Genomic DNA, 57,073 nt, shown 5'->3' on the forward strand with positions numbered 1-57,073 from the left:
GGCGATCATGAGCACGCCCACCAGGCGGCCGTCCGGATCGTGCACCGGCGCAGCGGCTCCCGTGATCTGGTGCATACGGTGCAGGAAATGCTCGGGCCCGTGGATCCAGGCCGCGCGGCCGGTGCGCACCACCAGGCCGATGGCATTGGTGCCGACCCGGCGCTCGCTCAGATCATTGCCCTCGCGCAGGCCCGCCTCCGCGGCCGCCTGCACGCGATCGGCATTGCCGTGCACCGAGAGCACGCGGCCGAACTGGTCGGCCACCACCACGATCAGTCCGGTACTGGTCGCATCGCGCAGTAATAGCTTGTCCACCAACGGCATGACCGCGGCAATGGCGTGCGCGTCGCGATAGCGCTCCAAATCCGCGCCGCGCAGTCCCCGACCGTCACCGTCGTCCATGGGATCCACGCCGCCGCGCACACTGCGCAGCCAGGATTCGAGCACCATCGGCCGCAGTAGACCCGGCAACTGCCCCAGCTGATCGCCGCCCACACTGAGGTATCCGTGCGCCTGGGCGGCATATGTTTCGAGCGCCCCGAGTTGACTGCCCGGTTCGACGCCGTGGTGGGGCTGCCCTCCACCTGCGAGATTGCTGACCATTTGCCTTTCTTTCCGCCCCAAAGAGTACCGGCGCACCTGAGACCTGAAGGCAGAAGCCGGACGTTTGTCCGGCAGGTCACATGCCGACAGTCACACTGCAAAATGTGAGCTGCGCAGCATTTTGTTAAACATATACAGTTCAGTCGCGCCGCGGCGTTCGGGCGGCGAGGCCGAATCCCTTGCGGTGACCAGGATTTCGCTTACACAGTTCACCAAATCCACCGGCGCGACACCCTCCACTGTGCCAGGGTGAGTCCGTGGAGGACATCGATCTGACCGACCTCGACCGCTTCGCGCACGGATTCCCGCACGCGGTCTTCGATGAGCTCCGCGAGCGCGCACCGGTGTGGTGGCACCCGCCCACCGCGCACACCCCGGACGGGGAGGGCTTCTGGGTGATCAGCCGATACGCGGACATCGTTGCCGTGGCCGGGGATTCGGCGACCTACTCCTCCGAACGCGGCGGGCAGCGCCCGGGCGGCGGGACCCTCATCGAGGATCTGCCCGTGGACTGGGCGGTCGGAGTGCTGCTCAATATGATGGACGACCCCCGCCACGCCGAGGTGCGCCGACTGCTCATGCCCAGCCTCGCGCCGCGCACCCTGCGGCTCATCGAGGACGACCTGCGAGCGCGCGCCGCGACCATCGTCGACTCGGCAGTGGACAAGGGAGACTGCGACTTTCTGCTCGACCTCGCCGCGGAACTGCCGCTACAGGCGGTCGCGCAGCTGCTCGGCGTGCCCCAGGAGGATCGGCATCGGCTCTTCGGCTGGGCGAATGTGGCGCTGGACTACGACGATCGGGACCTGGGCGAGGCCACCGCGCGTACCCAGCGGGCCGTCGCCGAGACCCGGGCCTACGGCGCGCGGCTGTTCGAGGCCAAGACCGCCGACCCCGCCGAGGATCTGATGTCGCTCGCGGCGCACGCCACCATCGCCGGGCAGCCACTGTCCGCCATGGAGAAGGCCATGCTGTTCAGCCTGCTCATCGCCGCGGGCAGCGAGACCACGCGCAATTCCATCGCGGTCGGGATGCTGGCGCTCATCGAACGGCCCGAGATCTGGCCCGCGCTGCGGCGGGACCGGTCCCAACTGGACGGAGCCGTCGAGGAAATGCTGCGCTGGGCCTCCTCCACCTCCTACAACCGCCGCACCGCCACCCGCGACACCGTGCTGCGCGACCGGCGAATTCGGGCCGGGGACAAGGTGACCCTGTGGTGGACCTCCGCCAATCGCGACGCGAGCGTCTTCGCCGACCCATTCCGATTCGACATCACCCGCCGTCCCAACCCGCATCTCGCGTTCGGACGCGGCGGGCACTTCTGCCTCGGCTCCACTCTGGCGCGCATGGAAATGCGGGTCATCTTCGACACCCTGCTCGATCGCGTCGACACCGTCGAACTCACCGGACCCGTCGAGTACACCCGCAGCAACAAGCACACCGGCGTCCGCCACATGCCGGTCCGGCTGACCCGCACAGCCGACTAGTTCGGCGGCAGAGTCGGTTTCAACGCCGCCGCGCTGCGCACCTTCGCCGCACCCCACCACAGGCCCGCGCCGTAGGCGACATCGTCGAGGCGACGGCACGCGACATAGCGGAGCGGATCCAGGCTGCCGGGCTCACGATGGGTGAACCAGTCGGCCAGGCCCTCGGCCATGGCCAGGGTGATGGCGAGATGGCGAACCCGTCGCGAACACAGCATGCCCAGGAGCGTGACCGGCCAATAGTGACGGCACATCGCCGAGGCGAGGCGCCAGACGCCGCCGGTGAATCCGCGCGTCATGTAGATGGCGGCCACCCGCGTCGGATTATCGAGTCCGGCGAAGACCCGGCGTAGTCGAATCAGCGTGGCGGCCAGGGTCAGCACGCCGCCGAACACGCCCCAGCGCGACAGCGTGCCCAGCAGCAGCGCCGACACCGCGGTCCAGATCGGCAGCGACAGCGGGGCGGCCAGACCCGGATGCCGCTGGGCCAGCGGCGCCACCCCGGTCCCGTGGGTGACCTTGTGGGCGAACCACTTTCGCAGCGACACCGGATTGCTGTGCGCCACCCGCGCGGCCGGTTCGTAGCGCAGCCGCCAGCCCGCCCGATCCAGCCGCCAGCACAGATCCACATCGCCGCCCGCGGCCATGGACTCGTCGAAACCGCCCTCGGCCAGCAGCGCCAGGCGACGCACCAGCACCGCCGAACTCGGCACGTAAGGCACCGGGCCGTGCGCGTGCACCGCCGACTCGCGGCGGCCCCGATGCACCGAGCCGCGGGTGTGCTCGTAGCGGGCCAGCACGGTGGAATCGGGATCCATGGCCAGAATGCGCGGGGCCACCAGCGCCACCTTCGGATCGCTGAAATGGCCCAGCATGACCTCCAGCCAGCCGGTGCGGGGCACCACGTCCGGATCCAGGAAGGCCACGAATTCGGTTGCCGCCGCCCGCAATCCGATATTCCGCGCCGCGGCCGCCCCCTGCGGGGTGTCCCGGCGCAGCACCGTCACGCGGCAGCGGTTGCTGCGGTCGGGCGGAATCCGCACCGGCCGATCCGAGCCGTCGTCCACCACGATCACCGTGTGCCCGCGCAGCGCCGACAGCAGCCGCGAGAGTTCGGGCGCGTTGTTGTGCACCGGAACGATCACGGTGACGTCCTCCAGCGACGGCAGCAGCCGCGGTCGCGGATTCGCGACCCCGGAGTCCAGAAGACGTCTGGCAACCCGAGCCGACGCGGGGTCGGTCACCTCGAGGTAGCCGTCACCGATCAAGGCCGCAGCTTCCGGCGCGAGCCGCAGCAACCTCGTCGGCGTGCCGCCGACCAGGAGCCGTCCACCGGAATAAGTGCGCACCTTGGGATCGATTCGCACCCCGAAACCATCGGGAAGGCGATCATGGCGCATTCCCGAATGCTAAGTCAGCACACCGTTAGCAATGATGATTGGCGCGCTGGCGGTGTGTAATTTGCCCGCCGTTTCCCGGTGAACGGGTTCGTGTAACGCCGTAGCTCGACCACCTACTCGGCTCGCCCTCTACACTGCGGGAGGAAAATTGGCGGGTGAACAGGTCGGGGACGGTATTGCGTCCCCATAGTGGTCGAGGCGGTATGGGAGTCGGGCGCATGCAGACAAGCGGGGGCGGCAACACCCTCTCGGAATCCGAGATCGTCGAAGCCGCCCTGCGGGTGGTTCGGCAGGACGGCGTGGAGAAGCTGTCCATGCGACGACTCTCCCGCGAACTCGGAGTTTCACCGATGGCCCCCTATTACTACGTCGCCGACAAGCGCGAGCTACTCGATCTGGTCGCCACCGCCGCGCTCACCGGAGTGCGCAAGCCGCCACCCGAATTCGGTACGTGGCAAATGCGGTTGCGCGATCTGATCGACCAGATCGACGAAAAATTGCGCAAACACCCGGGTCTCGGCGACGTACTGATCGAGCAGATGCTCGGCAAACAGCTGGACCTCATCGCCGCCGTCATGGAAATCCTCTTCGACGCCGGATTCGACGAGCGCAATGTGCTCTCCGCCTACGCCACCATCCACACCTATCTGTTCGGTCGTTCCAAGGTGAACCCGCGCGACCGCAATGCCCTCGTGGATCGCGTGCTGCCCGAGGCGGTGGAACGCGCCACCAAACACCTGGCCGATCTGCGCGGGAAGTACTCCTACGACTTCTCGATGGACGTCCTCGTCGCGGGCCTCGAGGCTCAGCTTGTCCGGCAGCGAGACAGCCACGTATAGTGAAACTAGAACACGTTCTAGTTTCGGTAGACTGCACCGGCTGACCATCACCGCCGGGTTCGAGAGGACACTATGACCACCGTCGACGTACCGCACAGCTCGCGATCGGCCGTGCTGCGGGTCTCCGCGGTCATCAACGAGACGGCCGACTCCTGCTCGCTGGTATTCGACGTGCCCGAGGACCTGCGCGAGCGCTTCACCTACGCGCCGGGCCAGTTCCTGACCCTGCGCATCCCCAGCGACCTGACCGGGTCCGTGGCCCGCTGCTACTCGCTGGCCAGCTCACCCCACACCGACGACAAGCCGAAGGTGACCGTCAAGCGCACCGTCGACGGCTACGCCTCGAACTGGGTGTGCGACAACGTGAAAGCGGGCGACACCCTCGAGGTGCTGCCGCCCTCGGGCGTCTTCACACCCAAGAACCTGGACGAGGATCTGCTGCTGTTCGCGGCGGGCAGCGGCATCACCCCGGTGATGTCCATCCTCAAGTCGGCGCTCGCGCGCGGCAACGGCCGCATCGTGGTGGTGTACGCCAACCGCGACCACGACTCGGTCATCTTCGCCCGTGAACTGCGCGAACTCGCCGACAAGCACCCGCAGCGACTGATCGTCGTGCACTGGCTCGAGCACCTGCAGGGCCTGCCCACCGCCGACGCGCTGGCCACCCTGGTCGCGCCCTACGCCTCCTACGAGGCCTTCATGTGCGGCCCCAAGCCGTTCATGGACCGCGTGCACGACGCCCTCGGCCAACTCGGCATGCCGCGCAACCGGACCCACGCCGAGGTCTTCAATTCGCTCTCGGGCGACCCCTTCGCCGAGGTCGCCCCGACCGAGATCACCGACGAGGAGGCCGCCGACGCCGCCAGCGTCGAGGTCGAATTGGACGGCGAGACCCACGAATTGACCTGGCCGCGCAGCCAGACGCTGGTCGACATCATGCTGTCCAAGGGCATCGACGTGCCCTACTCCTGCCTCGAGGGCGAATGCGGCTCCTGCGCCTGCACCGTGCTCGAGGGCGCGGTGGAAATGGAGAACGCGGAAATCCTCGATCCCGAGGACATCGCCAATGGGTACATCCTGGGCTGCCAGGCCCGGCCGGTGACCGATCACCTGAAGATCCAGTTCTGACGGTTCCCCGAAAACGAAAGTCGGCCGCCACATCTCGGATGTGGCGGCCGATTTCTTTGTGGCCCTTCGAGTTGATAGGCCCGAAGACTCAGTAGGCTCCGAAGGCTCAGTAGGCTCCGAAGACGTTGTCGATCGAGCCGTAGCGGTGGGCCGCGTAGTTGCAGGCCGCCGCGATATTCGCGACCGGATCGTAGATATCCCAGGACGTTCCGTCGACGTGGTACGCCTGGAAGGTCGGGTCGATCACCTGCAGCAGACCCTTGGACGGGATACCGGCCGCGGCATTCGAATCGTAGAGATTGATGGCCTGCGGATTGCCGCCGGACTCGCGCTGGATATTGCGGAAGATGCCGTCGTAACTACCCGGAATGCCGTGCTGGCCCATGACATACAGCGCGTTCTTGATCCAGCCGTCGAGATCATTGGTGAACACCGGGGGCAGCAGCTGATTGAAGGGCGCGGGCAGGCCCTGCACGAACTGGCGGAGCTGGTCCTGCTGCGGCGCGGGCAGGCCATTGTCGACCTGCACGGCCTGCTGCTGGAGCTGCTGGGCGGTGCCCTGGAATTCCGGCGGGACACCATTGATGACATCGGCGGACGCGGTGCCGGTGGCGGCGACCACGGCGGTGACGGCGAACGCGACGGCCGCGGCGGCCTTCGTGGAACGGGAGATCCGGGCGGGCTGGGCGATCAGATTTTTCAAAGGCATGGCGATACGGGGGCAGCGCTGACCACGACGGGTATCCCGAAGGAACCCGCCGACGCACTCCATGGGTAGTGATGTGCATGTGGGAGAACGGGACTCGGGAATCTCCCAGCTATCACCGTTCGTTCGTGCTCTCGCCAAAAGGCGGCGGTCTCCGCACGAGGGGTGCCAACTCGTTTCGAGCTGGTATCGGCCGTCGCCGACTGATCACAGAATGATTGCGCTAGGTTAACGTAAACTGAACACAGGGTGAACAGTCAGTGTTAGCGGCGAGAGCCGTGTGTCACAGCAATTGGGCAGCGTCGCGCTCATCGCTGCGCGCGGTAATGAATCCGCTGCTCAGGCGTCAGATGCTCGGTCGCGTAACTCAGCGCGGTCCGGCCCATGGCGGCCGCGTGCGCGTCCAGAAATCCGGTGAGAATCGCCGGATCGACGCGTTTTCCGATCTCCCGCAGCATCCAGCCGACCGCCTTCTGAATCAGATCGCGGCGATCGTCGAGCAGTTGTTCGCACAACTCGAGGGTGGTCGAGGTATCGCCCTGCTTGATGAAGGCGAAAGTGGTGAGCAGGGCCACCCGCCGCTCCCACAGCGAATCCGAGGCCGCGAATTCGTAGAGCAGATCCCGCGGGCGCTGCGACAACCACGGGCCGAGCACGAACTCCGCCGAGGCGTCGACCAGATCCCAGTTGTTCACCCGCCCCCGCCGCACCGCGGCCAGATACAGATCGACGATTTCCCGCTGCCGCGCCTCGTCTCCCCCGCGTTTGCGCGACGCCTTCGCCATCTCCCCATTCAGAATCACCAACCCGGCCAGCCGATGCTCGTGCACCGCGCTGTCGAGCAATACATCGATCTCCGAAAGCGGCATCCCGACAAACGCTTTCACGGCCTTCCGGGTCTGCGGAACCCGGACGCCGATAAAAACATCACCCTCCCCGTACTCCCCCGGCCCCGTCTTGAAAAACCGCCGCAGCTGCACGGCATCGGCCGGATCGGCGAGCGCCGCCAATTCCGCCTGCACCGCCGCCGCCGTGAGTGCCTCGGCACTGACGCCGGTTCCGCTCATCGCGCCTCCTGCGTGGGTGGGCCGGAGAAATCCTTTCTCGATCGAATCCTAGATCTGCCTCAAGCGGTTTCAGCCGCGGCCTGTAACAGCACCTCGCCGAATTTGCGCATGTGGTCGGCTCCGCCGTACCAGGCCGCCACCAATTCGACGGCGGCCGCGCGGGTGCGTTGGGCGACCTTCGCCAAATCCGCCACCGAGATCTCTCCGGCCTCAGCGGCCTTGGCGGCCTCGTCCAGATCGTGGCTGGCCGTCAGCAGGCGCATGATGTGGTGCAGGTCGATGGTGGCGTCGCTGGTTCGGAACTCGGCGGCGGCCTTGGCCGCGGGCTGGGCCGAAACCGGCTGCTCCACAACGGGTTCCGGTGCGGCGCGACGGCGCGACGGGGCCTTCGCCGGGGGCGCGGACTCGCGGGACGCGTCCTGGGCGGTCTCGCGCAGCGAGGCGGCGACGGCCTCCAGGCTCTCCAGGCGGGTGGGGGCCTCGAGCCGGGCGGGCGGCTCGGGGTCCGGCGCGTAACGACGCGCGACGGGGGGCTCGATATCGACGGCCGGGCTCGCGCCGAACACGTCCGAACGCGCGTCCGCGCGGTCGGCGAACGGCGAGCCATTGGTCGCGGGGCGAACATCCAGGCCCTCGACATCGGTGCCCGACGACGCGGCGAACGGTGAGCCATTGGTGGCGGGGCGCACGCCCAGCCCCTCGGTGCCCGTTGCCGGGGCGGCGGTGAACGATTCACCGTTCGTCTCGGGGCGGGTCAGCGATCCGGTGTCGTAACTGGTTCGGTTGTACAGCGAGCCATTGGTGGCCGGGCGCGCCGCGAAGGCGTCCGCGCCGAGCGGCTCACCCTCGGCCGCCAGCCGGGCGGCCACCGCCTCGGGCTCGGCGGTGCGCTGCGGCAGATCCGGGGCCAGCCGACGCGGCAGGCCGTCCGAATCCGGTGCGCTGCGCAGGGTTACGGGCGCACTGGACCACTGCACGGCCTGGGCGTCGTGACCATTGCGGCCCAGGCCACCGTGACCGCCGGTATCGATGCCGGTGAGCACCGGGTTCGGCGAGGTGCCCGGCGACGCGGTGTCCGGGTGGGTGAGGCGGTAACCCGGCTGACGCGCGGGGCGCGAATCTCCCGGACCGGCAGTGAAATCGGCATCCATGGCCGACATTCTTACCGGCGTACCCGAGCCGGTGCGACTCGGGCCGTAGCGAAGGTGTGTGAATACCCGTCACGAAAGCAGCTCACGACCAAGGGTATTGGGGGATTGACACCGGCTCGGCAATTACTCGGCGCCGCCGATGTCCCAGCGGCTCAACCCATATGGCTCATGCCCGCCGCGACCACCTGGGCCACATTCATGATCTCGTCACCCGTGGGCAACGGCACGCCGTCCAGGGCGTGCAGCCGATCCGTGCTCGCGATCGCCAGCATGGCCGACACCCACGCCGCCGCGCACGCCCGCAGGGTGCCCGGCTGCACCGGCGTCGGCGTGCTCGCGGCCAGCACCCGCGCGGTGGCCTCCAACAGCTGATCACGCATGCGACGCAATTGTTTCCGCACATCCGGATGGGTGTCCGCCTCACGCCACATGATCACCCGCAGCACCGAGGAATTGTTCTCGCGCAAATTCAGCGCGGCATCCATGTTCACCAGACTCTTGGCCGGATCGCCAGGGACGACCACCGATTCGATGTCGTCGAGCGGCTGGGACGGGACGCGCTCGGCCATCAGGGCCGACAGAATCGCGTCCTTGGTGGGGAAGTAATAGAAGACCAGGCCCTTGGGCACACCCGCCGCCTCCGCGATGGACGCGGTGGCGGTCGCATCGAATCCATTGGCCGCGAAAAGGCTTTCGGCGGCATCCAGGATGAGCTGGCGAGCATCCCCGTCGACCTTCTTGCTCCGGCGACGCCGTGATGTGGGCACTGCTCGACTTCCTCCTCACGCCGTACCAGCGGAGGCTTCCGCGACCGGTCGGGCGGACGTAGACGACAAGCATAACGCGCGGACACGCCGACCCCGGGTCGCTCTCCCGTAGTCACGGGGGCCCGAGATCGGCGTGCCCGGTGCCGGTCAGTGCGCCGCCGCGCCGAAGCGGCCCGAAACCTCGGGCATCTCGGCCAGGGCGACCACCACCGTCAACGCACCCACGATCCACGCAACCCAGGAGGCGTTGCTGTAGGAGTGGAAGTTCATCACCCACGGGGAGATGAACATCAGGACGCCCAGCACGCCGAGCGCGCGGCCGGTCCAGCCACTGGCCCGGTCGGCAAGCTGAGACAGGCCCGCGAGTGCGATCAGCACGCCGAGCACCACGAGGGTCCACAGAGCGCGGCTGCTGTGCGCCACCCAGATCGGGGACAGCGCGGCGACTGCGCCGAGCACGACCGTTACGGCCTGCTCCGCGCGACTCACGGTGAACATGGAATGCCTCCTTTGAAAGGCGAGGGAATATGTTCTGCTTTCGTTGTATTCCTGATTGACCGGCCGATCAATCAATGCTCGGATACGCTTCGGCCGCAGTTCGGGTGTGACGGGCGACACAGCAGTGCGCGACCTCGGGAACCGATATGGTTGGCCCATGCCAGACTCGGTAGAACACGTTCTAATTGTTGGCGCGGGGCTCGCGGGACTGCGCACCGCCGAGGAACTGCGACGTGGGGGTTACACCGGCGAGATCACGCTGCTGGGCGAGGAGAACCGGGCACCCTACGACCGGCCGCCGCTGTCCAAGCAATACGTGCGCGGCGAGACCGACGACACCGCGCTGCGGCCCGCCGAATTCTTTGCCGAACAGCGGATTCGGCTGCGGCTGGGCGTGGCCGCCACCGGCGTCGACACCACCGCGCGACGGGTGCGACTGGCCGACGGCGACGAGGTCGCCTACGACGCGCTGGTGATCGCCACCGGGCTGCGGCCGCGGCGTATTCCGAATCTGCCCGAGCTCACCGGAGTGCACGTACTGCGCTCGCACGCCGACGCCGCCGGACTGCGCGAGCACCTCGGGAGCGCGCGCAAGGCGGTCATCGTGGGCGCGGGCTTCATCGGTTGCGAACTCGCGGCAAGCTTCCGCTCCCGCGACCTCGACGTGACCATCGTGGAACCCCAGCCCACTCCCCTCCATGCCGCGCTGGGCGCGCAGGTCGGCGCGCTGGTGACCCGGCTGCACGAGGCCGAAGGGGTCACGGTGCGGTGCGGGGTGGGCGTGGAATCGCTTGTCGCCGAGGGTGATTCGGTCCGTGGCGTGCGGCTGGCGGACGGCGGCGTGCTCGATGCCGACCTGGTGGTCATCGGCATCGGGTCGTCGCCGGTCACCGAGTGGCTGGAAGGTTCCGGCATACCGCTGGCCACCCCGGCCGACGGCGGCGGCGTTCTCACCGACGAGCACGGCCGTACTTCCGTGCCCGGGGTCTGGGCCGTCGGCGATGTGGCCGCCTGGCCGCACGCCGTGGGTCGCAACCGGCGCGTCGAACACTGGACCAATGCCGGAGAGCAGGCCCAGACGCTGGCCGCCGCGCTGCTCGGCACCGAGCCGACCGTCGAGGTCCAGGTGCCGTATGTGTGGAGCGACCAGTACGACATGAAGATTCAGGTCCTCGGCATCCCGGCTCTCGCCGACGAGATCCGGATCGTCGAGGACAAGGGGCGCAAGTTCCTGGCCCACTATCTGCGCGCGGGTGAACTGGTGGCGGTGGTCGGCGCGAGCATGGTCGGCAAGGTCATGAAGGCCCGCGCCGAACTCGCCGCGAACCTGCGAATCCAGACTCCGGTCGGCTAGGCGGCCCCGGACTCGGCGTCATAACCGGCCTCTGCCCGCAACTTGGCGGCCCGCTCGCGCGGGTCGTAGTCGGGACCGACACCCTCGATCAGCAGCAGATCACCGTCGATGTGATCGGCCCGCAGCCGCAGAATCGCCTGATACTCCGGCGAGCGATACCAGGCGCGGGCCCGTTCGACATCGGGAAACTCGATGAGCACCATGCTGCCCGGCCACTCCCCCTCGACCACCTCGACGGGCGTGCCGTGGATGACGAAGCGGCCCGAGAACGGATCCAGGGTGTCCTGAATGCGCTCGAGATACTCCAGGATCTCCGGATGCGGGCGGCGGGCGCGAAGATGGGCGAAACCGTAAGCGGACATGAGCCGACGCTAGGTCGCGCGGCCGCCCGGGCCAATTACCTCCGAGGTAATCCCGCCGAGGTAATCCGGGCCCACACCGGACTTTTCGACCCGCGGTTCGCGATCGGTCGGGGGCTTTCACTACCGTGCAAGGTGTGATCGTCGCGCTCATCGACTCCGGACTGGGGCTGCTGCCCACGGCCGCCTGGTTGCGGACGCTGCGGCCCGATCTCGATCTGCTGCTGCTCAATGACCCCGACGGCGCGCCGTGGGGACCCAAGCCGGAGCAGTGGGTCGTCGACCGGGTGCTGGACACCGCCCGCCTCGCCCTCGCCGAAGGCGCGGAAGTCATTGTGCTGCCCTGCAATACGGCCAGCGTGACCGCCCTCGAGCAGGTCCGTGCCATGGTCGGCGACGGCGTGCCGGTGATCGGCACCGTGCCCGCCATCAAGCCCGCCGCGGCCGCTTGCTCCAAGGTTGCGGTGTGGGCCACCGCGGCCACCACCGCCAGCGCCTACCAGGCCGACCTCATCGCCCGCTTCGGCGGCGACGCGGACATCACCGGCGTCGCCTGCCACGGGCTGGCCGACGCCATCGACCGCGGCGATCTGCCCGTCATCGCCGAGGCCATCGCCGACGCCGCGGCCCGCACCCCCGCCGACACCGAGGGCATCGTGCTGGGCTGCACCCACTACCCCCTCGTCCTCGACGACATCCTGGCCGCCCTGCCCCCGGGCGTACGCGTCTTCGACAGCGCCGAGGCCGTCGCCGGACAGACCCTGCGCCGCATGGACGCCCTGGGCCGGCCCACCGCGGGCCGCGGCACCGTGCGCGTCCTCGCCTCCGGCCGCCCGGCCCAACTCCCCAGTGCGGCAGCCGCTTTCGACTCCGGTCGGCTCCTCGGCGCGCTCCCGGCGACCGGCCCGGTCGCCACCGCACCGCAGCGCTGACGTTTGCCCGGCGCCAGCCCGGGCACGTCTGCGTCATGAGCACGGAAGAAGAACGGACACACCGGGAATCGGCACGGCAGGACGAACGACACGTCACCCCGGAGCCGGAGGTCACCGCCGAGCACCGCGAACAGGCCCACCGAATGGCCGAGAGCTACCGCGACGATCGCCCGCCCACGGTGCTGCCCGGCACCGACGGCATGGTCACCGGCACCGCGGTCACCGACTGGGTGAACGACGCGGAAAAGCGAAAAGGCCGCTCCCCCGAAGGGGAACGGCCCTCTCAGTAATTCAGGGAATTACTTGACGATCTTGGTGACGCGACCGGCACCGACGGTGCGGCCACCCTCACGGATCGCGAAACGCAGGCCCTCGTCCATGGCGACCGGCTGGATGAGCTTGACGCTCATCTCGGTGTTGTCGCCCGGCATGACCATCTCGGTGCCCTCGGGGAGGGTCACGACGCCGGTCACGTCGGTGGTACGGAAGTAGAACTGCGGGCGGTAGTTGTTGAAGAACGGGGTGTGGCGGCCGCCCTCGTCCTTCGACAGGATGTACGCCTGGCCCTCGAACTCGGTGTGCGGGGTGGTGGTGCCCGGCTTGATGACGACCTGGCCGCGCTCCACGTCCTCGCGCTTGATACCACGGACCAGCAGACCGACGTTGTCGCCCGCCTGACCGAAGTCGAGCAGCTTGCGGAACATCTCGATGCCGGTGATGGTGGTCTTGGTGGTCTTCTCGCGGATGCCGACGATCTCGACTTCCTCGTTCACGTTGATCTGACCACGCTCGATACGACCGGTGACGACGGTGCCACGACCGGTGATCGTGAAGACGTCCTCGATCGGCATCAGGAACGGCTTGTCGGTCTCACGGACCGGGTCCGGGATCGACTCGTCGACGGCGTTCATCAGCTCGAGAACCGACTCGGTCCACTTCGGGTCGCCCTCGAGGGCCTTCAGGCCGGAGACGCGGACAACCGGGGCGTCCTCGTCGAACTCCTGCGAAGCCAGCAGCTCGCGGACCTCCATCTCGACGAGCTCGAGGATTTCCTCGTCGTCGACCATGTCGGACTTGTTCAGCGCGACAAGGATGTAGGGCACGCCGACCTGGCGGGCGAGCAGCACGTGCTCACGGGTCTGCGGCATCGGGCCGTCGGTGGCGGCCACGACCAGGATCGCGCCGTCCATCTGGGCGGCACCGGTGATCATGTTCTTGATGTAGTCCGCGTGACCCGGGGCGTCGACGTGCGCGTAGTGGCGCTTCTCGGTCTGGTACTCGACGTGGGAGATGTTGATCGTGATACCACGAGCCTTCTCCTCCGGCGCCTTGTCGATCTGGTCGAACGCGAAGGCCGCGTTCAGGTCCGGGTACTTGTCAGCCAGCACCTTGGTGATCGCCGCGGTCAGCGTGGTCTTGCCGTGGTCGACGTGACCAATGGTGCCGATGTTGACGTGGGGCTTCGTCCGCTCGAACTTCGCCTTCGCCACTGTTGTCCTCCTGGACTAGTTAGTGCGTGCTTTTTGCAGCAGTGCGGTTTGTATTACTGGGGGTCGATCGACGACCATTCGGGGCGAATTCTCGCAAATTCGCCCCGACAGCGAATTACTCGCCGGTCGCCTTGGCGATGATCTCCTTCGACACGTTGGCCGGAACCTCCGCGTACGAATTGAACACCATGGAGAAGTTGGCCCGGCCCTGGGTCTTCGACCGCAGGTCACCGATGTAGCCGAACATCTCCGAGAGCGGAACCAGCGCCTTGACGACACGGGCACCACTGCGTTCCTCCATGGCCTGGATCTGGCCACGGCGGGAGTTCAGGTCGCCGATCACTTCGCCCATGTAGTCCTCGGGCGTGATGACCTCGACCGCCATGAGCGGCTCGAGGATCACCGGACCGGCCTTGCGAGCCGCTTCCTTGAGGGCCATCGCACCCGCGATCTTGAACGCCATTTCCGAGGAGTCGACCTCGTGGTAGGCGCCGTCGAGCAGCGAAGCCTTCACGTTCACCAGCGGGAAGCCAGCGAGCACGCCGTACTGCATGGCGTCCTGGATACCGGCATCGACCGACGGGATGTACTCGCGCGGAACGCGGCCACCGGTGACCTTGTTCTCGAACTCGTACGTCGCGCCGTCCTCGGCGTCCACCAGCGGAGCGAGACCGATGATGACGCGGGCGAACTGGCCCGAACCACCGGTCTGCTTCTTGTGGGTGTACTCGTACTTGTCGACCGGCTTGGTGATGGTCTCACGGTAGGCCACCTGCGGCTTACCGATATTGGCCTCGACCTTGAACTCGCGCTTCATGCGGTCGACGTAGATGTCGAGCTGGAGCTCGCCCATGCCGCCGATGACGGTCTGGCCGGTCTCCTGATCCAGCTTCACGTTGAAGGTGGGGTCCTCCTCCGCGAACTTCTGGATGGCGGTGCCCAGCTTCTCCTGGTCGGCCTTGGTCTTCGGCTCGATGGCCACCTCGATGACCGGATCCGGGAAGGTCATGGACTCCAGCACGATCTGGTTCTGCGGATCGCACAGGGTGTCACCGGTGGTGGTGTCCTTCAGACCGATGACCGCGTAGATGTGGCCGGCCTGGGCCTCGGTGACCGGGTTCTCCTTGTTGGAGTGCATCTGGAACAGCTTGCCCAGACGCTCCTTCTTGCCCTTGGTCGAGTTGATGACCTGGGCGCCGGAGTCGACCTTGCCCGAGTACACGCGGACGTAGGTCAGCTTGCCGAAGAACGGGTGGGTCGCGACCTTGAACGCCAGCGCGGCGAACGGCTCGTTGATCGAGGCGTCGCGGTGGACGATCTCGTCCTCCTTGCCGGGCACGTGGCCGTCGGCGCCGCCGTCGTCCAGCGGGGTCGGCAGGTAGTCGATGACCGCGTCGAGCATGGGCTGCACGCCCTTGTTCTTGAACGCGGAGCCACACAGCACCGGGTACAGCTCGGAGTTGACGGTCATCTTGCGAATCGCGCCCTTGATCTCCTCGACCGTGAGCTCCTCGCCGCCGAAGAACTTCTCCAGCAGGGCCTCATCGGACTCGGCGACCGTCTCCAGCAGCTGCTGGCGGTACTCCTCGGCGCGCTCCTTGAGGTCGGCCGGGATCTCGGTGACCTCGTACTGCTCGCCGAGCTTGGTCTCGCCCTTCCAGACCTTGGCGTTCATCTCGACCAGGTCGACGATGCCCTCGAACTGGTCCTCGGCGCCGATCGGCAGCTGGATGACCAGCGGCTTCGCGCCCAGGCGGTCGATGATGGTCTGGACGGTGAAGTAGAAGTCGGCGCCCAGCTTGTCCATCTTGTTGACGAAGCAGATGCGCGGCACGTCGTACTTGTCGGCCTGACGCCACACCTGCTCGGACTGCGGCTCGACGCCCTCCTTGCCGTCGAAGACGGCGACGGCGCCATCGAGCACGCGCAGCGACCGCTCCACCTCGACGGTGAAGTCGACGTGGCCGGGGGTGTCGATGATGTTGATCTGGTTGTCTTTCCAGAAACAGGTCGTCGCGGCCGACGTGATGGTGATGCCGCGTTCCTGCTCCTGCGCCATCCAGTCCATGGTGGCGGCGCCGTCGTGCACCTCACCGATCTTGTACGTGATACCGGTGTAGAAGAGGATGCGTTCGGTAGTCGTCGTCTTACCGGCATCGATGTGGGCCATGATGCCGATGTTGCGGACCTTGTTCAGGTCGGTGAGCACGTCCTGTGCCACGGAAATCTTCCCCGCTCGTAGCTAGTTGGGATTCAACGGGATAGGCCTCGGGTTTGTGAGGCCCTCGGTGTCAACGTCGGGCGCGACGCGGAAGTGCCTCGCTTGCGACAGCTCGGCTGTCGCGCCCGACATGTGACTCGTCTCCCGGCTACTCCGAACGGAGGGCCGGGCCACAGGTCACCAGCGGTAGTGCGCGAAGGCCCGGTTCGACTCGGCCATCTTGTGGGTGTCCTCACGACGCTTCACCGAAGCGCCCAGGCCGTTGCTGGCGTCCAGCAGCTCGTTGGCCAGACGCTCGATCATGGTCTTCTCACGACGAGCGCGGGAGTAGTTGACCAGCCAGCGCAGCGCCAGGGTGTTGGCGCGACCGGGGCGAACCTCGACCGGCACCTGGTAGGTGGCGCCACCGACGCGGCGGGGCTTGACCTCGAGGGCGGGCTTGACGTTGTCCAGCGCGCGCTTGAGGGTCACGACCGGATCGGTGCCGGTCTTCTCGCGAGCCTGCTCGAGGGCACCGTAGACGATGCGCTCGGCGGTGGACTTCTTGCCGTCCAGCAGAATCTTGTTGACCAGCTGGGTCACCAGCGGGGAGCCGTAGACCGGGTCGTTGATCAGGGGACGCTTGGGAGCGGGGCCCTTACGCGGCATTAGCTCTTCTCCTTCTTGGCGCCGTAGCGGCTGCGGGCCTGCTTGCGGTTCTTGACACCCTGGGTGTCGAGCGAGCCGCGGATGATCTTGTAGCGCACACCCGGGAGGTCCTTCACACGACCGCCGCGGACGAGCACCATCGAGTGCTCCTGCAGGTTGTGGCCCTCACCGGGGATGTAAGCCGTGACCTCGACCGCGCTGGTCAGGCGAACACGCGCGACCTTACGCAGCGCGGAGTTCGGCTTCTTCGGGGTCGTGGTGTACACGCGGGTGCACACGCCACGACGCTGCGGGCTCCCCTTCAGGGCCGCAGTCTTGGTCTTGGCGACCTTGTCGCGGCGACCCTTGCGGACCAGCTGGTTGATGGTTGGCATAGACCGGCTTTCCTTTTAGTAACCAGGTGTCTGGAACTTCATGTCTTTGTCATTCGAGCTTTCCGCCCTGTTCCCGCGGCATTTCGTCGCCACGGGGTCGGGCGTGTCGTACGCAGCTCAGAGCCTTTTTCAAGGCACGCTGAAACGGTCAGCCGCTCTCGCTGGCCTACGTACTGCGCATCAACTTGCCCGAATGCTTCCGGGCACAGCGGTCCACGATACCCGCAGGCTTTGACGGGGGCAAAAAGGGGTCCCTCGAGCGGGGCTGGTAGAGGGCTTATCGAGCAAGGTTCAACGTCAACTCCACCAGCTTGCGCGCACCATCGCAGGGGTCGGGGTGGGTGGACCCGCTGCGGTAGTTGACCCACCAGCCCACCACGCCGGTGTCGGCCGCGGGCGCGCTCACCCCGCACGAGTCCGCATCATTGGGACGCCGGGTTTCCAGCGAGCGGCGGCCCTGGACATTTATGTCGTTGCTCACATATTTGAGCCGGTCGTTGTTCTGCTTCTCGTTGTTGAGCGAGCCGAGTTCGTACCAGCTCAGGGTGACCATGCCGCTGCCCGCGCTGCCGCCGGTCAGATTCCACATGCAGACCGCGCCATTGAAGGACGGTTCCACATACATGTTCTCGCCCACCGATTTGCCGATGTCGTCCTGAGCAACCACCGTGCATTCGCGCAGCAACTTGTCGAAATTGGTATTGATGCGGGAGGTGCCGCCGCCGGTGCCGGTGGTGCCGCCCGCGGGCAGCGCGGTGCCGGGCACGGTCTTGCCGCAGCCCGCGAGGGTGGCGGTCAGGGCGAGCGTCGCGAGGACGATCGCGGTGCGGGAGCGGCGGGCCATTGCTGTCCTTCTCATCCGATCCGCGGTGCCTTTCATCCGAGCCGCTGCACGGTCAGTTCGGCCATCTTGCGGGTGCGGTCGCAGGGGTTGCCGAGATTGCCGCCGCCGAAGACGCCGTAGGAGATGGACCATTCGAAGAAGTCGTCGTCGAGTTGCACCGCGAGGTCGCAGACGGCATTGCTGGGGTCCAGGGCCTGGAAGCCCTGCTTGCCGCCGACCTCGATGGTGTCGGGGGTGCGCCCGACGCTGGCCACCCACGCCTTCTCGCGGTCGATGGGGCTGCCGCGATAGGAGGCGAAGGTGACGCTCGAGGAGCTGATGCCACCGGCCTGCCAATTGCAGCCGGTGGAGTTCTTGAACACGGTGGTGAGGGTGCCGAGCCCACCCAGGTCGCGCACCTCGTCGTCGGTGAGGTGGCCGCATTCGCCGACGAACGGGCCGAGGGTCGCCACCTTCTGCGGTGGCCGGAACCCCGGCTGATCGTTCGAATCGCTCTTCCCCCCACAGGCCGACAGCAGCAGTGCGAGGCTCAACCCCGCGACGATCGCCGATGCCATTCGCATGGCCTGAACTCTACTGGTTTTGCCGAATCCGGCTGGACGTGAGGGTTTGCGGCCGTGTTGCTTTGTCCTTCAGGGGTTTCCGTGTTCAGAGGTTTCCGCGTGCTTCCTGTTCGCGTTCGATGGCCTGGAACAGCGCCTTGAAGTTGCCCTTGCCGAAACCGAGGGAGCCGTGGCGTTCGATGAGTTCGAAGAAGACGGTGGGTCGGTCGGTGATGGGTTTGCAGAAGATCTGCAGGAGGTAGCCGTCCTCGTCGCGGTCGACCAGGATGCCGCGGCGCTGCAGCTCGGCGATCGGCACGCGGACGTGGCCGATGCGGGCGCGCAGTTCGGGGTCCTCGTAATAGCTGTCGGGGGTGTCGAGGAATTCGATGCCCTCGCGGCGCAGGACGTCGACGGCGGTGAGGATGTCGCCGGTGGCCAGCGCGATGTGCTGGACGCCCGGGCCCTGATAGAACTCGAGGTACTCGTCGATCTGGGAGCGCTTGCGGCTGGGCGCGGGTTCGTTGAGCGGGAACTTCACCCGGTGGTTGCCATTGGCGACCACCTTGCTCATGAGCGCCGAGTATTCGGTGGCGATATCGTCGCCGACGAATTCGGCCATGTTCTGGAATCCCATGACGCGGCGGTAGAACTCGACCCATTCGTCCATCCGCCCGAGTTCCACATTGCCGACCACGTGGTCGATGGCCTGGAAGATGCGCTTGGGCTGTCCGGGGCGCGGGGCGTAGTCGGACTGGCGCGGAATGTATCCGGGGAGATAGGGCCCGTAGTAGCGGGAGCGGTCGACGAGGGTGTGGCGGGTCTCGCCGTAGGTGGCGATGGCGGCGGTGCGGACGGTTCCGTATTCGTCGCTCGCGTCGTGGGGTTCGACGAGCACGGTCGCGCCCTCGGCGCGGGCGCGGCGGATGCAGCGGTCCACGTCGGGGACCTCGAGCGCGATGTCCACCACCCCGTCCCCGTGCCGATCGTGGTGCGCCACAAGCGGACTGGCCGGATCCACCGCACCCTTGACAACGAATCGGGCGCCACCGCTGCGCAATACGAACGCCTTGTGGTCACGATTGCCGGTCTCGGGGCCCGAGTAGGCCTCCAACCGCATGCCGAAGGCGGACTGCAGGAAGTGCGCGGTCTGGGTGGCATTGCCGACCGCCCATACCACCGCGTCCCAGCCCAGCACGGGGAACGGGTCGGCGGCGGCATCGTGGTCCACCAGGCCGACGAGGCGGCGTAATTCGTCGTCGCCGGGCAGGTCGCCGGGTCGGGCGGGGGCATGTCCGGTGTAGTTGCGGGCACGGCCGTCGATTCCATGGTGTCCTGCGTCGATGCTCATGTGCCCAGGAAAACCCGGGGGTCCGGACTAGGCAATATCGCCGAATTCCACTGAACACTCTGGTGAATTGCACCACCATCTGCCCGCCGGTGCTGGACAATTTGAATAGCAGCGCACGCCCGAGCGGAGTTCCGCTCGACACACCGCGGAGGTTCCGCCATGTCCCGCACACCCGCCCGGCTGGACGAGCTGGATCTGGCCATTCTCACCGCCATGCACGAGTACCAGAAGGCGGGCATCCTCGAACTGTCCCGCCGCACCCGGGTCGCCCGCGCCACCGTGCAGTCGCGCATCGCGCGCATGGAGGAGGCGGGGGTGATCTCCTCCTACGATCCGCAGATCGATGTCACCGCAGCGGGTTTCGACGTGCAGGCGTTCGTGACACTGGAGATCGCGCAGGGCGCGCTGGAGGCGGTGAGCGCGGAACTCGACGCGATACCGGGGGTGCTGGAGGCCTACGCCACCACCGGATCGGGCGATGTGCTGTGTCGCATCGGCGCGGATTCGCACGCCGGATTGCAGGCGGTGCTGCTGAGCATCGACAAGACCAGCTCGGTGGTCCGATCCCACAGCGTGGTGGTGCTTTCCACGGTGGTCGCGCATCGCACGCTGCCGCTGCTGCGCACGCTCACGCCGTCGGGGTCCAGCAAGGCCCCGGCGTATCGGGCGGCACACTAGGGACGCAGATCTGCTCCCGGGGTGAGGATTTCGACCGCGGGGGCGCGCTCCGGCTCCAGGAAGGCCAGCAGGGCAAGGGCTTCCGATTCGACGGCGGTGCGCTGCGCGCGAGACCAGTTCGTGTGCGGGAGGATTCGTAGCGAGGCGGTGTCGCCTTTGGAGAACACCTTGTAGACACCGGTCATGAACCCGTCCACCAGGATCGGCGAGACCTGATTGGCGAAGGCCCGCAGGGTCGGCGCATTGCCGTCGGGAACGATGCGGGAGCGGTCCTGATGCGACAGGACGGCATTGTCGTACCAGCCGAGCAGGCGTACGGGCGCGGGCAGATCCGGGTCGGCGAGGGGCGCGTCGGCGGCGTCGTAGAGGGTGCGGCCGCGCTCGTCGGTGTAGGTGCGGACGCGGTCGCCGAGCTGCTCCACGGCCTTCTTCATGCCGGTGAGCTTGGACCAGGTCTGCATGTCCATGGTGGTCGCCGGGCCGAAGGCGCGCAGGTAGCGGAGCAGCAGTTCCGCGAGCGGGTAGTCCGGGTCTAGGGGTGCGCCGAGCCAGGGTTGCACGCGCGACCAGATCGGGCGGCTGCTGTCGCCCCACCGGCCGCGCGGCGGAGTCTGCAGGACGGGGAGCTGGTAGAGCCAGGCCTGGACGATCGCCCCCGGATCACGATCCGGGTAGAGCGCGGCGGCGTGTTCGCGCAGTCGGGCGGCGGACATGGGTTCGTCGCCCAGTACCGATTCTCCATGTGCGCGAACCGCTTCCGGATCCAGGCCGACCAGCGCCCCGTAGTTGAACCCCTTGCGGAAGGGGATCTTCTCGAGCTCCGGCTGGATGTGCGGTGCGATGCGTAGCGCGTCGGGCGGGGTGACCAGGTGAATGGTGCCGCGCATCAAGGTGATTCGCACCAGCGACCGGTCGTCGAGCGCCTTCGACACCGCCGCCGGATCGAAACCTCGTGTGCGGTTCCACAATGCGACGAACGGCGGCAGCATGTCCTGCGCCTGCAACCCGATCAGATGCTCACACAGGTCGTGAACCGGCAGCTCCGACCGCTCCAGCAGATGCTGACGCGCGAGCAGGGTCCGGTTCAGAATCCGGTTGGACAGCTTCACGATCCGTGACGCTACGTCACCCCATCCCGTCCCGTCAGCGGACCGTGACGACCACCTTGCCGGTGGCGGTGCGCTTGTCGAGGGCGGAGACGGCCTCGGCGGTGTGGTCGAGGGTGTAGAGCACCGGCTCGGGCGGGGCGATCTTGCCCTCGGCGAGCAGCGGTTCCACCTCGGCCCACTGTTCCTTGAGGTAGCCGGGGTGGGACATGGCCCATTCGCCCCAGGCCGCGCCGATCACCTCGACGTTCTTGAGCAGCAGGCGATTCACCTTGACGGTGGGGATCTCGCCCGCGGTGAAGCCGACCACCAGCAGCCGCCCGGCCGAGGCCAGCGAGCGAATGCTGTCGGTGAAGCGGTCGCCGCCGACCGGGTCGAGCACGATGTCCACGCCGCGGCCGTCGGTGAGCGCCTTGACCGCATCCAGCCAGCCCTCGGTGAGGACCACGTCGGTGGCCCCGTTGGCCCGCGCGACCTCGGCCTTCTCCTCGGTGCTGACCACCGCGATCACCCGGCCCGCGCCGAGCGCCTGCGCCATGCGCAGCGTGGAGGTGCCGATGCCGCCCGCGGCGCCGTGCACGAGCACCGTCTCGCCCGGGGCCAGGCGGCCGCGATTGCGCAGGCAGAAGTGCACGGTCAGGTCGTTGAACAGCACGCCCGCCCCGGCCTCGAGGGACACGTTGTCGGGCAGTTTGAACACCATGTCGGCCGGGGCCACGGCCACTTCGGCGGCGGCATTGCCGAGCAGGGTCAGCGCGACCACGCGGTCCCCGGGCCGCACGTCCGCGCCCTCGGGCGCCTCGCGCACGATGCCCGCGACCTCGCAGCCGACGATGTAGGGCAGCGCGGGCTTCATCTGGTAGAGCCCGCGGGTCATGAGCACATCCGGGAAGGCGATGCCCGCCGCGTGCACATCGATCACGACGCCACCGGGGTACGCGACCGGCTCCGGCATATCGAGCACCTCGATGCTCTCGGGGCCCTCCAGCTTGCTCACGACGGCTGCGCGCATTCCCGATCAACTCCGATCAATCCCACCAGCGGATACCTGCCGAACGTAGCCGATGCACCGACACCCTGCCAATGATCATTCATCGGGCGCGAGGGATTTCTCCGGAAGCACCTCAGCGATGCGCGTATTCGATCATGGATTCATTGGCGGCGACCTGGCCGCCGGTGGTGATGACCAGGCTGTAGGCGGTGATGCGGTACTGGGTGCCGTCGGTGGGGTTGGTGACGGTGAAGCCGCCGGAGCCGTCGGGGACCGGGTCGTCGAGCTGGATGCCCGCGTTGTCGCTGATGCGCAGGCCCTTGTAGTAGAAGCGCCCGGCGGCGGTGCGACATACGACCAGGCGTGATTTGTCGGTGCGGCCGATGGCCATGGCCGGGTCGTCGGCATTGCAGCGGGGGCTCTGCGACGTGAATCCTTGTCCGTCCGTGCCTTTCACGCTGCCGGTCAAGGGCACCAGGGTGGTGGTCGGTGCCGTCGCGCCCGAGGTGCGGTAGGCCGGGGTGGTGGTCTGGCCGGGGCCGCCCGTGATGGTCTGCGCGTTGTTGTCGCCCTTGTTGTTATCGCTCGAGCCCCCGAAACGGCCCGACAGCAGCACCCACCCGAGCACGCCGCCCAGCACCAGCAGCACTCCGAGGAGCGCGCCGATCATCAACGGCAGGGAACGCCGCCGCTCGGGCGGCAAGGGCAGTGGGGCCGAGGGGTGTTCGCGCGGCGCGGTGGGGTCCGGATGGCCGGGCGAGTATCCGGGCTGACCGTATCCCGACGGCCCGGTCGGGTGCGGATGGCGCACCACGGTCGGATCGTAGTTGCCGGGCGCGGAGTAGGCGGGCGGGCCGACCACTCGCTCGCCGCTCGAATGCTCCGTCGACCCGGGAATCCATTGCGGCCCCGAGGGATCCGGTGACCTCGAGGGATCCGGGGGCCTCGAGGACTGCGGCCCGCGTCCGTACTCCACGGGCATCGACGGGTTCGTGCCGCGGGGCGGCGGCGCGCCCCCGTAGGGCTGCGCGGGCCCCGAGGGGTGCTCGAGATACCGCGGCCCCGAATGGCTCGGCGGCACGGCCGGATTGCCGATGGTCGGCGGCGCGGGCGGCACGGTCGTGTGGATCGGCTCGCCCTGTCCGCCGCGGAGGAGAGCGGCGCGCGCGGCCCGGGCCAGTTGCCCGGCGGTGGCGTAGCGCCGGGACGCGTCCTTGGCCATGCCGATGGCCACCACCTGGTCGAAGCCGACGGGTACGCCCGCGCGGACGCTGGGCCGCGGCGGCGGGGTCAGCATGTGGGCGCGAATGGTGGCCAGATTGCCCTCGACCCGGAACGGCGGTCCGCCGGTGAGGGATTCGTAGAGCACGCAGGCCAGCGCGTAGATATCGGCGGCGGGCGAGACGGTGGCGCTGTGCTCGAAGCGTTCGGGGGCCATGTAGGCGAAGGAGCCGATGGCATTGCCGGTCTGTGTGAGCTGGGCGTCGGATTCGGTGTGCGCGATGCCGAAATCCACCAGGTAGGCGAACATCTCGCCGGTGAGCAGGATATTGGCGGGCTTGACGTCGCGGTGCACGAGTCCGCTCTCGTGGGCGGCGTCGAGCGCGGCGGCGATCTGCTCGACCACGGTGACGGCGGCCGCGGGCGGCAGCGGGCCCTCCTCGTGCAGGTAGGCCTTGAGGTCGCGGCCCTTGACCAGGCGCATGTCGATGAACAGCACCCCGTCCACCTCACCCCAGTCGTGCACCGGAATGACGTGTGGCTCTTGCAGTTTGGCGGCGGTGCGGGATTCGCGGCGGAACCGTTCCACATAGCTGGGCTGGCGGGCCAGCTCGACGTCCAGCAGTTTCACCGCGACCACGCGATCGCGCACGGTGTCGTAGGCCTCGTAGACCTCACCCATGCCGCCCACCCCGAGCAGCCGCCGCAACTCGTACTGCCCGAACCGCGTTCCGGCCCTCGCCCCTGCGGCCACCCGCGTAGTCCTCCCTGCTGCTGGATGTACAACACGAAAGGCTACGGCCCGTGGGCCACACTGTCATTCCCCCTAGGGCTGGACCGATCTTCACCCTGGAGAGAAACACTGTCGTTCCCAGAGGAGAAGTACAGGTGACTCGACGCGAGCGTGTCCGGCGCGCCCCGTAGAGTCATGTCACGGACTTCGGTCAAAGCACCTCACCGCGGGTGCTATGGAAAGACATGCGGCACGCTGGAACCAAAGCCAGACCCAGTGTGCAGCGCGAGGAGCACCAGTGTCACTCGATGAGCCACTCGCCCCGCTTCCCCAGGAGGGCATGGGCTTCGCCTCCGCATGGCCCGTCCGCGCGGGCGATGTGGATCCCTATCACCGGCTGCGATTCGATGCCGTGGCCCGCTATCTCCAGGACATCGCCTGGGAGGAAATGCAATCCGGGTTCTTCCACCGGACCGATCCGGCCTGGATCGTGCGGCGCACGGTGGTGGACGTGGTGCGACCGATCCACTGGCCGGACCGGGTGCACCTGACGCGGTGGTGTTCGGCCATGTCCACGCGCTGGACGAATATGCGGGTGCGGATCACCAGCGAGGACGGCGGGCTGATCGAGACCGAGGGGTTCTGGATCAATATCAACGAGTTCACCAATATGCCGACCCGCATCAGCGACGAGGGCCTGGCCGAACTCGCCCGCACCACCACGGAGCATCGGCTGCGCTGGCGGCCCTGGCTGACCGATCCGACGCCGCCGGAATCGGATGTGGATCTGCCCTTCCCGGTGCGCGCCACCGATATCGACCAGTACAACCATGTGAACAACGCCGCCTACTGGCAGGCGCTCGAGCAGTATCTGATCGACTATCCGAAGCTGGTGGCCGGACCGCATCGCGCGGTCATCGAGTACATCGCGCCGGTGTTGGCGCGTCAGCACATCAGTGTGCGCAGCCGGTATGAGCCGGGTGATCGCACCGGACATCCGGCGCTGCGGCTGTGGTTCGTGGTGGGCGGGGTGACCACCACCGCGGTGCGCATCGGGCCGCTGCCGGGCTGACCGGAGGCGACATTCCCTGCGAACCAACGCGTTCGCTGGCCGTTTGCCTGCGAGACTGGGCGGTGGGTCGATCACCCAGGGGTGGTGATCGAGGACAGGAGATCGTCGCCTTGCGATTCGCTCATCTCGCGCTGCTCGCCGCCACACCCGCGCTGGTCGCGGGGATCACCGCCTGCAGCCATTCCAAGGATTCGGCCAAGAACACCACGTCGACCACGGTCGCGGCGAGCAGCACCACGGGTGCCGCCACCACGACCGGTCCGGCGACCAGCCCTAAACCGCTGCCGCCCAACCCGACTCGACCGCCGGTGCCGACCACCGTGCAACCCTCCGACGTCGATTGCGGACCGATCACCGGCGCGAATGGCAAGAGCGCGAACGTGATCGCCTACGCCAATCAGGCCGGTATTCCCGGCTGCACCGAGGCCATCACCGTCGCCAGCCACTATGTGAACGCCACCCGCTCCGGCGACGCGGTCGAGGTGGACGGCTGGACCTGTGAGCCGCAGCCCGACACCGTCGTCCCGCACATCTGTTTCAAGGACGGCTTCCTGATCGGCCTGCGCGGCGACGCGGCTCCCAACCCGCCCGCGCCCACCACCACTCCCCCGCCGACCACCACCACCCCGGCGGGCAATGTCAACTGCGGCACCGTGACCGACGCGGGCGGCGGCACCCGCACCGTGATCGCCGTCGCCACCCCCGCGGGCACGGTCGGCTGCACCGAGGCCATCAATGTGGCAACCAAGTACGCGCAGACCATCAGCACCACCGACACGGCCACCATCGACGGCTGGTCCTGCAACGCCGTCCCCGGAAACCCGAGCGTCCCGTCCCAGTGCACCAAGGACGGCCTGATCATCAACCTCGCCGCGAGCTAGACCGATCCTCGCCTGAAAACACCGTGGCCCCACCCGGAATGGGTGGGGCCACGGGCTTTTCGGGGGGGGTTCGGGGGGCGAAGCCCCCTGAGAGTCCCGAGAGTTGGGTTACCCCTTTGCGGCCTTCAGCAGATCCTCGACCTTGGTGAACTTCACGCGGGGGCGGCCTCCGGCCTTGCCCGCGGTCTTCTCCGCGGTGTCGATGGCCTTCCAGCCCTCGCGGCCGACCTGATCGGGCTGGCGCTCGGCGAGCAGCGCCTCCAGCGACGCCCGATCCCCTTGCGGGGCGGCCAGTTTGCCCGCGATGAAGTCCTCGATCAGCTGATCGACGGTCTCCTGCGAATCGACCCGGTTGGAGCCGATGACACCGCGCGGGCCGCGCTTGATCCAGCCCGAGACGTACACCCCCGGAACCGGATTGCCGTCGGCCAGGACCCGGCCCTTGTCGTTGGGGATGACACCGCGCGACTCGTCGAACGGCACGTCGGCGACGGGCTCGCCCTTGTAGCCGATCGAACGCAGCACGAGCGTGGCGGCCAGGCGGTCGGTGCGGTCCGAGGCGCGCGCGACGGTGCGGCCGTCCTCCTCGAACAGCTCGTTGTGCACGTACTCGACGGTCTCGACCTTCCCGTCGCCGGTGAGGGCGGTCGGGGAGACCAGGTAGCGGAACACGATTCGCTTGTTGCCCGGGGTCGGGGTCTTGGCGGCGTATTCCTGCGCGAGGGTGTACTTGAGCTTCAGCGACGGTTCGATCTCGGGATCGTCCAGCAGCGCCTGCGACGCGTGGTCGAGCTCCAGGTCCGCCGGGTCGACGACGACGTCCACGCCCTTCAGGTGCGCCAGCGCCAGGAACTCCGAGGAGGTGTAGGCGGCCTGCAGCGGACCCCGGCGCCCCAGCACGACGACCTCCTGGATATTGCTGTGGCGCAGCGCATCCAGGGCGTGGTCGGCGATATCGGTCTTGGCCAGCTCGTCCGGGCTCACGGTGAGCACGCGCGCCACATCCAGGGCCACATTGCCATTGCCGACAATGACGGCCCGCTCCCCCGACAGATCGAATTCGCGATCGGCGAAGTCCGGGTGGCCGTTGTACCAGGCCACGAATTCGGTGGCGGAGTGGCTGCCCGGCAGGTCCTCGCCGGGGACGCCGAGGCGGCGGTCGGTGGCCGCGCCCACGGCGTAGATGACCGCGTGGTGGTGGGCCAGCAGTTCCTCGTGCGAGATGTGCTTGCCGACTTCCACATTCAGCCGGTAGGCCAGCGCCTCGCGCCGGAAGGCCGACTCGAACAGGCCCGCCACCGATTTGGTGCCCGGGTGGTCGGGCGCGACGCCCGCGCGCACCAGGCCGTACGGGGTGGGCAGCCGGTCGAACAGCTCCACCTCGACATCGGCGCGGCGCAGCAGTTCCTCGGCGGCGTAGCAGGCCGCGGGGCCCGCCCCGACGACGGCGACGCGCAGCGTGCCCAGTTCCTTGGGCGCGCGGGTCGGGGCGACCAGCGGCTCGAAGTTCGACTCCAGCGGATGCCGCTCGAAATAGGCGGCATTGATGTCGCGGAAGCGCGCCAGCGAGGCGGTCAGGTCGTCCTCGGAGAAGATCGCGTCGACCGGGCAGGCGTCGACGCAGGCACCGCAGTCGATGCAGGTGTCCGGGTCGATGTAGAGCTGCTCGGTGGTGGCGAACTCGCGTTGCTCCGGCGTGGGACGAATGCAATCGACCGGGCACTCGGGTACGCAGCTGGCGTCGTTGCAACAACGCTGCGTGATCACATAGGCCATATCTCGCAGATCCTCGAAACTGTCGCGTGGTGCTACTCCGCTCGGGTTCGAGCAGGGCGGTAGAACACGTTCTAATATAGGCGGCATTCCATCGGGTGTCGGCACGGCGATGTGACGCCACCTTCAGTGTGCCTCGAGTGTGAGGGATGTCTCGCGGCGGCACCGGCGTGCGTCGCTGTGAGACCGGTCTCGGCCCCCGACTCGAGGACACCTACCGTAATGCCTATGGTGCGGACTCTCATCCTGATGCGGCACGGCAAATCCGGATACCCCGAAGGCGTGCCCGACCACGACCGTCCGCTCGCCCCGCGCGGGCGGCGCGAGGCCGCGCTCGCGGGCGACTGGCTGCGCGCGACCCAGCCGCCCATCGAGGCCGTGCTCTGTTCCAGTTCGACCCGGACCCGGGAGACGCTGGCGGCCACCGGCATCACCGCGCCGGTGTCCTACGAGAAGTCCATCTACGAGGCGTCCCCGCACACCCTCATCGAATTGATCCAGCTCACCGACGATTCCATCGCCACCTTGCTGCTCATCGGGCACTCCCCCGGAATGCCCTGGACGGCATGGGAATTGGCGGCCAACCGCACGTCCGGACCGGCCGAGGAGATGAGCTCGAAATTCCCCACCTCGGCGCTGGCCGTGCTCGAATTCGACCGGCCGTGGGCAGACGCCGACCCGGGCACGGGCGAGCTGGTGCGCTTCCACGTGCCGCGCTGAGACTCTGCCCATTCGAGGAGACGAAGCCTCAGCCGAGTAGCTTGCCCTTCCACACCACGACGCCGCCGAAGATCAGCAGGAGCAGCAGCGCGGGCCAGAAGCCCAGCAGCCACCACACCACGCCCAGCACCACCACCACGGGCAGGGCCGCGATGGCCGTGATCACCGGCTGTTCCTTGGCCGTCTCCAGAGCCGAGCGCGCCCTGATCCGATCCATGTCTTTTCCAGGCATGACCCCAGGGTAGGCCGGTCACCGGCACGCCGCCGGGCCCATCGAAACTTCGCGCCGACGCACCGAATCTTCGCGCGCTTTAGGCTTGCTTGGAGTGCACTCCAGCCCACTAGCGTCGTGGGTGGTTCGGCAGAGAAGGGGAGAACGATGGCCGCAGCACCGGTGACACAGCAGCCCACCACGGAACACGAACGGCCGCGCTACTCCATCGGCGAGGTGTCCGAGCGTTGCGGCCTGACCCGGGACACGCTGCGCTGGTACGAGCGCATCGGGTTGATGGACTACGTGGGCCGCGATCACAGCGGTCAACGGCGTTTCAGCGACCGGGATCTGGACTGGCTGGCGTTCATCGGGAAACTGCGACTCACGGGCATGTCGGTGGCGGACATGGTCAGGTACGCGGAGCTGGTGCGGGCCGGTGAGCACACCTACCCGGAGCGGCTCGAGATGTTCCGGCGCACCCGCGCCGAGGTCCTGAAGCAGATCGCGGAATTGCAGTCCACCCTGGTCGTCCTCGACTACAAGATCGCCCTCTACGAGAGCGGTCCGTCCTGCCCTTCGCCGATCCGAACGAATGGTGTTGCTAACAAAGGGGATTGATCGATGACCGGCACACAGGTCCTGCCCACCTCCGCCCTCGGTACCATCCGGGTCGGCGCACAGGGGTACGGGGCCATGGGCATCAGCGAGTTCTACGGCCCGACCGACGCGGCCGAGGCGCGGGCCACGCTGGAGCGCGCGCTGGAACTGGGCGTGACGCTGTTCGACACCGCCGACGTGTACGGCGATGGGCACAATGAGGAGTTCGTCGGCGAGTTCGTGCGGGCGCACCGCGAGAACGTGGTGCTGGCAACGAAATTCGGGATCGTGCGCAAGGCCGACGACCCGGCCTTCCGCGGCATGGACAACTCGCCGGAGTACATCCGCAAGTCGGTGGACGCCAGCCTGTCGCGGCTCGGCATCGACGTCATCGACCTGTACTACATGCACCGCAAGCAGCCGGGCGTACCGATCGAGGACACCGTCGGCGCGATGGCGGAACTCGTTGCGGCGGGCAAGGTTCGGCAGCTCGGGCTGTCGGAGGTGACGGGTGCGGAACTGCGGGCCGCGCACGCGGTGCACCCGATCGCGGCGGTGCAGTCGGAGTGGTCGCTGTTCTCGCGGGACGTGGAACGCACCGCGGTGCCCGCGGCCGCCGAGCTGGGCGTCACCTTCGTCCCGTATTCGCCGCTGGGGCGCGGCTTCCTGACCGGTGCGGCCCCGGCGACCGGCGAGGGCGACATCCGACGGTCGATGCCGCGCTTCACCGGCGAGAACGCGCAGAGCAATGCCGAACTGCTGGCCCCGCTGCGGGCCATCGCGGCGGCACGCGGACTGACCCCGGCGCAGGTCGCGCTGGCCTGGGTGCACGCGCGGGCCCGGGTGCACGGCCTGTCGGTGGTCCCGATTCCCGGCACCCGCAGCCGGACCCGGGTCGCCGAGAACGTCGCCGCCGCCACGGTCGAATTGACCGCCGACGAATTGGCCGCCCTGGAGCCGATCGCCGGTCGGGTGGCCGGAGATCGCTACGCGGACATGAGCTTCACCGCCGCCGGACGCGAATAGCCCCGCGCCGCCGCATGATTCGGGCCCCTCGCAATCCGCTTGCGAGGGGCCCGAATTCCGCGTTCAGCCGACCGGGCGGATGGCGTTCAGCCGACCAGGCGGATGGTGTGCCCGGTGTGCTCGGCCTTGGCGCGCAGGTAGCGCAGGTTGGCGGGGTTGGCGTGCACACCGGTCGGGAGGGTGTGGCGCACGATCACGCCGAGGTCGGTCAGCTGGCGCACCTTGTCGGGATTGTTGGTGAGCAGGTCGATTTCGTCGACGCCGAGGGCGGACAGCATCTGGGCCGCGGCGGTGTAGTCGCGGGCGTCCTCGTCGAAGCCGAGGTCGGTATTGGCCTGGTAGGTGTCGCGGCCCGCGTCCTGCAGCGCGTAGGCGTCGAGCTTGTTGTAGAGCCCGATGTCGCGGCCCTCCTGGCGCAGGTAGAGCAGGATGCCGCCGGTGTCGGCAATGCGTTCCACCGCTTCCCGCAACTGGGGTCCGCAATCGCAGCGGGCCGAGCCGAAGACGTCGCCGGTGAGGCATTCCGAGTGCAGGCGCACCAGCGGCGGTGCGCCGGATTCCAGGTCGGGTTCGCCGAGCACCAGGGCCACATGCTCACGACCGTCGGCCAGGCCGTCGAAGGTCACCGCCTGCGCGGTGGTCGAGTAGCCGTCGGCGAAGGTCAGCGGAATCCGGACGCGGGTGCGGACACTCGCGCCGACGAAGGTGCTGCTCACAATTGCTCCTGAGGCCAGGGGACCCGTTCGTTGGAATTCGAACCGCGGAGTCTGCGGGGATATTCCAGAGCACCTAGGAGGCCTCGGACATCCCGGGATTCGGATCGAACGGCGCGGCCAGCACGATGTCCTGCTGGCGGGCCAGCAACGCCCGCCGCCGGGTCAGTTCGGCGATCTGGTCGTCGAGGCGATCGAGGCCGTCACCCACCACCTTTCGCGAGTGGTCGCAGTGCTGGAAGCCGGAATCGGTGGCGCAGGGCAGCAATTCGCGAATATCGCGGGTGGGCAGCCCGGCATCGAGGAGCTCGCGAATGCGCGCCACGCGTGCGGGCGCGGAGGCCGGGTAGCTGCGGTAGCCGTTCGAATCGCGCTGCGGGACAAGCAGTCCCTGCTCCTCGTAGTAGCGCAGCAGCCGCGGGGGTACGCCGGTGACCCGGGCCAGTTCGCCGATCAGCACTGTGACCTCCCACACATGACGTTGACCTTCACACCCATGTGAATCCCTAACGTCGCCGCCATGACGAACATTTCGCTGCAGACCAAGGTCACCGGTTCCGGCCCCGCGATCGTGCTCGCCCACGGCGGTGGCGGCGGCATCGACGCCAACTTCGGCGGGCTGATCCCGCTGCTGGCGGAGGACCACCTGGTGATCGGCTCCGACTACCCCGCCGACGACACCCCGCTCACGCTGGACGCCCTCGCCGACGCCCTCGTCATGGAGGCGGTCGACCGAGGGGCCGAGACCTTTTCGATCGTCGGCTTCTCGCTCGGCACCGCGGTGGCGATCCGCGCCGCGGTCCGGCATCCGGATCGGGTGCGCGGCCTGGTTCTCACCGGCGGCTTCGCCAAGCCCGACAACCGTTCGCGGCTGACCATCGAACTGTGGCAGCGCGCGTTGGCGGCTGGCGACCGCGAGCTCTTCGCGCGGATCGTGCTGCTTTCCGGGTTCAGTAGGGACTTCGTGAATGCCCTTCCTGAGGAACAGCTTTCGGAGGTGCTCGCGCAGACCGCCGCCAACATCCCGGGCGGCACCGCGGCGCAGGCCGCGCTGATCGAGGTGGTGGACGTGCGCGCGGACCTGGCGCGGGTCGCGGTGCCGACCCGGGTCATCGGACTCACCGACGACCTGCTCTGCGATCCCGCGAACGCCCGTGAGCAGGCGGCGGGTATTCCGGGCGCGGAGTACATTGAACTGCCCGGCGGACACGTCGCCATGGCCGAGCAGCCCGCGCTCTGGCACGCGGCCGTGCTCGAGTACTTCGCCGAGCAGCGCGCGGCCGCCACCCGCTGAGTTCACCCCGGGGACCTCGGGCGGAAACACCCAATTTTCAGACCGGAGGGCACGGTTCACATTCTCGGCTTACGATGCAGCCACTATGCAGTCGCCCGTAGCTCACGACCGGATCTGGATCGACAAGCAGACGCCCGAGGTCTTCCACGCGCTCAATAGCGTCGCCCTGGCGACTCGCGAGGCCGCCACGGCGGCCGGGTTGGACCGCGCCGTCATGGAATTGGTGAACGTGCGCGTCTCCCAGTTGACCGGCTGCCCCTTCTGCCTGGACCTGCACGCCCGGGCCGCCCGCGAGGCCGGAATCACCGCACAGCAATTGGATGTGCTGACCGCCTGGAAGCGCAGCCCCTACCTGTTCACCGAAATCGAACAGGCGGCCCTGCAGGTGGCCGAAACAGTGACCGCGTTGCCGGATGAGGAAAGCATGCAGCGTGAGTATGCTGCTGCGCGGCAACATTTGTCGGATGACCAGATGTCCGTTCTCATCTGGGCTGCCACCACTATCGGCGCGTTCAATCGCGTGTCGATTCTGAGCAAACATCCGGTGCGGGTGCGGAAGGAGAACTGAACAATGAGCGAACAGGCCGTGGCGGCCGCAGTCGTTCGCAACGACGCGCAACACCGGTACGAGGTGTGGTACGGGAATTCGCTCGCCGGGTTCAGCGAGTACCGCGAGCGGGACGACAACGACACCACCTTCATTCATACCGAGGTGGATCAGGAATTCAGCGGTAAGGGCCTGGCGAATCTGCTCGCCCAGGAGGCGATCAAGGATGTGATCGCCCGCGGCCGCGTGATCGTGCCGCGCTGCCCATTCATCAAGGGCTGGTTGGACAAACACCCCGAATACGACGAGCACGTCGTCGGCAAGGGCATCAAACGATGAGTGATCTGGAGCCGAGGCCGGAGGCGTCGCTGTGCGAATCCTCCGGGCGGCCCGGGCCGCGCGCGGAATTCTTTCCCGCGCGCGAGGTGCCATTGGGCGGGGTGCGCGGGGTGACCGTCTTCCGGTCACTGCCCCAGCGCGACCTGCCGACCGTGGGCGCGTGGTGCTTCCTGGACCACTTCGGCTCCGGATCGGCGGCCAATCCCGAAGGGCACGATATCGACCCGCATCCGCACATCGGATTGCAAACGGTCACTTGGCCTTTGAACGGGCGCATCCGGCACCGCGACAGCGTCGGCTCGGATGTGGAGATCGAGCCCGGACAGCTCAACATCATGACCTCGGGGCATGGCATCGCGCACTCGGAATACCGGGTGCCGGGGCATGTCTCGGGGCACGGATTGCAGCTGTGGGTGGCACTGCCGGACGAATCCCGGGATATCGCACCGCATTTCGAACAGCACCGGGAATTGCCGGAGTTTTCGATTCCGTCGGTCGACGGCATCGTGCTGATCGGAACCCTGGGCGGGGTCACCTCACCGGCCACCGCCTACACCCCGATTGTCGGCGCGGATCTGCGCGTGCGCGCCGGGGCGGATTCCGCACTTCCGCTGAATCCGGAATTCGAGCACGCGGTGCTCGTCATCGAGGGCGAACTGGCCATCGACGACACGCGCGTCGAGCCCGGCCGACTGTTTTATCTGGGGAGCGACCGGGATTCGATTCGCCTGCACGACACCGCGGGCGCGCATCTGCTGTTGCTCGGCGGTGAACCGTTCGGTGAAGACCTGGTCATGTGGTGGAACTTCGTGGCGCGCAGTCACGAGGAAATCGAGCGGGCCCGAAATGATTGGGAGAAGCACGATATCGGCCGTTTCGCCGATATCGCCGGGCACACCCCGGATCAGCGCATCCCCGCGCCGCCACTGCCCGGTTTGCATTTGAAACCGCGCAAGCGCCGCTGCGGAGTTCCGCACGAGTGAATCACCCGGCCACACCGTAATTCGGCCCCGAACCCACCGGTTCGGGGCCGAATTCGTTCCTGCCTCAGCGGCTGCTGAGCGACTGCGTCCCAATGACGCGCAACAGATCCAGCTTCTCCTGCGTATCGGTATTCGGCGCGGGGTAGTAGATCAGCACGTGGCGGTCGGAGCTGGGCGTGAGCAGCGGTTCGCAAATCAGGTCCAGCACACCGACTTCCGGGTGGATCATGCGCTTGTTGTGGCCGTGGCCGGAACGCACCTCGTGCTCGTTCCACAGGCGCTCGAACTCCGGGCTGGCGGCGCGCAGGCGGGCCACCAGTTCGGTCACGTCGGCATCCCCGGCGCGGCGCGCGGCCGTGGCCCGCACCGTGCCGACGTGCATGTGGCTCAGGCCCTCCCAGTCCTCCTCCGGGAAGATGCGGCGGGAGGCCGGTTCGGTGAACCAGCGCCACGGGATGCAGCGGTCCAGGCCCCGCTTCTGCGAGTAGTCCCCGGACAGCAGGGTGTGCATGCGGTTCTGCACCAGCACCTCGCCCAGGTCCGAAATGACCACGGCCGGAGTGTCGTCCAGCTTGGAGAGCACGTGCAGAATGCCGGGCCCGACATGGCTGTCCCCGCCGCGCGCCGGAGCCTGATGCCCCGACAGGTGGTAGAGGTGGTCGCGTTCCCCGTCGGTCAATCGCAGGGCGCGCGCCAGCGCGGCCAGCACCTGCACCGACGGTCGCGGCCCGCGCGCCTGCTCCAACCGCGTGTAGTAGTCGGTCGACATGCCCGCGAGCATGGCGACCTCGTCGCGGCGCAGGCCCGGGGTACGGCGGCGCGCGCCCGGCGGCAATCCCACGGTCGCGGGTTGCAGCTGCTCACGGCGGCGGCGCAGGAAGTCGGCCAGCTCGGTTCTATCCACCCCACCACTGTCCCCCGTCCCCGGCCCGCTATCCAGGTACCGGCGATCCCAGGCAACCGCGGCGCGGTTCATCCACAGCCATCCCCAGGTCGTAACCAGGGATCGCCGATCCCTGGATGAACGGTCCTCTCCCGCTGGTCCCCGTCCGGGCGCACTGTTGTGGACATGACGCAGAACCTCAGCACAGTCCAGCTCGGCAAGACCGGGCCCGCCGTTTCCCGCCTGGCCCTCGGGGCCATGGGCATGTCCGGCATGTACGGGCAGGCCGACGAGGCCACCTCGATCGCCACCGTGCACGCCGCCCTCGACTCCGGCGCGAACCTCATCGACACCGGCGACTTCTACGGCATGGGCCACAACGAAATGCTGCTGCGGCGGGCACTGGCCGACCGCAAGCGCGAGGACTACCTGCTCAGCGTGAAGTACGGCGCGCTGCGCGGCCCCGACCACAGCTTCCTCGGCAACGACACCCGTCCCGAAGCCACCAAGAACTTCCTCGCGTACTCGCTGCAGCGGCTCGGCACCGATTACATCGACATCTACCGGCCCGCGCGGCTGGATCCGAATGTACCGATCGAGGAGACCGTCGGCGGGCTCGCGGAGCTGGTGCAGGCCGGATACATTCGGCACATCGGCCTGTCCGAGGTCGGCGCGGAGACCTTGCGCCGGGCGGCGGCCGTGCACCCGATCGTGGACCTGCAGATCGAATACTCGCTGGTCACCCGGGGCATCGAGGCCGAAATCCTGCCTGTCGCACGCGAACTGGGCATCGGCATCACCGCGTACGGGGTGCTCTCGCGCGGCCTGCTCAGCGACTCCATGCGGGCGGGACAGCAGTTCGAGCCCGGCGACTTCCGCTCGTACAGCCCGCGCTTCCAGGGCGAGAACCTCACCGCCAACCTGCGTTTGGTCGACGCGCTCGCAAAGATCGCGGCCGATCACCAGGTGACCGTGGCCCAGCTGGCCATCGCGTGGGTGCTGGCCCAGGGCACCGACATCGTGCCGCTCATCGGGGCGCGCAAGCCCGAACGCTGGGCGGAATCGCTTGCGGCGCTGGATATCCGACTGACCGACGCGGAACTCGCCACCATCGAGGCGGCCGTGCCCGCCGATCAGGTCGCGGGCACCCGCTACGCGGCGGCGATGATGACCACCCTCGACAGCGAGCGCTGAATTCTCCTGTCGGCGCCGAATTCTCCTGTCGGCACGGGCGAATCCTACTGTCGGCGAGGCCGAATGACCGCGGTGAAGGCCGCGCTGGCCACGGGCTTGCCGGTGACGTCGGCGATCGTCACCGGCACCTCCAGCTCGATCTCGGTGCGGGACGCGATCTTCGCGCGGGTCTCGGCGATCGTCTCCTCCGACAGTTCCGAGGTCGCGCTGAATGGTCCCAGTTCGCCCTTGGCGCGGGCCAGGTACTCGATGCGGCCATCGCGCGCGACGATGAACGTCTCGCCCATGAGGTCCACGATGCCGGAGATGGACGCGCCCATGGCCGCGGTCTCGGCCAGGCCGAACAGCAGGGCGGCGTGAATATCGCCATTGTGATTGAAGTGTTCGGGCCGACCCGCCATGCGGACCACGCTGCGGCCGGGCGCGTAGTCGACGCTCTCGATCCCGGTGAATTGGATGAAGCCGAGCTTCTGGAAGCCCGCCATCACCATTTCGCCCATGGTGGCGCTGTTGGCGCTGTCCATTACGTCTCCTGCCCGCAAGAAATTGAAACCTGTTCCAATTTCATACCGGGCGCGGAGCGAGTTTGTCCATGTCAGCTTCCTGCCACGGCCTCATCCCACGACCACGACCTCACCCCACGAGGGCCTCACCCCACGACGCGACCGGCCAGCCCCAGGGCCTCCGAGGTGCTGGCCATGGTCTGACGCGCCAGCTTGGCGTCCTTGGCCAGGCTTTGCCCCAGCGTCGGCATGAGCTGACGCAACCGCGGCTCCCAGATCTGCGCATACCGCGGGAAGCAGCGTTCGAGGACCTCCATCATGATGACCGGCGCGGTCGACGCGCCCGGCGTGGCACCCAGCACCGCGGCGATCGAACCATCGTGCGCCGCCACGACTTCCGTACCGAACTCCAGCACCCCGCCGCGCACCGGATCCGGTTTCACGATCTGGGCCCGCTGCCCGGCCGTGATCATGGTCCAGTCCTCGGCACGCGCCTCGGGGACGAACTCGCGCAGCGCCGCGAACTTCTTCTTCCGCGTGGAGAACAGCTGGGTGGCGAGCAGCCACGTCAGCTCCTTGTTCTGCTTGAGCATCGCGGTGAGCGGACCGATATTGTTCGGGCGCAACGATCCCGGGGCGTCGAACAGCGAACCACCTTTCAGGAAACGGGGATTCGCACCGGGGAAGGGGCCGAAGAGCAAGGCGCGTTTGTCGGCGACAATACGAGTGGCCAAGTGCGGCATGGAGATCGACGGTGCGCCGACCGGCGCGCGACCGTACACCTTGGCGTCGTGCGCGGCCACCACCTCCGGATTGTCACAGCGCAGGAACCGCCCGCTCACCGGCAGCAAGCCGTAGCCGCGCACCTCCGGAATCCCGGCCTTCTGCAGGATTTTCAGGGCCCAGCCACCGGCACCGGCGAAGACGAAGCGCGCGTCCACCTTTCGGGTGAGCCGGTCGTTGTCGGTGCGCCAGTCCACCCGCAGCTGCCAGGTGCCGTCATTGTTGCGGCGCAGGCCGCGCACCTCGCAATTGCGGTGGATCTCGACATCGCGCCAGCGCAGCCAATGGAACAGCTGATTGGTGAGCTCGCCGAAATCGATATCGCTGCCGGTGATGTCGCGGGTCGCCGCGATCGGCTCGCCCGCGCGGTCCCCGGTGAGCCCTGCGTGATCCTCGGTGGTCCCGGTACGACCCGCCGTGAGCAGCGGGGCCCACTCACCGATCACCTTCGGATCGTCGCTGAAACGCATATTCGCGAAAAGATGGTGCGCGGAAAGGATTTCGTGACGGCGGCGCAGGAAATCCACCTCCGCGCGACCGCGGGCCAGCGTCATGTGCGGGACCGGATTGATGAATGTCGACGGATCGCGCAGAACTCCGGCACCCACCAGCGACGCCCACAACTGCCGGGTGAGCTGGAACTGCTCATTGAGCGCGACGGCGGGCTCGATATCGATCGAACCGTCCGGATGCTGTGGCGTGTAATCGAGTTCGCACAGGCCCGCGTGGCCGGTGCCCGCATTGTTCCAGGCCGCCGAGGCCTCGGCCCCGACCTCGGGCAGCCGCTCGTACACCGCGATGGTCCAACTGGGTTCCAGATGCTTGAGCAGCATCGCCAGCGTCGCGCTCATGATGCCGCCCCCGATCAGGACGACGTCGTAGGGACGCAGGGGCAGTTGTGTTCTGGATGTCATTACCTGGAAACCCCGATTGAGCTCGTACAGCGTACGGGCACGCTAGCACCAGTCGCTGACCCGCCGGAATGCGCAGCAACCCTATCGCCGAACCCCGCTCCGCGCACCCGGAGCTAACGGCCCGACTTGCCCGGCCGGTCGAAATCGTCCTATATTGACGGCAATCCAAGAGATGCTCTCCGGAAGTTGTGCCGCAGAATGAGAGCATCCGCCTCCGGGGAGGTGCGGAGTGGGCGGCAAAGCAGTTGTGCCCACTCATATCCTCATGGAGGTCATTCCCATGCACATCGGTCTCGGACTCCCCATTTCCGACCCCGCCGCTCTGCTGGACTGGGCTCGTCGCGCGGACGCCGGTCCCTTCTCCACACTCGGCCTGCTCGACCGCCTGGTCTACGACAATCCCGAACCGCTGGTCGCCCTCGGCGTGCTCGCCGGTGCCACCGCACGCATCCGGCTGCAGACCGAGGTGCTCATCGCACCCCTGCGCGATCCGGCGCTGCTCGCCAAGCAGGCCGCCACCCTGGACGTGCTGTCCGGCGGACGCTTCACCCTCGGCCTCGGCGTCGGCGGGCGCGCCGACGATCACGAGGCCTCCGGCACCGAATTGCGCTCGCGTGGTCGCCGTCTCGATCGGCAGCTCGAGCTCATGCGTGAGCTGTGGGCCGGTAAGCCGTTCAGCGACAGCTGCGGCCCCATCGGTCCCGCGCCGCGCACTCCCGGTGGCCCCGAACTGCTCTTCGGCGGTTTCCAGCCCGCCGCGCTGGATCGCGTCGGCCGGTGGGGCGGCGGTTTTCTCGCGGCCGCCGCGCCCTCGTGGGCGGGTGGCCTCTTCGAGACCGTGCGCCGCTCCTGGCGCGAGCACGGCCGCTCCGGCGCGCCGCGCATTGTCGCCCAGGTGAATGTCGCGCTCGGTGCGCAGGACGTCATCGACGACGCCCGCGCGGCCATGGGCGCGTACTACGAATTCTCCGGCCGCGCCGACTACATGGTCGCGGGCATGCTCACCACACCGGGCGAAATCCGCGATGCCATCACGCAATTCGGCGATCTCGGCGCGGACGAGGTCATGCTCTACTGCTACGGCCGCGACGCCGACCAGGTGGATCGCCTCGCCGACGTGATCAGCTGACCGCCTTGCGGGCCCGATAGGCCGCCACCGCATTGCGATTGGTGCAGGCCGTCGAGCAATAGCGGCGGGATCGGTTGCGCGACAGGTCCAGCACGATGCCCTCGCAGCTCTCGTCCGCGCAAATGGACAGCCGCGAGAGCTCGTCGGCGCGAATCAGGTCGATCATCGCCATGGCGGTCTCGACCGCGATGCGCACGTCCAGCGGGGCGTCCGGCGGCACCGCGTGGATGTGATAGTCGAGATCGTCGTGGCGGACCAGCCGCGGCACGGCGCGATGCTCGGCCAGGATCGCGTTCACCAGCTCGACCGCGGTGTCGCGGTCGGCGGTGAGCAGGCGGCGCAGCGGCGCGCGCTGGGCCCGCACGGCGGCGAGTTCGGCGCGGGTGCGGGTGCGCGCGCCGGTGTATCGGTGCTTGGCGAAAAAGGCGTCGAGCTGGGCCATCTCGGTGAGGGTGTCCGGATCGTCGTCGGTATTCACCAGCTCGACCGCCGCGGCCATGGACGCCACCGTGTCATCAGCAAAAAGCACATTGACATATTACACATTCGGGCCGTAACGTCATTAGTCATGGCGACTTTGACTCATGACACCGTGGTGGTGTCGAACCGGCTGCGCACCGGGCTGCTCACCGCCGCGCTGTCGGCCTCCACGTTCGGGCTGTCCGGGCCGCTGGCCCGCGGGCTCATCGACACGGGCTGGAGTCCGGCCGCCGTGGTCATCGTGCGCGTGCTGCTCGGCGGGGTCGTGCTACTGCCGGTGGCCGTCGTGCAGCTGCGCGGCGACTGGAATCTGGTGCGGCGCAACGCGGGGCTGCTCGCGGGCTACGGCCTGCTCGCGATCGCGACCGCGCAGCTGGCGTATTTCAACGCGGTCGCCCATATGGACGTCGGAGTGGCGCTGCTCATCGAATACACCGCGCCCATCGCGGTGGTGATCTACCTGTGGCTGCGACACAGCCAGAAGCCCGGGCGCACAACCATTCTGGGCGCGATCATCGGCGTCATCGGACTGATCCTGGTGCTGAACCTGCGCTCGGGCACCAACACCAGCTGGATCGGCATCGCCTGGGCCAGCGGCGCGATGGTCGGCGCGGCGGCCTATTTCATCCTGTCCGCGCACGCCGGAGACGCGGTGCCGGGCACCGTGCTGGCCACCGGTGGACTGCTGGTCGGTGGGCTCGGCATTCTGGCGGCCGGACTGGTCGGCATCGTGCCGCTGCACGCCACCACCGGATCCGTGGGGTTCCAGGGCTTCACCGTGCCATGGGTGGTGCCGATTCTCGCCCTCGGCGTGGTCACCGCGGCCATCGCCTACGTCACCGGCATTGCCGCCACCCGCATGCTGGGCTCCCGGCTGGCCTCCTTCGCCGCCCTCGGTGAGGTGCTGGCCGCCATTCTGTTTTCCTGGGCGCTGCTGGGCCAAACCCCGGCACCCATCCAATTGCTGGGCGGCGCTTTGATTCTCATCGGCGTGGTTTTCGTCCGGCTCGGCGAGCCCGCCGACGACCAGAATGCGCCATAACTCTTCACATCTCGAGTTGATAACTGTAGTTTGTCGCAAATGTCGGGGAAATCAGTCCGCAACTCGAGAGAAGCCATCGTGCGTACAACGAAATACCTTGCGCCAGCCCTGCTTTGCCTGACCTCCATCGCCGTCGCAGGCACCGTCACCGCGACCACAGGCACGGCAACCGCCGAGCCGGTGCAGGCCCAGCCGCAGCCCGCCCTCCAGATCAAGGGCACCGACCACAACATCGGCTACGACGTGGCTCTCTCCACCGACCACCGCTCGGCGGTCAGCACCCTGCAGGCCGGGCACTTCCTCGCCACCTGGGACGGCGAGGCGGTCATCGTCACCGACGACAACGGCACCCTGGTCTCCACGGTCCCGCTGAAGTACGACATCGACGGCAAGACAGCCGAATTCACCCCGAAGATCGATGAGGACAACCGTCGCCTCACCCTCACCCCGGTCGCCGAGGCCGACACCCCGGTCCGCGATGTCGATGCCCAGCAGCACTTCTTCGACGTCGTCCAGGCCAATATGCCCGCCGTCGCCACCGGCGCGGCCATCGGCGCCATCATCGGCTTCATCGCGGGCTTCCCCCTCGGCCTGTTCGTCATCGACTTCATCACCGCCCCGTTGCTCGCGGTGGTCGGCGGCGTGGTCGGCGGCGTCATCGGCCTCCAAATGTCCGGCGGCCAACAGGCTTCCGACGCCGCCCTCGCCTACGTCGACACCCTCGCCCCCGGCGCGTCCAATGTCTTCCGGCCGCTCCTGGCCGCCGTCCCCGCCCCGCAACCGGCGAACTGACCTCCCCCGCAACACTTTCGGCCCGTGCTTCTCGTCAGAGCACGGGCCGTTTGCTGTTCGATCCAGGAAACGCCGTTCAATCCAGGACACTCAGTGAGTCCACGGCCATGCTGTTGTTCCAGTGGTACCACCAGACATTCATCTCGCCCGCGAGATCGAAGCGCAGCGTGTGGCCGGTGCCCGGGCCGCCCACTATGGTCCACAGCCCATTGGGCTGGCCGATCACGCTACTGACACCGCCGTCGTCCCAAGCGAATTGGCCCAGGGACGGTGCGTCGAGACTGTTCCACGGCAGATCGGCGGTGAAATGTCCGGACGTGATGCCGGGAAGCACCGGGCTGGAACAGCCCCAGACATCCGCTTCGCGGTGAATGCTCTGGCCCGCGCTGCCGGTACCGGGAACCATGGTGCCGGTCAGGATGCCGCCGTGGTGGCAGACGACCCATACCGTGGGCGATTCGGCGGCCGCGGGCACAGACAGGGGCAGGGACAGAGACAGGGGCAGGGGCAGGGGCAGGGGCAGGACCGCTCCGCCGAGGACGGCCGCAACGACAACACCACGAGCGAACATGTCGACTCCTCCCCTGGCGGGGGCAGTTGATTCGTCGCGACCAGCATAGACCCGCGCTGCGGCCGACGATCGTGAAAAGAGTTCGGCCCCCGCTCCGGAATGGGAGCGGGGGCCGAAAACTATTGCCTGGCTACAGGCTTAGCGGTAGTCGCTGAAGCCGTAGTCGTCCAGCGGCACCGCGGCACCGGTGGAGGTGCCGAAGCCGTCCGGGCTGTAGTAGCTGTCGTCGTAGGACGGGACAGCGTACGCGGCCTGACGCGCCTCTTCGGTGGGCTGCACCTGGATGTTGCGGTAGCGGTTGATACCGGTACCGGCCGGGATCAGCTTACCGATGATCACGTTCTCCTTCAGGCCGATCAGCTTGTCGGAGCGGCAGTTGATCGCGGCGTCCGTGAGCACGCGGGTGGTCTCCTGGAAGGAGGCCGCCGACAGCCACGAATCGGTCGCGAGCGACGCCTTGGTGATACCCATGAGCACCGGACGACCCGAGGCGGGCTCGCCACCCTCCGCGACCACGCGGCGGTTGGCGGCCTCGAACTCGGCGCGCTCCACCAGCGAACCCGGGAGGAACTCGGTCGCACCCGAATCGATGATGGTGACGCGGCGCAGCATCTGGCGAACGATCACCTCGATGTGCTTGTCGTGGATGGACACACCCTGCGAGCGGTACACCTCCTGGACCTCGTGGACCAGGTGGACCTGCACCTGACGCGGGCCCATCACGCGCAGCACCTCGTGCGGGTCGGCAGAGCCCTCGAGCAGCTGCTGGCCGACATCCACGTGGTCACCGTCGGCGAGCAGACGCTCGGAGCCGTCGTCGTGCTTGAACACCCGCAGACGCTGACGCTTCGACAGCTTGTCGTACACGACCTCGTCCGAACCGTCGTCCGGCGTGATCGTGATCTTGTAGAAGCGGTCGTCGTCCTCGAGCCGCACGCGACCCGACACCTCGGCAATGGGGGCCTTGCCCTTGGGAACACGAGCCTCGAAGAGCTCCTGAACTCGGGGCAGACCACCCGTGATGTCGTCACCCGCGACACCACCCTGGTGGAAGGTACGCATGGTCAGCTGGGTACCGGGCTCACCGATGGACTGGGCGGCGACGATACCGACGGCCTCACCGATGTCCACCAGCTTGCCGGTCGCCATGGAGCGGCCGTAGCAGGTGGCGCACACGCCGGTGCCGGTGGTGCAGGTCAGCACGGAGCGGACCTTCACCTCGGTGATACCGGCCTCGAGCAGCGCCTCCAGGGCGGGATCGCCCAGGTCGTGGCCCTTCTCGACAATGACGTTGCCCTTGGCGTCGATCGCGTCGGTGGCCAGCGTCCGAGCGTAGGTGCTGGTCTCGACGTGAGCGTCGCGGATGACCGAGCCGTCGGCCTGACGCTCCGCGATCGGCACCACGATGCCACGCTCGGTGCCACAGTCGGTCTCGCGCACGATGACGTCCTGCGACACGTCCACCAGACGACGGGTCAGGTAACCCGAGTCGGCGGTACGAAGCGCGGTGTCGGCCAGACCCTTTCGCGCACCGTGGGTGTTGATGAAGTACTCCAGAACCGTCAGACCCTCACGGAAGGAGGACTTGATCGGCTGCGGGATGAACTCACCCTTCGGGTTCGTCACCAGACCCTTCATACCGGCGAGGGTACGAGTCTGGGTGAAGTTACCCGTGGCGCCCGAGTCGACGATCGTGATGATCGGGTTGTCGGCCGGGTAGTGCGCGCGCAGCGCCTTACCGACCTCTTCGGTCGCTTCCTGCCAGATCTTGACCAGGGCGTTGTTGCGCTCCTGGTGGTCCAGAGCACCACGCTGGTACTTCTTCTCGATCTGATCGGCCTGCGCGTCGTAGCGCGCCATGATCTCGGCCTTCTCGGTCGGCACGAGCACGTCCGACATGGAGACCGTGACGCCGGAACGGGTGGCCCAGTAGAAGCCCGCGTCCTTCAGCTTGTCGACGGTCTGCGCGACCACGATCATCGGGTAGCGCTCGGCCAGATCGTTGATGATCGCGGCCTGACGCTTCTTCGGCATCGGCTCGTCGATGAACGCGTAGTCCGCCGGGAGCAGATCGTTGAACAGCACCCGGCCCAGCGTGGTCTTGGTGGTCCACGCGTCGCCGCGCTGCCAGCCGTTCGGGAACAGCTCGGCCTCGACGTCCTTGGGCGGACGCTGATCGGTCAGCCGGATCTTGACCAGCGAACGCACGGTCAGCTCGCCGCGGTCGACGGCCATCTGCGCCTCGGCGGGCGAGGAGTAGACGCCGAACTCCGGCTCGTCCTTGGTGGCCGCGCGGTACTCGCCCTTCGCGCCCTCTTCCAGGCGGGTCAGGTAGTACAGACCGGTCACCATGTCCAGACGCGGCATGGCGAGCGGACGACCCGAGGCGGGCGACAGGATGTTGTTCGAGGACAGCATCAGGATGCGGGCCTCGGCCTGCGCCTCCGCGGACAGCGGCAGGTGCACGGCCATCTGGTCACCGTCGAAGTCGGCGTTGAACGCCTCACACACCAGCGGGTGCAGCTGGATGGCCTTGCCCTCGACCAGCAGCGGCTCGAAGGCCTGGATACCCAGGCGGTGCAGGGTGGGCGCACGGTTCAGCAGCACCGGGTGCTCGGCGATGACCTCTTCGAGGACATCCCACACCTGAGGACGCTGACGCTCGACCATCCGCTTGGCGGACTTGATGTTCTGCGCGTGGTTCAGGTCGACCAGACGCTTCATGACGAACGGCTTGAACAGCTCGAGCGCCATCAGCTTGGGCAGACCGCACTGGTGCAGCTTCAGCTGCGGACCGACCACGATGACCGAACGGCCGGAGTAGTCGACACGCTTGCCGAGCAGGTTCTGGCGGAAACGACCCTGCTTGCCCTTGAGCAGATCGCTCAGCGACTTCAGCGGGCGGTTACCCGGACCGGTGACCGGACGGCCACGACGGCCGTTGTCGAACAGCGCGTCCACCGACTCCTGCAGCATGCGCTTCTCGTTGTTCACGATGATCTCGGGCGCACCGAGATCGATGAGGCGCTTGAGGCGGTTGTTGCGGTTGATGACGCGGCGGTACAGGTCGTTCAGGTCGGAGGTCGCGAAGCGGCCACCGTCCAGCTGCACCATCGGGCGCAGCTCCGGCGGGATCACCGGAACGGCGTCGAGGACCATGCCCATCGGCGAGTTGCCGTTGGTCTGGAACGCGGCGACGACCTTCAGACGCTTCAGGGCGCGAAGCTTCTTCTGGCCCTTGCCCGTCCGGATGGTCTCGCGCAGGCTCTCGGCCTCGGCGTCGATGTCGAAGGTCTCCATGAGCTTCTGGATCGCCTCGGCACCCATGGCGCCGGTGAAGTACTCGCCGTAGCGGTCCTGCAGCTCGCGGTAGAGGACCTCGTCCACGATCAGCTGCTTGGGGGCCAGCTTGGTGAAGGTGGTCCAGATCTCGTCGAGCCGGTCCAGCTCGCGCTGGGCGCGGTCGCGCAGCTGACGCATCTCGCGCTCGCCGCCGTCCTTGACCTTGCGGCGGACGTCGGACTTGGCACCCTCGGCCTCGAGCTCGGCCAGGTCGGCCTCGAGCTTCTGGGCGCGGGCCTCGAGATCGGCGTCGCGCTGATCGGCGACGGTCTTCTTCTCGACCTCCATCTCCGCCTCGAGCGTGGACAGCTCGTTGTGGCGCAGCTCGTCATCGACATTGGTGATGACGTAGGCGGCGAAGTAGATGATCTTCTCGAGATCCTTCGGCGCCAGATCGAGCAGGTAACCCAGGCGCGACGGGACACCCTTGAAGTACCAGATGTGGGTGACCGGCGCGGCCAGCTCGATGTGGCCCATGCGCTCACGACGCACCTTGGCGCGCGTCACCTCGACACCACAGCGCTCGCAGATGATGCCCTTGAAGCGGACGCGCTTGTACTTACCGCAGTAGCACTCCCAGTCCCGGGTGGGACCGAAGATCTTCTCGCAGAAGAGGCCGTCCTTCTCCGGCTTCAGCGTGCGGTAGTTGATGGTCTCCGGCTTCTTGACCTCGCCAAACGACCAGTTGCGAATGTCTTCGGCGGTGGCCAGGCCGATCCGGAGTTCATCGAAGAAGTTGACGTCTAGCACGTAACTTCCTTTCCCCTGTTCGGGTTGAGTATGAGCAAAAGTGCAAAATCGGTTGCCCCGCAGGCGCTTTCACGCCTGCGGGACCAATCGCTCACTGCGCCAGGTCGTCGACCGTCGCAGCCTCGTTGCGGGACAGGTTGATACCCAGGTTCGCCGCGGCGCGCTCCAGGTCCTCGTCGTCGCCGTCGCGCATCTCGATGGCGGCGCCGTCCGAGGACAGCACCTCCACGTTCAGGCACAGCGACTGGAGCTCCTTGAGCAGAACCTTGAACGACTCCGGGATGCCCGGCTCCGGAATGTTCTCGCCCTTGACGATCGCCTCGTACACCTTCACGCGGCCGACCACGTCGTCCGACTTGATGGTGAGCAGCTCCTGCAGGGTGTAGGCCGCGCCGTACGCCTGCATGGCCCAGCACTCCATCTCACCGAAGCGCTGACCACCGAACTGGGCCTTACCACCGAGGGGCTGCTGCGTGATCATCGAGTACGGACCCGTCGAACGCGCGTGGATCTTGTCGTCCACCAGGTGGTGCAGCTTGAGGATGTACATGTAGCCGACGGCCACCGGGTACGGGAACGGCTCGCCGGAGCGGCCGTCCAGCAGGATCGCCTTGCCGTCGTCGTTGATCATCTTCTCGCCGTCGCGGTTCGGCAGCGTCGAACCGAGCAGGCCGGTCAGCTCCTCTTCGCGGGCACCGTCGAACACCGGGGTGGCGATGTTCGTGTCGGCGGGCTGGCCGAGCATTTCCTCGGGCAGCTTCTTGGCCCAGTCGGGGTTGCCCTCGACCTTCCAGCCGGTCTTGGCGATGTAACCCAGGTGGGTCTCCAGCACCTGACCGATGTTCATACGACGCGGCACACCGTGGGTGTTCAGGATGATGTCGACCGGGGTGCCGTCCGGGAGGAACGGCATGTCCTCCTGCGGAAGGATCTTGCCGATGACGCCCTTGTTGCCGTGGCGACCGGCGAGCTTGTCGCCGTCCTGGATCTTGCGCTTCTGCGCGACGTAAACGCGCACAAGCTCATTGACGCCCGGGGGCAGATCGTCGTCGTCGTCACGCGAGAACACGCGCACGCCGATGACCTTGCCGGACTCACCGTGGGGCACCTTCAGGGAGGTGTCGCGAACCTCGCGGGCCTTCTCACCGAAGATGGCGCGCAGCAGGCGCTCCTCGGGGGTCAGCTCGGTCTCACCCTTCGGGGTGACCTTGCCGACCAGGATGTCGCCGTCGCGGACCTCGGCGCCGATGCGCACGATGCCGCGCTCGTCGAGATCGGCCAGCACCTCGTCGGAGACGTTCGGGATGTCCCGGGTGATCTCCTCGGCACCGAGCTTGGTGTCGCGGGCGTCGATCTCGTGCTCCTCGATGTGGATCGAGGTGAGCACGTCATCCTCCACGAGGCGCTGCGACAGGATGATCGCGTCCTCGTAGTTGTGGCCTTCCCACGGCATGATCGCCACGAGCAGGTTCTTGCCCAGGGCCATCTCACCGTTCTCGGTGCAGGGGCCGTCGGCGAGCACGTGCCCGGCCTCCACGCGCATGCCCTCGTCCACGATCGGACGCTGGTTGGCGCAGGTGCCCTGGTTGGAGCGCTCGAACTTGCGCAGGCGGTAGCTGCGGCGGGTGCCGTCGTCGTGCATGACGGTGATGAAGTCGGCCGAAACCTCTTCCACCACACCGGCCTTCTGGTTCACGACCACGTCACCGGCGTCGACCGCGGCGCGCAGCTCCATGCCGGTGCCGACCAGCGGCGACTCGGAACGGATCAGCGGCACGGCCTGACGCTGCATGTTCGCGCCCATGAGGGCACGGTTGGCGTCGTCGTGCTCGAGGAACGGAATCATGGCGGTCGCGACCGACACCATCTGGCGCGGCGAGACATCCATGTAGTCGATGTCCTTGGCCGGGACGTATTCCATTTCCTCGTTGCCGTGGCGGGCGAGGACGCGCTCCTCGAGGAAGTTGCCGTCCGCGTCGACCGGCGAGTTCGCCTGGGCGCGGATGTGGCGGTCCTCCTCGTCGGCGGTGAGGTAGCGGACCTCATCGGTGACGCGGCCGTCGACGACCTTGCGGTACGGGGTTTCGATGAAACCGAACGGGTTGACCCGGGCGTAGACCGACAGCGAGCCGATCAGACCGATGTTCGGGCCTTCCGGGGTCTCGATCGGGCACATGCGGCCGTAGTGCGAGGGGTGCACGTCGCGGACTTCCAGACCGGCGCGCTCACGGGACAGACCGCCCGGGCCCAGCGCCGACAGACGACGCTTGTGGGTCAGACCCGAGAGCGGGTTGTTCTGGTCCATGAACTGCGACAGCTGCGAGGTGCCGAAGAACTCCTTGATCGCCGCCACGACGGGACGGATGTTGATCAGGGTCTGCGGGGTGATGGCCTCGACGTCCTGGGTGGTCATGCGCTCACGCACAACGCGTTCCATACGCGAGAGACCCACGCGGATCTGGTTCTGGATCAGCTCGCCAACCGTCCGCAGACGACGGTTGCCGAAGTGGTCGATGTCATCGACCTCGACCGGAACCTCGACGCCACCCGGCGCGGTCATCATCTTGTCGCCCTGGTGCAGACGCACCAGGTACTCGATGGTCGCGACGATGTCTTCCTTGGTCAGCACCGAACCCTGAACCGGCACACCGGCGTTCAGGCCCAGCTTCTTGTTGACCTTGTAGCGGCCGACGCGCGCCAGGTCGTAGCGCTTCTCCTTGAAGAACAGGTTCTCCAGCAGGGTCTGCGCGGACTCCTTGGTCGGCGGCTCGCCCGGACGCAGCTTGCGGTAGATGTCCAGCAGCGCCTCGTCCTGACCCGGGGTCGAGTCCTTCTCGAGGGTGGACATCATGATCTCGGAGAAACCGAAACGCTCGGTGATCTCCTCGGTGGTCAGACCCAGCGCCTTGAGCAGCACGGTGACCGGCTGCCGACGCTTGCGGTCGATGCGGACACCGACGGTGTCGCGCTTGTCGACGTCGAACTCCAGCCACGCGCCGCGCGACGGGATGACGCGCACCGAGTGCAGCGTCTTCTCGGTCGACTTGTCGATGGACTCGTCGAAGTAGACACCGGGCGAACGGACCAGCTGCGACACGACGACGCGCTCGGTGCCGTTGATGATGAACGTGCCCTTGTCGGTCATCATCGGGAAGTCACCCATGAAGACCGTCTGAGACTTGATCTCACCGGTGTTGTTGTTGATGAACTCCGCGGTCACGAACAGCGGTGCCGCGTAGGTCATGTCCTTGTCCTTGCACTCCTCGATGGAGGCCTTGACCTCTTCGAAGCGCGGGTCGGAGAAGGACAGCGACATGGAGCCGGAGAAGTCCTCGATCGGAGACAGCTCCTCGAGCACCTCCTCGAGGCCCCCGACGGGGTTGGTGACGTCGCCGCGCGCGGTGGCACGCTCACGCCAGTCTGCTGAACCGACCAGCCAGGCGAACGATTCGGTTTGTAGATCGAGAAGTCCGGGAACCTCCAGGGGTTCGCGAATCTTCGCGAAAGACACCCGCTTCGGGGCTCCGGGGATACCGGCCTTGGTCTGGGTGGAGACTGCCAAGATGCGTCCTTCCAGCACCTCACGCGCGTCGCGTGGTGGTCCGCGACCGTCGCTTGTCTGCTACGAATTCCGCTGGTTACGACCCGAACGAACCCGAAGCAGCAAACAGCGGAAGTAACACCGGAAGGTGGAACTTTCGTGATGCGATCGAGGTATGGACAGGAGGCAGCCAGCGCAACGTCCAAAACTACACCCAAACCTACGGGGGTGTCAAAGTACCACCCGTGGCGATCCGTGGGCGGCAACTTCGCCCCGGTGTGTCCGTGTCGATATCCGGGCGACTGGAGCGCCTGTACCGGCTCGGCGAGTGACGGTCTCCACACGGATTTCCGACGAGGCCGAAGAGTCCGCTGGCTGCGTTCGCGAGGCCCACGTCGGCGTCCTGTCCCCTGTGACAGCCGCCGCTGTTGTGAATAGCGTGACGGCTCGGACGAAAGTCGTCAAGTGGCGGTCCGAGTTGACAAATCGCGAGATCGCCTGTCCCAGTACAAGATCACCTTGTGACGTCGCGCGATGCCGGAAAGACACCGGCACCCGACGGATACGGCGACCTATTTGTCGGTAATCGCCTGGGTCACTTGTCGGTGATCTCGGCGGCCAGCCAGTGGCCGTTCACCTTCTGCATGCGCAGCACGATCGGGCCCGAGGCGAGCGGTTCGGGCTTGTTGTCCTTGACCGCGGAGATGTTCAGGTTGACCAGTAGTTCGGCCCGGTCGCCGGTGAGCAGCGTCACCCCGATGGGATCGGTTTTGACCTGGGTGTCGGTCTGGGTCTGCTTGATGGTGTCGACCGTGGTGTCGACGTATTTGGCGAAGTCCTTCTGCATCTTGTCGGTCAGCACCGAGTTGACCGAGGACTTCCACTTGTCGATCTCGGCGGCCTTGTAGCCGTAGAGGGTGGTCAGCGCGTGATCCGCGGCGGCCTTCACCTCGTCGGTGGCCTGGTTGTCGACGTAGGCGAGATTGCCCGAATCCGAATTGGGCTTGGACACCCAGTGATGCACCGCACCCACGATGGCGAAGACCAGCAGCAGCGCCGACAGCGCCGCGCAGATCGTGGCGACACCCCAGTTGGGCCAAAATCCGCCCTGCCCGCTCGGCTTGGAATACTGTTGCCGGGCAGTCTTTTTGGACAGGCTCGGACCGCGCGGCGGGGTGGCGCGCGACGCGGTTCGATCGGAGCGCTCGGTTCGATCGGAAGGCTCGGAGGTGGACCGGGCGTTCTTGGCGGTCACGTCCGCGGCGGTGGTGCGGGCGGCCGTGCCGCGCTGGGCGGCCGGGCGGCGCGGGGTGACCCGGTTGACGGGGCGCTTCTTGTTGGCCATGGTCACTCCCTCCTAGTTGCCGGGGGCCGGGGTCGATGTCGGGGCGGGCTGCTGCGCGGTCTGCGCGCCGGTGCCCAGGGGCACGGGCTCGCCCAGGTTCTGGGCCTTCTCGGCCTTCCAGGTGCTGCCGACCTTGACCAGATCGAGGGTCCACAACTGGCGGAAGGTGGCGGGCTGGCCGCCGGGCCAACTGCGGGTGATCTTCAACACCGCGAAGGCCGACGCGTGGTCGAGTTCGCTGTTGAGCGAGGTGAGCGTGAGGCCCTCGACGGCGGCCTCGATGCGGGTCTTGGAGTCCTGGGCGGTCTGCTTGAGCTGATCCTGCCCGTCCTCCTGCTGCTTGAGCAGGTCACCGGTCATCGATGACCGAATATTTGCCAGCGAACCGTCGATGTCATCCGGATTGATGGACATCAGATTCACGGCCGCCTGCCGCGCATCGGTGAGCGCCGCGTCGCGGGCCTGCGCCCGGGTTTCGTCCTTGTGGTCACCGAACCAGAGGAAGCCCATGATCGCCGCCGCGACCACCGAGACGACCAGCAGCCCGGCCGCACCGACGGTCGCGAAGCGCCGCAGGTCGAGACCTTCGGCCGGAGCCGCGGCCGAAGGCTCGCGGACCGGCTCGGCAGGCTGATCCAGCACGGCGGGCTGATCCAGCACGACGGTCGGCTCTTGCGGGGTTGTTTCGGGAACCGACGGGGTCGTCGGCTTCTCGAGGTTCGCCCCCGATTCGCTGTCCTTGTGCTGGCTCACGCCGCCACCATACTTTCCTCTCTTCGCGCCCTGTCTGGGACTTGTGTTCCGGGACCCGCGCGGGTCGATCCCACTACTTGGGCGTAATGCCCATCAGTGTGGACAGCTGGGTCGCGACCGGGTTCAGGTTGAGCTTGTCCGGGTCGTACTTGGGCTTGTCGTCCCACGGCTGCGGGACGCTCGGGTCGGCCAGCTCGGCGCGCGCGCCGCCGCGCACGTCGGTCTCGCTGCCCTGCGGGACGGTGCATCCGGCCTGCGTATTGAACGGGAAGTCGTCGCGGGTGTCGTCGAAGTTGGGGTTCTGGGCCTTCATCTGGTCCAGAATCCGTTGCGTGCCTTCGTATCCCACGGTGCAGGCGGGCGGGTTGTTGGTCTCGAGCACCAGGCCGAAGTGGGTGGTGCCGTCACCGGGAGCGGTGGAGGAGCCACCGAGCGGCAGCAGCGGCAGCATCTGCAGCACCGGGCCGAGCGCGTAGAACTTCGGCGAGATGGCCAGCAGCAGCACGCGCAGGTTGGTGAGGTCCTTGGTGAGTGCCGGGCCGCTCTCCTGCAGCAGGCGCTGGATCGCGGATCCGGCGTCGGTGCCGGTGCCGATGAGGCGGCGAATGTCCGGGTCGTTGGACTTGAGCTGCGCGGTGAGCTTGTCCAGGCCATCGCTGAACTGCAGGATGGCCGGGGACTGTTCGGCCTGGGTGCCCAGCACGGTGCGGGCGGAGCGCAGCAGCGCGAGGGTCTGCTGCAGATTGTCGCCGCTGGCGGCCGCGCTGAACTTGTTGAGCGAGTCGACCAGGATCTTGAGGTCGTCGCCCCGGCCGTCGAAGGCCTTGCCCAGTTCGGTGACGGCCGTGGACAGCGCCTTCAGGTCGGTGGTGTTGGCGAAGCGGTCGACGCTGGAGAGCAGGTCTTCCACCGGAATCGGGGTGGTCGCGCCGTCGATGACCGAGCCTTCGTGCAGGTACGGCGAGCCGTCCTTGGACGGCACCAGATCCACGTACTGCTCACCGATGGCGGACCGGTCGGCCACCACCGCCTTGGCGTTGGCCGGAACCTTGGGCGCCCCGGAGGTCATCTCCAGGGTGATGAGCACGCCGTCGGGGGTGACGTCGAGATCGCCGACCCGGCCCACGGGCACGCCGCGGTAGGTGACCTCCGCGCCCTTGGACAGATTGCCGGTCTCCTTGGCCTGCACCTTCACCTTGTACAGCCCGAAGCCCAGCATATTGTCCAGCCGAACGTATTTCGCGCCGACGAAGACGACGCCGATCACGGCGATGATCGCGAAGGCGATCAGCTGATTGCGCACCAGACGTGTCATCGCGGACCACCCACTCCCAGCTGCTCGAGGATCGATCCGAGCGGATCGGTGGGACCGGTCGCCCCGGTGGGCCGTGCCACGGTCGGCGGCAGCGGCAGCAGCGAGACGGTCGGCCAGCCGCCGCGCGGCCCGTTGCCGTTGTAGTACGGGTTGGTCGGATCCACGTACACCGGCCGCCCCTGGGGCGGGATGTACTGCGGATCCGGCCGTCCCACACCGAGATTCGTCAGCAACTTGCCGATCTGCAGGTCCACCGAGAGCCAGGTGTTGACCTGGCCGCCGAAGGCCGACTTGATGGCCTCGTCCGGGAACGGGTAGGTCGGGATGAGCGGGAACGCGGTCACCAGATCATTGGCCGAGGCGCCCAGCGCCTGCAGCGTGGGCCGCAGCGAGGACAGGTCGGTGATCAGGTTGTCCTTGGAGTGGTTGAGCACGTCGAATCCGGCCTGCCCCACGCGATCCAGCTGCTGCAGCATCTGAATCAGCTGCGGCCGTTGCTCATCGAGGATCTTGATGCCCGCGGGCAGCTCGTCGAGGATCTTGGAGATCTGGGTGGTCTGCTGCCCCACCCGGGTGCTCAGCGTGTCGAGGCTGTCCAGCGCGCGGGTGATGTTGTCGACCTGATCGTCGAGGCCTTTGATCAGGGTGTTGGCCTGGACCAGCAGATCCCGGACCTTGCCCTCGCGACCGCCCAGGGTCTTGTTGAGCTCCACCACGATCGGCTGCAGCTGCGCCACACCGCCGCCATTGAGCAACAGCGACAGCGCGCCGAGCACCTGCTCCACCTCGGTGGCGGTGCGGGTGTTCTCGACCGGGATCTTGTCCCCGCTCTTCAGCGGCGCGGTGTCGGCATCCTTTGCGGGAGCGGACAGTTCGATGTACTTCTCACCCAGCAGGTTGGTCTGCTTGACCTCGGCGTGGGCATTGGCGGGCAGCTTCACGTCATCGTTGACCAGCACCTGCACGCTGGCTTCCCAGGCGTTGTCGGGTGCGATGCGGATCTTGTCGACCCGGCCCACGGCCACGCCGTCCACCTTGACCGACGACTGCGGGACCAGGTCCAGCACATCGGCGAAGCGAATGTCGATATGCATGGGGTTCTTGCCCACGTTCGGGCCGCCGGGCAGCGGGATGCTGTCCGCGCCGCAGCCCGCGGCCACCAGGGTGACCACACCCATCGAGGTGGCGAGCAGGGCGGCGCGCTTGGCGCGGCCTGTGCGAATGCGCGCGGCGCTCATCGCTGTCCACCTTCCTGCTGCGACGGCGGCAGCTGGTCGGACGGAGTGCCGGGCACCGAGCCGGGCACCGCGTTGCGCTGCTCGTTCTCACCGCTGAGGATGCCGAAGGGCAGCACCAGCGTCGGCGTCTTCACGCCCGCGGTGATCTGGTCGGTGATCGCCTTGCAGCTGTTGAGGATCGGGCCGAGCTGACGCGAGATGGCGTCGAACTTGGGATCGCCGGGGCGCAGCTTGCCCAGGTCCAGCATCTTGCAGATGACACCGAACGGGTCCTGCAGATCGGTGAAGTTGGGGCGCATGTCGAGCGTGCCGGTTTCACCGTTGTGGACATTGATGAGGTTGCTCAGCGCGGTCGGGATGAGCGGCAGCGCCTTGGCCAGATCGTCGCGCTGATCGGCGAGGGTCTGGGTGAGCTTGGTCAGGGCGTCGGCGTTGGACTGCACCAGATCCCGGTTGTTGTCGATGAACCGGGCCACATCGCCGAGCGCGACCGAGAGCAGGCTCAGCGCGTCGCCGAGGGTCTGGCGCTCGTCGGACAGGAATCCCGCCAGCGAGGCCAGTTGGGTGTTGAAGGTCCGCACCTGGGCGTCGTTGTCGGCCAGGGTCTGCACGAAGGTCTGCAGGTTCTTGACCGTGTCGAAGATGTCGGTGCGCGAATCGGAGAGCGCGTGCGCGGCCTTGGACAGCTGGGTGAAGCTGTTGCCCAGCGCCTCGCCATTGCCGGAGAGGTTGTCGGCGGACGTCCGCACCAGCTGATTCAGCGCGCCGTCCTTGTTGGCACCGTTGGGGCCCAAGGCATCCGAGAGTTCGGTGATCGACTTGTAGAGTCGGTCCACCTCGACCGGGGTGGCGGTGCGGTCCTTCGGGATGGTGGCGTCGCGGCCCATCTTGGGTCCGCCCTTGTAGGCGGGCGCGAGCTGGATGTAGCGGTCCGACACCACCGACGGGGTGATCTGGGCGGCCTTGGCGTCGGCGGGGATGTCGTATTTGCGGTCGACCTTCATGACGACCTTGACCACGTCACCCTGCGGCGTCACCGAATCCACATGCCCCACCGGCACACCCAGGATGCGGACGTCCGAACCCTCGTAGATGCCGATGGACTTGTCGAAGTAGGCGGTGATGGTGGTGGTGTTGAGCTTGTCGAAGCCCCACCATGCGACGCCCGCGAGCACGACCGCCAGGGCTGCCACCGCGGCGATGACCTTGCTCTTGGTGCTGGTCCCGCGCAGGGCGGTGAGCGGATTCTTCGCCACGGCTTAACCTCCCAACTTTCGGATCGGGTCGCGATAGCCCGGAACGTCGGGCAACGCGGGCGGAATCAGGTTCGTGATGACCGCGTCGAACCAGCGGCCGGTGCCCAGCACGTTCGAGTACAGCCCGTAGAAGGGCGCGGCCAGAGTAAGAGTCTTGGAGATGTCGGCCTGATGGTCGTTGAGCAGGTCGATGGTCTTGTTCAGGTTGGTCAGCGCCGGGCCGATCTGCTCCTCGTTGTCCTTGACCAGCGCACTCAGTTCGGCCGCAACGGTTTTCGCGCCGGTGAGCAGCTGGTGGATGGCCTGCTGGCGCACGTTCAGCTCGGCCAGCAGCTGACCGCCATTGGCGAGCAGCCGCTCGAATTCCTGATTGCGGTCGGCCAGCACCTTGGAGGTGGTCTTGGTGGCGGCGAACAGCTTCTTGAGCTGATCGTCACGCTTGGCCAGGGTCTCCGAGAGCCGGGCGACGCCGTCGATGGAGCCGCGCAGTTCCGGCGGCGTGGCCGAGAAGGCGTCCGAGAGCACCTGGAAGCTCTGGGCCAGCTGCGCGGTATTGGTCTCCTCGATGTTCTTGGCGGCGTCGCTGAAGGCGTCCA

General features: G+C 67.4%; 55 protein-coding genes (2 of these 55 only partly in view). 20 read left to right on the forward strand and 35 right to left on the reverse strand.

From position 1 onward, the window contains the following. Positions 1-603, reverse strand: partial view of a GAF domain-containing protein gene (locus VMT40_RS33045; RefSeq protein ID WP_326363283.1) — the beginning only. It extends 750 nt beyond the left edge of the window; the window shows 603 of its 1,353 coding nt (coding positions 1-603); it begins with the start codon at positions 601-603; its stop codon lies off the left edge, out of view. Positions 604-860: 257 nt separating this feature from the next. Between VMT40_RS33045 and VMT40_RS33050 the strand changes: the two genes are divergently transcribed. Next, positions 861-2,090, forward strand: a complete 1,230-nt coding sequence (locus VMT40_RS33050; RefSeq protein WP_326363285.1) for a cytochrome P450 — start codon at positions 861-863, stop codon at positions 2,088-2,090. Here the strand turns inward: VMT40_RS33050 and mftF are convergent. After that, positions 2,087-3,487 carry a mycofactocin biosynthesis glycosyltransferase MftF gene (gene mftF / locus VMT40_RS33055; RefSeq protein ID WP_326363287.1) on the reverse strand — a complete coding sequence of 467 codons (1,401 nt, stop codon included), beginning with the start codon at positions 3,485-3,487 and terminating at the stop codon, positions 2,087-2,089. The two genes, VMT40_RS33050 and mftF, sit on opposite strands and share 4 nt — an antisense overlap. Before the next feature lie 218 nt (positions 3,488-3,705). On the opposite strand from mftF, the gene mftR2 reads away from it, so the two are divergent. Both mftR2 and VMT40_RS33065 read left to right on the forward strand, forming a co-directional pair. Next, complete coding sequence (gene mftR2 / locus VMT40_RS33060) at positions 3,706-4,326, forward strand: mycofactocin system transcriptional regulator MftR2 (protein ID WP_326363288.1); 621 nt, start codon at positions 3,706-3,708, stop codon at positions 4,324-4,326. Positions 4,327-4,398: 72 nt separating this feature from the next. Beyond that, the gene (locus VMT40_RS33065) at positions 4,399-5,454 is read left to right on the forward strand and encodes a ferredoxin--NADP reductase (RefSeq protein ID WP_326363289.1); all 1,056 of its coding nucleotides are present in this window, start codon (positions 4,399-4,401) and stop codon (positions 5,452-5,454) included. A 106-nt stretch (positions 5,455-5,560) separates the two neighbouring features. Here the strand turns inward: VMT40_RS33065 and VMT40_RS33070 are convergent, their stop codons facing one another. The 5 genes from VMT40_RS33070 to VMT40_RS33090 form a co-directional block, all read right to left on the reverse strand. Next, positions 5,561-6,163, reverse strand: coding sequence for a transglycosylase SLT domain-containing protein (locus tag VMT40_RS33070; protein WP_326363290.1), 603 nt, complete (start codon positions 6,161-6,163; stop codon positions 5,561-5,563). Between the two features lie 305 nt (positions 6,164-6,468). Beyond that, the gene (locus VMT40_RS33075; protein WP_326363292.1) at positions 6,469-7,227 is read right to left on the reverse strand and encodes a DNA alkylation repair protein; all 759 of its coding nucleotides are present in this window, start codon (positions 7,225-7,227) and stop codon (positions 6,469-6,471) included. A 59-nt stretch (positions 7,228-7,286) separates the two neighbouring features. Beyond that, positions 7,287-8,378 carry a hypothetical protein gene (locus VMT40_RS33080; RefSeq protein WP_326363294.1) on the reverse strand — a complete coding sequence of 364 codons (1,092 nt, stop codon included), beginning with the start codon at positions 8,376-8,378 and terminating at the stop codon, positions 7,287-7,289. A gap of 152 nt (positions 8,379-8,530) precedes the next feature. Next, positions 8,531-9,145, reverse strand: a complete 615-nt coding sequence (locus tag VMT40_RS33085) for a TetR/AcrR family transcriptional regulator (protein WP_326363295.1) — start codon at positions 9,143-9,145, stop codon at positions 8,531-8,533. Positions 9,146-9,292: 147 nt separating this feature from the next. Beyond that, positions 9,293-9,643: an SPW repeat protein gene (locus tag VMT40_RS33090; protein ID WP_326363297.1), complete on the reverse strand. Its 351-nt coding sequence runs from the start codon at positions 9,641-9,643 to the stop codon at positions 9,293-9,295. 157 nt (positions 9,644-9,800) lie between these two features. Here VMT40_RS33090 and VMT40_RS33095 point away from each other — a divergent pair, with 157 nt between their 5' ends. Continuing rightward, entirely contained in the window at positions 9,801-10,997 is a 1,197-nt protein-coding gene (locus tag VMT40_RS33095) for an NAD(P)/FAD-dependent oxidoreductase (protein WP_326363298.1), read from the forward strand. On the opposite strand, the gene VMT40_RS33100 is transcribed toward VMT40_RS33095, so the two are convergent. Then, positions 10,994-11,359 carry a DUF1330 domain-containing protein gene (locus tag VMT40_RS33100; RefSeq protein ID WP_326363300.1) on the reverse strand — a complete coding sequence of 122 codons (366 nt, stop codon included), beginning with the start codon at positions 11,357-11,359 and terminating at the stop codon, positions 10,994-10,996. The two genes, VMT40_RS33095 and VMT40_RS33100, sit on opposite strands and share 4 nt — an antisense overlap. 134 nt (positions 11,360-11,493) lie before the next feature. Here VMT40_RS33100 and VMT40_RS33105 point away from each other — a divergent pair, with 134 nt between their 5' ends. Further along, a complete protein-coding gene (locus VMT40_RS33105) occupies positions 11,494-12,288 on the forward strand; it encodes a glutamate racemase (protein ID WP_326363301.1) in 795 nt (264 codons plus the stop codon). Positions 12,289-12,323: 35 nt separating this feature from the next. Further along, positions 12,324-12,578 (forward strand): hypothetical protein, encoded by a 255-nt coding sequence (locus VMT40_RS33110; protein WP_326363302.1) that lies wholly within the window; start codon positions 12,324-12,326, stop codon positions 12,576-12,578. A 9-nt stretch (positions 12,579-12,587) separates the two neighbouring features. Here the strand turns inward: VMT40_RS33110 and tuf are convergent, their stop codons facing one another. The 7 genes from tuf to hppD form a co-directional block, all read right to left on the reverse strand. Then, positions 12,588-13,778, reverse strand: a complete 1,191-nt coding sequence (gene tuf, locus VMT40_RS33115; protein WP_326306039.1) for an elongation factor Tu — start codon at positions 13,776-13,778, stop codon at positions 12,588-12,590. A gap of 115 nt (positions 13,779-13,893) precedes the next feature. Then, positions 13,894-15,999, reverse strand: a complete 2,106-nt coding sequence (gene fusA, locus VMT40_RS33120; protein ID WP_326363303.1) for an elongation factor G — start codon at positions 15,997-15,999, stop codon at positions 13,894-13,896. Positions 16,000-16,176: 177 nt separating this feature from the next. Beyond that, positions 16,177-16,647, reverse strand: coding sequence for a 30S ribosomal protein S7 (gene rpsG / locus VMT40_RS33125; RefSeq protein WP_030517120.1), 471 nt, complete (start codon positions 16,645-16,647; stop codon positions 16,177-16,179). Further along, a complete protein-coding gene (gene rpsL / locus VMT40_RS33130; RefSeq protein ID WP_014353064.1) occupies positions 16,647-17,021 on the reverse strand; it encodes a 30S ribosomal protein S12 in 375 nt (124 codons plus the stop codon). The genes rpsG and rpsL overlap by 1 nt, the downstream gene beginning before the upstream one ends. A gap of 277 nt (positions 17,022-17,298) precedes the next feature. Then, on the reverse strand, positions 17,299-17,880 hold the full coding sequence (locus VMT40_RS33135) for a DUF3558 domain-containing protein (RefSeq protein WP_326363305.1): 582 nt from the start codon (positions 17,878-17,880) through the stop codon (positions 17,299-17,301). A gap of 17 nt (positions 17,881-17,897) precedes the next feature. Next, on the reverse strand, positions 17,898-18,428 hold the full coding sequence (locus VMT40_RS33140; protein ID WP_326363306.1) for a DUF3558 domain-containing protein: 531 nt from the start codon (positions 18,426-18,428) through the stop codon (positions 17,898-17,900). Between the two features lie 85 nt (positions 18,429-18,513). After that, on the reverse strand, positions 18,514-19,758 hold the full coding sequence (gene hppD, locus VMT40_RS33145; RefSeq protein ID WP_326363308.1) for a 4-hydroxyphenylpyruvate dioxygenase: 1,245 nt from the start codon (positions 19,756-19,758) through the stop codon (positions 18,514-18,516). Positions 19,759-19,917: 159 nt separating this feature from the next. Between hppD and VMT40_RS33150 the strand changes: the two genes are divergently transcribed. Next, positions 19,918-20,436 carry an Lrp/AsnC family transcriptional regulator gene (locus VMT40_RS33150; protein WP_326363310.1) on the forward strand — a complete coding sequence of 173 codons (519 nt, stop codon included), beginning with the start codon at positions 19,918-19,920 and terminating at the stop codon, positions 20,434-20,436. Here the strand turns inward: VMT40_RS33150 and VMT40_RS33155 are convergent. The 3 genes from VMT40_RS33155 to VMT40_RS33165 form a co-directional block, all read right to left on the reverse strand. Then, positions 20,433-21,545, reverse strand: a complete 1,113-nt coding sequence (locus VMT40_RS33155) for a winged helix DNA-binding domain-containing protein (RefSeq protein WP_326363312.1) — start codon at positions 21,543-21,545, stop codon at positions 20,433-20,435. The genes VMT40_RS33150 and VMT40_RS33155 overlap by 4 nt on opposite strands. A 34-nt stretch (positions 21,546-21,579) precedes the next feature. After that, positions 21,580-22,554 (reverse strand): NADPH:quinone oxidoreductase family protein, encoded by a 975-nt coding sequence (locus VMT40_RS33160; RefSeq protein WP_326363314.1) that lies wholly within the window; start codon positions 22,552-22,554, stop codon positions 21,580-21,582. A 112-nt stretch (positions 22,555-22,666) separates the two neighbouring features. Beyond that, a complete protein-coding gene (locus tag VMT40_RS33165) occupies positions 22,667-24,508 on the reverse strand; it encodes a serine/threonine-protein kinase (RefSeq protein ID WP_326363316.1) in 1,842 nt (613 codons plus the stop codon). Between the two features lie 277 nt (positions 24,509-24,785). On the opposite strand from VMT40_RS33165, the gene VMT40_RS33170 reads away from it, so the two are divergent. Both VMT40_RS33170 and VMT40_RS33175 read left to right on the forward strand, forming a co-directional pair. Beyond that, the gene (locus VMT40_RS33170) at positions 24,786-25,559 is read left to right on the forward strand and encodes an acyl-[acyl-carrier-protein] thioesterase (protein WP_326363318.1); all 774 of its coding nucleotides are present in this window, start codon (positions 24,786-24,788) and stop codon (positions 25,557-25,559) included. Positions 25,560-25,669: 110 nt separating this feature from the next. Next, on the forward strand, positions 25,670-26,440 hold the full coding sequence (locus VMT40_RS33175; protein ID WP_326363319.1) for a hypothetical protein: 771 nt from the start codon (positions 25,670-25,672) through the stop codon (positions 26,438-26,440). A gap of 108 nt (positions 26,441-26,548) precedes the next feature. On the opposite strand, the gene VMT40_RS33180 is transcribed toward VMT40_RS33175, so the two are convergent. After that, a complete protein-coding gene (locus VMT40_RS33180; protein ID WP_326363321.1) occupies positions 26,549-28,216 on the reverse strand; it encodes an FAD-dependent oxidoreductase in 1,668 nt (555 codons plus the stop codon). A 225-nt stretch (positions 28,217-28,441) separates the two neighbouring features. Here VMT40_RS33180 and VMT40_RS33185 point away from each other — a divergent pair, with 225 nt between their 5' ends. Further along, positions 28,442-28,933: a SixA phosphatase family protein gene (locus tag VMT40_RS33185; RefSeq protein WP_326363323.1), complete on the forward strand. Its 492-nt coding sequence runs from the start codon at positions 28,442-28,444 to the stop codon at positions 28,931-28,933. A 28-nt stretch (positions 28,934-28,961) separates the two neighbouring features. Here VMT40_RS33185 and VMT40_RS33190 read toward each other — a convergent pair whose 3' ends face one another. Beyond that, positions 28,962-29,165 carry a hypothetical protein gene (locus VMT40_RS33190; protein WP_326363324.1) on the reverse strand — a complete coding sequence of 68 codons (204 nt, stop codon included), beginning with the start codon at positions 29,163-29,165 and terminating at the stop codon, positions 28,962-28,964. Positions 29,166-29,312: 147 nt separating this feature from the next. Between VMT40_RS33190 and VMT40_RS33195 the strand changes: the two genes are divergently transcribed. Both VMT40_RS33195 and VMT40_RS33200 read left to right on the forward strand, forming a co-directional pair. Further along, a complete protein-coding gene (locus VMT40_RS33195) occupies positions 29,313-29,765 on the forward strand; it encodes a MerR family transcriptional regulator (RefSeq protein WP_326363326.1) in 453 nt (150 codons plus the stop codon). Positions 29,766-29,768: 3 nt separating this feature from the next. Continuing rightward, positions 29,769-30,770, forward strand: a complete 1,002-nt coding sequence (locus VMT40_RS33200) for an aldo/keto reductase (protein WP_326363328.1) — start codon at positions 29,769-29,771, stop codon at positions 30,768-30,770. 86 nt (positions 30,771-30,856) lie between these two features. Here the strand turns inward: VMT40_RS33200 and ribA are convergent, their stop codons facing one another. Further along, positions 30,857-31,486: a GTP cyclohydrolase II gene (gene ribA / locus VMT40_RS33205; protein WP_326363329.1), complete on the reverse strand. Its 630-nt coding sequence runs from the start codon at positions 31,484-31,486 to the stop codon at positions 30,857-30,859. Between the two features lie 73 nt (positions 31,487-31,559). Next, positions 31,560-31,943, reverse strand: coding sequence for a MerR family transcriptional regulator (locus tag VMT40_RS33210; protein WP_326363331.1), 384 nt, complete (start codon positions 31,941-31,943; stop codon positions 31,560-31,562). A 60-nt stretch (positions 31,944-32,003) separates the two neighbouring features. On the opposite strand from VMT40_RS33210, the gene VMT40_RS33215 reads away from it, so the two are divergent. From VMT40_RS33215 to VMT40_RS33230, 4 genes are all read left to right on the forward strand, one after another. Next, on the forward strand, positions 32,004-32,777 hold the full coding sequence (locus VMT40_RS33215) for an alpha/beta fold hydrolase (protein ID WP_326363332.1): 774 nt from the start codon (positions 32,004-32,006) through the stop codon (positions 32,775-32,777). An 85-nt stretch (positions 32,778-32,862) separates the two neighbouring features. Continuing rightward, entirely contained in the window at positions 32,863-33,345 is a 483-nt protein-coding gene (locus VMT40_RS33220; RefSeq protein WP_326363333.1) for a carboxymuconolactone decarboxylase family protein, read from the forward strand. 3 nt (positions 33,346-33,348) lie between these two features. After that, positions 33,349-33,663 carry a GNAT family N-acetyltransferase gene (locus tag VMT40_RS33225; RefSeq protein WP_326363335.1) on the forward strand — a complete coding sequence of 105 codons (315 nt, stop codon included), beginning with the start codon at positions 33,349-33,351 and terminating at the stop codon, positions 33,661-33,663. Then, positions 33,660-34,646: a pirin family protein gene (locus VMT40_RS33230; protein WP_326363337.1), complete on the forward strand. Its 987-nt coding sequence runs from the start codon at positions 33,660-33,662 to the stop codon at positions 34,644-34,646. Before VMT40_RS33225 ends, VMT40_RS33230 begins: the two co-directional genes overlap by 4 nt. 64 nt (positions 34,647-34,710) lie before the next feature. On the opposite strand, the gene VMT40_RS33235 is transcribed toward VMT40_RS33230, so the two are convergent. Beyond that, a complete protein-coding gene (locus tag VMT40_RS33235) occupies positions 34,711-35,550 on the reverse strand; it encodes a helix-turn-helix transcriptional regulator (protein WP_326363338.1) in 840 nt (279 codons plus the stop codon). 165 nt (positions 35,551-35,715) lie between these two features. Between VMT40_RS33235 and VMT40_RS33240 the strand changes: the two genes are divergently transcribed. Beyond that, positions 35,716-36,723 carry an aldo/keto reductase gene (locus tag VMT40_RS33240; protein ID WP_326363339.1) on the forward strand — a complete coding sequence of 336 codons (1,008 nt, stop codon included), beginning with the start codon at positions 35,716-35,718 and terminating at the stop codon, positions 36,721-36,723. Positions 36,724-36,767: 44 nt separating this feature from the next. Here VMT40_RS33240 and VMT40_RS33245 read toward each other — a convergent pair whose 3' ends face one another. Both VMT40_RS33245 and mqo read right to left on the reverse strand, forming a co-directional pair. Next, on the reverse strand, positions 36,768-37,247 hold the full coding sequence (locus VMT40_RS33245; RefSeq protein ID WP_326363340.1) for a PaaI family thioesterase: 480 nt from the start codon (positions 37,245-37,247) through the stop codon (positions 36,768-36,770). Positions 37,248-37,372: 125 nt separating this feature from the next. Next, positions 37,373-38,923, reverse strand: coding sequence for a malate dehydrogenase (quinone) (gene mqo / locus VMT40_RS33250; protein WP_326363342.1), 1,551 nt, complete (start codon positions 38,921-38,923; stop codon positions 37,373-37,375). 247 nt (positions 38,924-39,170) lie between these two features. On the opposite strand from mqo, the gene VMT40_RS33255 reads away from it, so the two are divergent. Beyond that, entirely contained in the window at positions 39,171-40,052 is an 882-nt protein-coding gene (locus VMT40_RS33255; protein ID WP_326363344.1) for an LLM class flavin-dependent oxidoreductase, read from the forward strand. On the opposite strand, the gene VMT40_RS33260 is transcribed toward VMT40_RS33255, so the two are convergent. After that, on the reverse strand, positions 40,045-40,581 hold the full coding sequence (locus VMT40_RS33260; protein ID WP_326363345.1) for a CGNR zinc finger domain-containing protein: 537 nt from the start codon (positions 40,579-40,581) through the stop codon (positions 40,045-40,047). The two genes, VMT40_RS33255 and VMT40_RS33260, sit on opposite strands and share 8 nt — an antisense overlap. Before the next feature lie 39 nt (positions 40,582-40,620). On the opposite strand from VMT40_RS33260, the gene VMT40_RS33265 reads away from it, so the two are divergent. Both VMT40_RS33265 and VMT40_RS33270 read left to right on the forward strand, forming a co-directional pair. Next, positions 40,621-41,574 (forward strand): EamA family transporter, encoded by a 954-nt coding sequence (locus tag VMT40_RS33265; protein WP_326363347.1) that lies wholly within the window; start codon positions 40,621-40,623, stop codon positions 41,572-41,574. A gap of 78 nt (positions 41,575-41,652) precedes the next feature. Continuing rightward, on the forward strand, positions 41,653-42,366 hold the full coding sequence (locus VMT40_RS33270) for a hypothetical protein (RefSeq protein ID WP_326363348.1): 714 nt from the start codon (positions 41,653-41,655) through the stop codon (positions 42,364-42,366). 76 nt (positions 42,367-42,442) lie between these two features. Here VMT40_RS33270 and VMT40_RS33275 read toward each other — a convergent pair whose 3' ends face one another. The 9 genes from VMT40_RS33275 to VMT40_RS33315 form a co-directional block, all read right to left on the reverse strand. After that, positions 42,443-42,937, reverse strand: coding sequence for a hypothetical protein (locus tag VMT40_RS33275; RefSeq protein WP_326363350.1), 495 nt, complete (start codon positions 42,935-42,937; stop codon positions 42,443-42,445). A gap of 138 nt (positions 42,938-43,075) precedes the next feature. After that, positions 43,076-47,029 (reverse strand): DNA-directed RNA polymerase subunit beta', encoded by a 3,954-nt coding sequence (locus VMT40_RS33280; protein ID WP_326363351.1) that lies wholly within the window; start codon positions 47,027-47,029, stop codon positions 43,076-43,078. A gap of 91 nt (positions 47,030-47,120) precedes the next feature. Continuing rightward, complete coding sequence (gene rpoB, locus VMT40_RS33285; RefSeq protein WP_326363353.1) at positions 47,121-50,609, reverse strand: DNA-directed RNA polymerase subunit beta; 3,489 nt, start codon at positions 50,607-50,609, stop codon at positions 47,121-47,123. Positions 50,610-51,165: 556 nt separating this feature from the next. Next, positions 51,166-51,915, reverse strand: coding sequence for a hypothetical protein (locus tag VMT40_RS33290; protein ID WP_326363355.1), 750 nt, complete (start codon positions 51,913-51,915; stop codon positions 51,166-51,168). Between the two features lie 12 nt (positions 51,916-51,927). Then, a complete protein-coding gene (locus tag VMT40_RS33295; protein WP_326363356.1) occupies positions 51,928-52,668 on the reverse strand; it encodes a hypothetical protein in 741 nt (246 codons plus the stop codon). 73 nt (positions 52,669-52,741) lie between these two features. Continuing rightward, positions 52,742-53,983 (reverse strand): MlaD family protein, encoded by a 1,242-nt coding sequence (locus tag VMT40_RS33300; RefSeq protein ID WP_326363357.1) that lies wholly within the window; start codon positions 53,981-53,983, stop codon positions 52,742-52,744. Beyond that, a complete protein-coding gene (locus VMT40_RS33305; RefSeq protein ID WP_442790094.1) occupies positions 53,980-55,221 on the reverse strand; it encodes an MCE family protein in 1,242 nt (413 codons plus the stop codon). Before VMT40_RS33305 ends, VMT40_RS33300 begins: the two co-directional genes overlap by 4 nt. Next, on the reverse strand, positions 55,218-56,477 hold the full coding sequence (locus VMT40_RS33310) for an MCE family protein (RefSeq protein WP_326363358.1): 1,260 nt from the start codon (positions 56,475-56,477) through the stop codon (positions 55,218-55,220). The genes VMT40_RS33305 and VMT40_RS33310 overlap by 4 nt, the downstream gene beginning before the upstream one ends. A 3-nt stretch (positions 56,478-56,480) precedes the next feature. After that, on the reverse strand, positions 56,481-57,073 hold the 3' portion of the coding sequence (locus tag VMT40_RS33315; RefSeq protein ID WP_326363359.1) for an MCE family protein. 415 nt of this gene lie beyond the right edge of the window; the window shows 593 of its 1,008 coding nt (coding positions 416-1,008); its start codon lies beyond the right edge, outside the window; the stop codon is at positions 56,481-56,483.

The organism is Nocardia sp. CDC160, assembly GCF_035818795.1.
In the GTDB taxonomy this organism is placed as follows: Bacteria; Actinomycetota; Actinomycetes; order Mycobacteriales; family Mycobacteriaceae; genus Nocardia.

Excerpts from the sequence above, each read along its gene's own strand:
- mftF (WP_326363287.1), bottom strand. The coding sequence starts at position 3,487 with ATGCGCCATGATCGCCTTCCCGATGGTTTCGGGGTGCGAATCGATCCC.
- mftR2 (WP_326363288.1), top strand. The coding sequence starts at position 3,706 with ATGCAGACAAGCGGGGGCGGCAACACCCTCTCGGAATCCGAGATCGTC.
- VMT40_RS33065 (WP_326363289.1), top strand. The coding sequence starts at position 4,399 with ATGACCACCGTCGACGTACCGCACAGCTCGCGATCGGCCGTGCTGCGG.
- VMT40_RS33070 (WP_326363290.1), bottom strand. The coding sequence starts at position 6,163 with ATGCCTTTGAAAAATCTGATCGCCCAGCCCGCCCGGATCTCCCGTTCC.
- VMT40_RS33075 (WP_326363292.1), bottom strand. The coding sequence starts at position 7,227 with ATGAGCGGAACCGGCGTCAGTGCCGAGGCACTCACGGCGGCGGCGGTG.
- VMT40_RS33080 (WP_326363294.1), bottom strand. The coding sequence starts at position 8,378 with ATGGATGCCGATTTCACTGCCGGTCCGGGAGATTCGCGCCCCGCGCGT.
- VMT40_RS33090 (WP_326363297.1), bottom strand. The coding sequence starts at position 9,643 with ATGTTCACCGTGAGTCGCGCGGAGCAGGCCGTAACGGTCGTGCTCGGC.
- VMT40_RS33095 (WP_326363298.1), top strand. The coding sequence starts at position 9,801 with ATGCCAGACTCGGTAGAACACGTTCTAATTGTTGGCGCGGGGCTCGCG.
- VMT40_RS33100 (WP_326363300.1), bottom strand. The coding sequence starts at position 11,359 with ATGTCCGCTTACGGTTTCGCCCATCTTCGCGCCCGCCGCCCGCATCCG.
- VMT40_RS33110 (WP_326363302.1), top strand. The coding sequence starts at position 12,324 with ATGAGCACGGAAGAAGAACGGACACACCGGGAATCGGCACGGCAGGAC.
- rpsG (WP_030517120.1), bottom strand. The coding sequence starts at position 16,647 with ATGCCGCGTAAGGGCCCCGCTCCCAAGCGTCCCCTGATCAACGACCCG.
- rpsL (WP_014353064.1), bottom strand. The coding sequence starts at position 17,021 with ATGCCAACCATCAACCAGCTGGTCCGCAAGGGTCGCCGCGACAAGGTC.
- VMT40_RS33135 (WP_326363305.1), bottom strand. The coding sequence starts at position 17,880 with ATGAGAAGGACAGCAATGGCCCGCCGCTCCCGCACCGCGATCGTCCTC.
- VMT40_RS33140 (WP_326363306.1), bottom strand. The coding sequence starts at position 18,428 with ATGCGAATGGCATCGGCGATCGTCGCGGGGTTGAGCCTCGCACTGCTG.
- hppD (WP_326363308.1), bottom strand. The coding sequence starts at position 19,758 with ATGAGCATCGACGCAGGACACCATGGAATCGACGGCCGTGCCCGCAAC.
- VMT40_RS33150 (WP_326363310.1), top strand. The coding sequence starts at position 19,918 with ATGTCCCGCACACCCGCCCGGCTGGACGAGCTGGATCTGGCCATTCTC.
- VMT40_RS33160 (WP_326363314.1), bottom strand. The coding sequence starts at position 22,554 with ATGCGCGCAGCCGTCGTGAGCAAGCTGGAGGGCCCCGAGAGCATCGAG.
- VMT40_RS33180 (WP_326363321.1), bottom strand. The coding sequence starts at position 28,216 with ATGGCCTATGTGATCACGCAGCGTTGTTGCAACGACGCCAGCTGCGTA.
- VMT40_RS33185 (WP_326363323.1), top strand. The coding sequence starts at position 28,442 with ATGGTGCGGACTCTCATCCTGATGCGGCACGGCAAATCCGGATACCCC.
- VMT40_RS33190 (WP_326363324.1), bottom strand. The coding sequence starts at position 29,165 with ATGCCTGGAAAAGACATGGATCGGATCAGGGCGCGCTCGGCTCTGGAG.
- VMT40_RS33195 (WP_326363326.1), top strand. The coding sequence starts at position 29,313 with ATGGCCGCAGCACCGGTGACACAGCAGCCCACCACGGAACACGAACGG.
- VMT40_RS33200 (WP_326363328.1), top strand. The coding sequence starts at position 29,769 with ATGACCGGCACACAGGTCCTGCCCACCTCCGCCCTCGGTACCATCCGG.
- VMT40_RS33215 (WP_326363332.1), top strand. The coding sequence starts at position 32,004 with ATGACGAACATTTCGCTGCAGACCAAGGTCACCGGTTCCGGCCCCGCG.
- VMT40_RS33220 (WP_326363333.1), top strand. The coding sequence starts at position 32,863 with ATGCAGTCGCCCGTAGCTCACGACCGGATCTGGATCGACAAGCAGACG.
- VMT40_RS33225 (WP_326363335.1), top strand. The coding sequence starts at position 33,349 with ATGAGCGAACAGGCCGTGGCGGCCGCAGTCGTTCGCAACGACGCGCAA.
- VMT40_RS33230 (WP_326363337.1), top strand. The coding sequence starts at position 33,660 with ATGAGTGATCTGGAGCCGAGGCCGGAGGCGTCGCTGTGCGAATCCTCC.
- VMT40_RS33240 (WP_326363339.1), top strand. The coding sequence starts at position 35,716 with ATGACGCAGAACCTCAGCACAGTCCAGCTCGGCAAGACCGGGCCCGCC.
- VMT40_RS33245 (WP_326363340.1), bottom strand. The coding sequence starts at position 37,247 with ATGGACAGCGCCAACAGCGCCACCATGGGCGAAATGGTGATGGCGGGC.
- mqo (WP_326363342.1), bottom strand. The coding sequence starts at position 38,923 with ATGACATCCAGAACACAACTGCCCCTGCGTCCCTACGACGTCGTCCTG.
- VMT40_RS33265 (WP_326363347.1), top strand. The coding sequence starts at position 40,621 with ATGGCGACTTTGACTCATGACACCGTGGTGGTGTCGAACCGGCTGCGC.
- VMT40_RS33275 (WP_326363350.1), bottom strand. The coding sequence starts at position 42,937 with ATGTTCGCTCGTGGTGTTGTCGTTGCGGCCGTCCTCGGCGGAGCGGTC.
- VMT40_RS33290 (WP_326363355.1), bottom strand. The coding sequence starts at position 51,915 with ATGGCCAACAAGAAGCGCCCCGTCAACCGGGTCACCCCGCGCCGCCCG.
- VMT40_RS33300 (WP_326363357.1), bottom strand. The coding sequence starts at position 53,983 with ATGACACGTCTGGTGCGCAATCAGCTGATCGCCTTCGCGATCATCGCC.
- VMT40_RS33305 (WP_442790094.1), bottom strand. The coding sequence starts at position 55,221 with ATGAGCGCCGCGCGCATTCGCACAGGCCGCGCCAAGCGCGCCGCCCTG.